This is a genomic window from Amycolatopsis sp. NPDC005232 (genome assembly GCF_040607795.1).
In the GTDB taxonomy this organism is placed as follows: domain Bacteria; phylum Actinomycetota; class Actinomycetes; order Mycobacteriales; family Pseudonocardiaceae; genus Amycolatopsis.
The window spans coordinates 115,344-171,840 of record NZ_JBEXHL010000014.1; the positions used below are offsets into that span (position 1 = coordinate 115,344).

Below are 56,497 nucleotides of genomic sequence, written 5' to 3' on the forward strand. Positions count from 1 at the left end.
CCAACGGCACCGCGATCGCGGCCGACCCGCGCGAAGGGTCCGTCGTCTACGTCGCCGCCACCGACCCGGCCACGGGCACCGGCGAGGTGCTGCGCAGCGATGACGCGGCGCGCACGTTCCGCTCCGTCGCCACGAGTCCGGGCCTGCTCGCGTCCGTGGTGGTCTCGCCTTCGGGCGAGGACGTGTTCGCGGCGGGCGACGACGGTTTGCTCACCAGCACCGACCACGGCCGCCACTGGGCGAAGCTCCCGGGCGCGCCGGCGGGCGTCACCGACCTCGCCCTCGACGGCGACCACCTGTTCCTGTCCACCAGCAGCGAAATCCACGTCGTAGACGACGCGCTGAGTCACCCGCGCGCGCCGCGCAAGCTCTCGGTGCCCGGCTCGTCGTACTTCTCGAACCTGGCCGCGGCGGACGGCATCGTCGTCGGCTCGGGTGTGCTCGGCAGCGGCGTGCTCTCCACCGACGGCGGCCGGACCTTCCGCACGCTGACCGGTCCGTGGGGCGCCGACGACGCGGCGGCGTTCACCGGGCTGACCCCCGCCGGGGAGCTCGAGGTCCAGACCATCGCCTCGTCGCAGCCCGACGGCAGCGCCGGCGCCCGCGATGTCTGGGTCAGCCGCGACCGCGGCCGCACGTGGACCGACCACCCGGCCGCGACCGGCGCGATCGACCTCTACTCCGAGATCGGCAGCTTCCCCGACCGCCCGCAAGAGCAGGTCGTGGCAGCGGCCGCGGGGATCTTCAGCACGCGGGACTCGGTGACGTTCCGGCGCATCGGCGTACCCGACACCGAGGTCAACGCGCTCGCGAGCGTCGGCCCGGCGCTCGTCGCGGCCACGCGCAGTGGCACCTACCGCTCGACGGCGCCGTTCGCGGCGCACCTCCCGCGCGGCTACCAGGACTGGGGCTGGACCGGCCAGGCCCCGGACACCCTGGGCAACTCCGTCGGCGCGCTCGCGACGGTGTCGGCCAAGGCCGTGCTGCGCGTGCGCCAGGGCTACTGCGAGGTCGACTGCTTCACCGTCGAACACTCCGGCGACGGCGGCACCACCTGGCAGCAGTTCGCGACCGTGCCGGGCAACTCGCGCGCGCTCGCCGTCGACCCGCGCGACCCGAGCACGGTCTACGCGGGCAGCTACCTCACGCCCGCCGTCTACACGAGCCACGACGGCGGCCGCACGCTGACGCAGCACGCGCTCGCCGGCCTCGACGGCGTGCAGTCGATCGCCGTCGACCCGCGCTCCCGTGGTGCCGTGTGGATCGGCGACGTCACCGGCCTCTACCGCAGCACCGACAGCGGCGCCACCGCGCAGAAGCTCTTCGACGGCGAGGTCGCCCACGTGACCGTCGACCCGCGCGACGCCCGCCACGTCGTGGTCACCGGCGTCGGCTTCGTCAAGGTCAGCACCGACGGCGGCGCCAGCTTCCGCCCCGCTGCGGGCCTCGGCACGGCCGGCTACTCCGATGCCGCCTTCACCCGCGACGGCACCCTCTACGTGTCCTCCGCCGACAAGTACGAACCCGGCGCCGGCGTCCTCATCAGCCACGACGGCGGCCGCCACTTCGCCAAGCTGCCCACCCAACCGGCCGACCGCGACGTCCGCACCCTCCTGCCCTCCGCCGACGGCCACTGGCTGTTGGCCGGCACGGGCGCGGGCGTCTACCGCCTGCCCCTGCACTGATCCGCGGGGCCGGGTGTCCGCCGTGGACACCCGGCCCCGGTCCTCAGTGGACAGTCAGCCGTCCAGCCACCCGAGTTTCGCGACCTGCCACGCCAGCTGCATCCGGCTCTGCGCGTCCGCCCGCTGCATCAGGTCCTGCAACCGCCGCTGAACCGTCCGGTGGCTCACCCCGAGGTGCTTCGCTATCGACTTGTCGCTCACGCCACCGACGAGGAGCGACAGCAGCCGACGCTCGTCGGGCGACAATTGCGAGTCGGCGGGGACACCGTCGACGCGCAGGGGAGACGCGCGTTCCCAGTAGCTCTCGAACAGCGCCACCAGCGCGGTCACCAGGCTGCTGCCCAGCACGAGCGCGGCGGTCGGCTCGCCCGTGGCCTCGTCGTCGGCGAGCGGGCACAGCGCGAGCGCTCGGTCGGCCACGGCGAGGCGCACGGGCAGCTTCGCGATCGTGCGCGCCCGTTCGCCCAGGCGGATGCCCTCGGCGAGGCCCGCGATCGCGCCCGGTTCTTCGAGCAGCGCGGTCTCGTACAGCACCCGGAAGCGCACGCCGCGGGCCAGGGCGCGGAACTCCTCGTCGTTGTCGGCGGCCGGCATGGCGATCGGTGCCTCGCGGCAGAACCACAGCACCTCCTCGCGCGCGTCGCGCTGGAGGCTCAGCGCCTGCTGCCGGATCGCCTCCGCGCCGGTGACGACCTCGACCAGCCGTGACGAATCGCGCCGCCGCGCGCTGTCGCGGTACTGCTCGGCCAGCTCCGTGACGGCGGCGCGGGCGCGTTCGAGCTCCGACTGGCCGTGGCGCAGCAACGGCCCGAGCGAGACGTCGGGCGGCGCCGGCACGTAGTGCTCGCCGGTGCGGCTCACGAGCCGTTTGGCCACGAGTGAGCCGAGTACCCGCTCGGCCTCGGCCACGGCGAGCCCCAGCCGCGTGGCCACCTCGGCGGCCGCGGCGCGGTAGCCGCCCACGAGCACGCGGAACACCCGCTCCTCGTCGGCGGTCAGGCCGAGCGCTTCGAGCACCGCACCTCCTCGCGCACGTCAGCGGAACCGCGTCCGGACATCCAACCCGGGGCACCGACGGCCTATCGCGCGGGGTTCGGCGGGCCCGTCTCCGGCGGGGTCACGGCGGCGAGCGCGTCGACGAGGCCGTGGCCGTAGAAGCCGTTGTAGCTGTCGTAGCCGGCGCAGTAGGCGTCCTGGGTGCCGTCGCCGGTGAGGTCGTAGTCGTCGGGGCACGGCATGGGCGTGGCCGCCGTCTCCAGGGCGCGGCGCAGGTCCGCGGCCGACATGCCGGGGTGCGCCGACTTCAGCAACGCCAGCACGCCCGCGACGTGGGGCGCGGCCATCGAGGTGCCGCACAGCGGCGCGTAGCCCCCGGGCACGGTCGACACCACGCAGCGCCCGGCCTCGCCGCCGGGCGCGGTGACATCCACCACACCGAGGCCGTACGAGCTGTAACCGGCCTTCACACGGTCCGCCCCCACGGCCGACACCGCCACCACATCACGCAGGCCCGCCGGCAGCGCTTCGCATTTCGCGGCCCCGGCCGTCGGCACGCCCGAGTGGGCCGACGGCGTCAGGTCCACGGCCTCATTGGTCGCCGCCGCGACGTTCAGCGTCCCGGCCGACGTGGCGTACTCCACCGCGCGCGCCAGCACCTCGTGGACGACGCCGCGGTCGTTGCCGCGCACGCACGACAGGGACCACGGGTTTACGAACCAGCTGCTGTTGGTCACGGGCAGGTGGTGCGCCGCCGACCACATCAGCCCGCACACCGCGGCCTCGGGATCGGCGTAGCCCCGGTCGTCGATCACCTTCACCGAGGCGATCCGCACGCCGGGAGCGACGCCCGTCACGCCCTTGCCGTCGTCGGCCGCGGCGATGATGCCGGCCACGTGCGTGCCGTGCACCGAAGTCGTGGGTTGCCAGGCCGCCGGCCGCGGATCGGGGACGCCGGTGAGGCAGCCCGCGGAGTCGGCCGGGTCCATCGCGGCGGCGAGATCGGGGTGGCTCGGGTCGACGCCGGAGTCGAGCACGCCGACCACCACGTCGCGGCTGCCTTCGCTCACCTGGTGCGCGAAGGTCGCGCCGATCATCTTCATGTCCCACTGCTCACCCGACAGGTCGGCCGTGGACACCTGCGCCGGGTCGCTCAGGTGCAGCTCGGCCCGCGCGGGCTGCGGCGGCACAGCGTCGCCGCTCGCGCGCTGCGCCGCCAGCCGGGTGCCTTGCGCGCTGAACGCCCGGTCGAGCCCGGTATTCGACCCGAAGTCCGGATCATCCGAAGTGACGATGCCGACGGCGATCTGCGGGTAGTACCCGGACGGGTGACCGCAGGCAGCTTCCACCTGCTCGCTTGCGGAGTCCTCGGAGGTGCCCCGGTCGAAGGCGACGACGTAGCGCAAGGTTCGCCCGGACGGGTGGCAGCTCGGCTCGTCCGCGCTCGCCGGGCCGGCGGCGAGGCACCCGGAGAGCACCGCGACGAGGCACACGGCCGCGCGCAGCGGCCGCGCCAGCAGGGACACCGGACCTCCTACCGGATGCAGGAAACGCCGGGCACCCGCGCGCACGCGTGCCCGAGCCGCACGGTAACCAGGCTGGGGCGGCGGGACAAGCGGAACGGCCAAGTTCGCACCGCCACGGGCCACGCAAGGCACCGACTACACCGGGTGCACCCCCGGGTGTGGGATACTCACGTCGACCGCCTCGACGACGGGCATCCTGCCTGCGTCGTGAGTGGTCCGGAGGAGTGCCGGACCGGCACCACTCGCGTCGCCCCCGGGAGGCCGGGCAGCTCGACGTGGTGGGGCTGGCCCGCGAGGGGTCGGAGCCAGGCCGGCGCGCCGCCGAGGAGACCTGACCGTGCCCGGTTCGCCGAACCCCGGTGGACCGCACGGTTTGCCACGCAAGGATTCCCGCCGCTGGTCACCACCACGGCGGGCACGGAACAGAAAGGGCCCCTGCGCGGCCGCGTCATGACCGGTGAGAACCGGCAGACGCGCCCGGGGGCGGAGGAGACACATGTCGAACGCGGACACACCCGCCGATCAGACCGGCGGGAATACCGCCGCACCCGTGACCAGTCAGCTGGGAGAGCTGCCGCCGCGCATTCGCGTGCACGCGCTCGCCAAGCTGCTGGGCTCCAGCAGCCGCGACCTGCTCGCCAAGCTGGCCGAGCTGGGCGAGAGCCCCCGCAGTGCGCAGTCGAGCGTGACGCGCGAGGTCGCGGTCAAGGTGGCCGAGGCGCTCGCCCCGGCCGAAGCGGCCGAGAGCACGCCCGAGGTCACCGCGGCGGCCGAGAGCACTGCGACCCCCGAGGTCCCCGAGGTCACTGAGCAGCCGGCTCAGCCCGAACCCGTCCAGGCCGAAAGCACCGAAAGCGCCCAAAGCGTCGAGACCACCGAGCAGCCAGCCGAAGAGCAGGCAGCCCCCGAGCAGCGCGAGCCGCGCCGCCGCGTCCGCCGGGCCGCCGTGCCCGCGGTCGTCGTGAGCCACCCGCCCGCCGAGGTCGAGGCCGAGGAGCCGGAGCGGGCGCAGGCCAAGCGCCCGGTGCACGTGCCGGTGTTCGCCGCGCCGTCGCCGGTCTTCCTGCCGCCGGAGCCCGAGCCCGCCGGTGAGCGGCCCGCGCGCAGCCGGCACGCGCCGGTGTTCGGCGTCGGCCCGAAGCCGGTCGCCGAGGAAGCGCCGGCCGAGGACGAGCAGGCCGAGGACACCACGGGCGAGGACACCGACGACCGCTCCGACGACGACGAAGACGGTGCGGCCGGTCGTCGCCGGCGTCGTCGCGGCCGCCGTGGCCGCGGCCGGGGCAAGGGCGGCGACGAAGGCGGCACCGAAGACGACGAGCCCGCCGACGAGCCGGACCGCAAGCGCGGCTCGGCGAAGCAGGACGACAAGCAAGCCGAGAAACAGGCCGACAAGCCCGAGAAGCAGGCCGACAAGGCCGACTCCGAGCAGGGCGAGCAGACCGAGTCCGAGGACTCGTCCGGCGAAGCCGATGCCGACGGCGACTCCGACGGCGAGGGCGGCAGCCGCCGCCGGCGCCGTCGCCGCCGCCGCAAGGGCGGGGACGACGACGGGTCCGACGCGACCACTGACGACCCGCCCAACACCGTCACCCACGTGCGCCAGGCGAAGGCCGAGCAGCCCGAGCGCCCGGCGCGCGACGAGGTGCGCAGCGTGCGCGGCTCCACGCGCCTGGAGGCCAAGCGCCAGCGCCGCCGCGACGGTCGCGAGGCCGGCCGCCGCCGCGCCCCGATCCTGTCGGAGGCCGAGTTCCTCGCCCGCCGCGAGTCGGTGGAGCGCACGATGGTCGTCGCCGAGAAGGGCGACTCCACGCAGATCGCGGTGCTCGAGGACGGCGTGCTCGTGGAGCACTTCGTCACCTCGGCCGGCACCGGGTCGATCGTGGGCAACGTCTACCTCGGCCGCGTGCAGAACGTGCTGCCGAGCATGGAGGCCGCGTTCATCGACATCGGCCGCGGCCGCAACGCCGTGCTCTACGCCGGCGAGGTCGACTGGGACGCCGCCGGCCTGGAGGGCAAGGCCCGCAAGATCGAGCAGGCTCTGTCCACCGGCGACAGCGTGCTCGTGCAGGTCACGAAGGACCCGGTCGGGCACAAGGGCGCCCGGCTGACCACGCAGATTTCGCTGCCTGGCCGCTTCCTGGTCTACGTGCCGGCCGGCGGGGCCACGGGCATCTCGCGCAAGCTGCCGGAGAACGAGCGGCGCCGGCTCAAGGACATCCTCAAGCGGATCGTCCCGGAGGACGCGGGCGTGATCATCCGCACCGCGTCGGAAGGCATCGTCGAGGAGGAGCTCGACCGCGACGTCCGGCGCCTCAAGGTGCAGTGGGACGTCATCAAGGAGAAGGCCGACGCCGGTTCCGCCAAAAAGGGCGGCACGCCGACCATGCTCTACGAAGAGCCCGACCTGCTGGTGAAGGTCGTGCGCGACCTGTTCACCGAGGACTTCGCCAAGCTCGAGGTGCAGGGCGGCAAGTCGTTCGACACGATCCACTCGTACGTGGAGCACGTGGCCCCGGACCTGGCCGATCGCCTCAAGCGCTACACCGGCACCGGCGACGTGTTCGCCGACCACCGGATCGACGAGCAGATCACGAAGGCGCTGGACCGCAAGGTCTGGCTGCCCTCGGGTGGTTACCTCGTCATCGACCGCACCGAGGCGATGACGGTGATCGACGTCAACACCGGCAAGTTCACCGGCTCGGGCGGCAACCTCGAAGAGACGGTGACGCGCAACAACCTGGAGTCGGCGGAGGAGATCGTCCGCCAGCTGCGGCTGCGCGACATCGGCGGCATCATCGTGATCGACTTCATCGACATGGTGCTCGAGTCCAACCGCGAGCTGGTGCTGCGCCGCCTCACCGAATGCCTCGGCCGCGACCGCACGCGCCACCAGGTCGCCGAGGTCACGTCGCTGGGTCTGGTGCAGATGACCCGCAAGAAGATCGGCACGGGCCTGCTCGAGGCGTTCTCCACGCCGTGTGAGCACTGCAAGGGCCGCGGGGTCATCGTGTCCACCGAGCCGCAGCGCACCGGTGGTGGCGGCAACGGCGGCGGCACCAACGGCCACAACCACGGCGGCGGCGGTGGGGACACCAAGAGCTCCCGTCGCTCGCGCGGCCGAGGCAAGGGCGACGAGCAGCAGGCCGAGCCCACCAAGGTCGTGGAGCCGGCCCCGGCGCCCACGCCCGAGCAGCGCGAGTCCGTGGTGTCGGCCGTGCAGGCGATGGTGAACGCGTCGAAGGCGGCGTCCCACAAGGGCGAGCACGAGGGCGAGCCGGAGCCGCACGTCGAGGACGAGCCGAAGCCACTGGCGGAGGCCGTGAAGACGGTGGAGACGGCGCAGGAGACGGCGGCTCCGGCCGCCGAGACCCCGGCGCCGGCCGTCGAGGAAGCGGCTCAGCCGGTTGAGATGGTTGAGAAGACCGAGGTTGCCGAGACCGCCGAGACCGCCGAGACCGCCGAGACCGCTGAGGCGGCCGCGTCGACTTCGGAGGCCGAATCCGAGGTCGACGTGCCGGCTCCGGCCACGCGACCCACCCGGCGCCGGTCGCGCCGGGCGGCGTCGCGCCCGGCGGGTCCGCCGGTGCACGCCTCGGAACAGAGCTGAAAGACCACGTAGGGGACCCCGGTGTCCATCCACCGGGGAACCTCACGTAACCTGTAGTACGGCCTACCACCAGAGCAGGCCGCTGCGCGAGCACCTGGACCGCCTTCGGGCGGGCCGTCCGCGCCAGCCCCCCACCCGATTGCCTAGTAGTTACAGGGCCGAGTTAATGCAGGAGACTTCCGTGTCGGCGTACGCGATCGTCAAGACCGGCGGCAAGCAGTACAAGGTGGCCGTCGGCGACGTCGTCGAGGTCGAGAAGCTCGAGGGCGAGCCGGGCACCGAGCACACCTTCCCCGCTGTGCTGTTCGTGGACGGTGGCGAGGTCACCACGGACGCCGACGCGTTGGCGAAGGTCTCGGTTACCGGCAAGGTCGTGGAGCAGACCAAGGGTCCGAAGATCCGGATCCACAAGTTCAAGAACAAGACCGGCTACCACAAGCGCCAGGGTCACCGGCAGAAGCTGACCCGCGTTGAGGTCACCGGTATCTCCAAGTAGTTCTTCGGATCTTCGCAGACTTTCAGACTGAGACTTTGTAAGAAGGGGCTTCGCTATGGCTCACAAGAAGGGTGCGTCCAGCTCCCGCAACGGTCGTGACTCCAACGCCCAGCGACTGGGTGTGAAGCGCTACGGCGGCCAGGAGGTGAACGCCGGCGAGATCCTGATCCGCCAGCGTGGCACCAAGTTCCACCCCGGCGTGAACGTCGGCCGTGGCGGCGACGACACGCTGTTCGCGCTCGCCGCCGGTGCGGTCGAGTTCGGCACCAAGCGTGGCCGCAAGACGGTCAACATCGTGCCTTCGGTCGCCGCGGAAGCCTGATCTTCGGGTTTTCTGCAACACGACTTTCCGACGAGGGGTGGAGCCGGAATATCCGGCGCCACCCCTCGTTTGTGTTGTCCGACAGTTTTTTCTTCGCGAGTGAAGTGAGGCAGTGCCATGGCGTCCCGGTTCGTGGACCGTGCGGTGATCCACCTGACCGCCGGTGACGGGGGCAACGGCTGTGCCTCCGTGCACCGCGAAAAGTTCAAGCCCCTGGGGGGTCCGGACGGCGGCAACGGCGGCAACGGCGGCGACGTCACGCTCGTCGTCGACCCCAACGTCCACACCCTGCTCGACTTCCACTTCCGCCCCCATGCCCGCGCCGGCAACGGCAAGATGGGCCAGGGAAACAACCGCAACGGCGCCGCCGGCGAACTTCTGGAGATGCGCGTGCCGTCCGGCACCGTCGTCTTCACGGAGGACGGCGAGCTCGTGGCCGACCTCGTGTCGCCCGGCACCACGTTCATCGCGGCCCAGGGCGGCCGCGGCGGGCTCGGCAACGCGTCGCTCGCGTCGAAGGCTCGCAAGGCCCCCGGGTTCGCGCTGCTGGGCGAGCCCGGCGAGTCGCGCAACCTGGTGCTGGAGCTGCGTTCGGTCGCCGACGTCGGCCTGCTCGGCTTCCCGAGCGCGGGCAAGTCGTCGCTGATCTCCGTGCTCTCGGCCGCGAAGCCGAAGATCGCCGATTACCCGTTCACCACGCTCGTGCCGAACCTCGGCGTGATCACCGCCGGCTCCACCGTGTTCACGATGGCCGACGTGCCGGGCCTGATCCCGGGCGCGTCGGAGGGCAAGGGCCTGGGTCTGGACTTCCTGCGCCACATCGAGCGCTGCGCCGTGCTGGTGCACGTGGTCGACTGCGCGACGCTGGAGCCGGGCCGGGACCCGGTGTCCGATGTGGACGCTCTCGAAGAGGAGCTCGCCAAGTACACCCCGGGCCTGGGCGGCAAGCTCGACGAGCGCCCGCGCGTGGTGGTGCTCAACAAGATCGACGTGCCGGAAGCCGCCGAGCTGGCGGAGTTCGTGCGGCCCGAGTTCGAGGCCCGCGGCCTGCAGGTGTTCGAGATCTCGACGGCCTCGCGCAAGGGCCTGCGGGAGCTCACCTTCGCGCTGGCGAAGGTCGTGGAGGAGTACCGCGAGGCGCAGCCGGTGCTGGAGCAGCAGCGCATCGTGCTGCACCCGCTGGCCATCGACGACAGCGGCTTCACCGTCTCGGCCGACCCGGAGGAAGACGGCGCGTTCATCGTCCGCGGTGCCCGGCCCGAGCGCTGGATCCGGCAGACGAACTTCGCCAACGACGAGGCCGTCGGCTACCTCGCCGACCGTCTCAACCGTCTCGGCGTCGAGGACGCGCTCGCGAAGAAGGGTGCGAAGCCGGGCAGCCCGGTCACGATCGGCGACGTGCAGTTCGAGTGGGAGCCGTCGTCGCCCAGCGTCGCGGTGCACCTGTCCGGACGCGGCACTGACGTGCGGCTGGAGAAGAGCGACCGCATCGGCGCGGCGGAGCGCAAGGAAGCCCGCCGGGTCCGTCGTGACGGGACCGGGGAGGACGAGTCGTTCTCCGACGAGGACTCCGACTCGGCCTCCGCCGGCCATGCGGATGATTTCGACGACGATCTGGAGGAACTGGACCGGTGAGCGGCACGCGCGTCGAGATCGCCGAAGCCCGTAGGCTCGTCGTCAAGGTCGGTTCGTCCGGGCTGACGACCGCCGGCAGCGGCCTGGACGTCAAGCGGCTCGACGCGCTGGTCGACGCCATCGCGGCACGCGTGGCCCGCGACTGCCAGATCGTGCTCGTGTCCTCGGGTGCCATCGGCGCCGGCCTCGCGCCGCTGTCGCTGGGCAAGCGCCCGCGTGACCTGGCCACGAAGCAGGCGGCGGCGAGCGTCGGGCAGCTCGCGCTGGCCCACGCGTACGCGGAATCGTTCGGCCGGTACTCGCTCACCGTCGGCCAGGTCCTGCTGACGTCCGACGACGTGGTGCGCCGCGCGCACTACCGCAACGCGCAGCGCACGTTCTCGCGGCTGCTCGCCCTCGGCGCTGTGCCCGTGGTCAACGAGAACGACACCGTGGCCACGCAGGAAATCCGCTTCGGCGACAACGACCGCCTCGCCGCCCTCGTCGCTCACCTCATCGGCGCCGACGCGCTGATCCTGCTGTCCGATGTGGATGGTCTCTACGACGGCGACCCCCGCGACGGCGCCACGCGCAAGATCGCCGAGGTGCTGAGCGAGTCCGATGTGGAGGGCATCTCCGTCGGCATGTCCTCCTCGGGCCTCGGCACGGGCGGCATGGTCTCGAAGCTCGCCGCCGCCCGCACCGCCGCGGGCGCCGGCATCCCCGTGCTGCTCGCCGCCGCCGTCGACGCCGCGGGCGCCCTCGGCGCGGCCGACGTCGGCACGGTCTTCGCGCCCGCCGACACCCGCCTGTCCGCGCGCCGCTTCTGGCTCGGCTACGCCGCCGACTCGTCCGGCCGCCTCCGTCTTGACGACGGCGCCGTGGCCGCGATCCTGCGCCGCCGCTCGCTGCTGGCGGCCGGCATCACCGGCGTGCTCGGCAAGTTCGAGGCGGGCGACGTCGTGGACCTCGTTGATGCCAAGGACGTCCCGGTCGCGCGCGGCGTGGTGGCGTTCGACGCGGGCGAGCTGCCGGATCTGATCGGCCGGTCGAGCCACGAGGTCCCCGTGGAGCACCGCCGTGAGGTCGTCCACGCGGACGATCTCGTGCCGCTGCGCCGGTAGACCTCCACTTCGACCCGGGCGGCACAGCCGGGTCCGAAGTGGACAGTGGTCAGCCGTTCGTCTTGGCCAGCCCCGCGGGCGTGTCGCGATCTCCCGCCACGGCGGTGTGCGGCACGGCGTCCTCGAGCCGGGCGAGGTCGGCTTCGCTGAGCGAGACGCCCGCGGCGGCGGCGTTCTCCGCCAGGTACTTCCGCCGTTTCGTGCCCGGGATGGGCACGACGTCGCTGGCGTGGGGAGGCGGACTGACGGCGTTGCCTCGGTTGGCCGATGGTCGGGAAGTTTCCGGCGTGGCTCCGGGCAGCGGTGGGCGGCTGAGCGTTGGCGCTGGGTGCCGGGCTGACGGGGCACTGGTTTGATTGGCCGGCGTTCGGGCGAAGGTCCGCCGAGTGGCTGGGCGTCTTGCTTGCTGCGGGAGGTCTCCGCGCCGCGCCCGAGCCGCTGTTGTGGCTGTCGCGCGGCGGCTGAGGGTGCCATGGCGTGGGATCTCGGGCTGGTGGCGCCGGTCGGTCCGGTCCAGCCGGCGTTCGGGCGAGGGTTCGCCGAGCGACTGGGCGTTCGTTTGCGTTGTGGGAGATCTTCAGCGCCGAGCTGGCGTGCCTCCGGGTCGCGGTCGGGCGGCTGAGCGTTGGCGCTGGGTGCCGGGCTGGCTGCGATTGCGGTCGGCGTGGGAGCCCGGCCGCGCAGCTGGGTGTCCCGCTCTCCGAGCCCGACGACGAAGTGCGGTGCGACAACCCTCCGACTGCGGTGAAACCCGGGGCCACGGCGGGACTTGAGTCGTGATCACGGCTCAAGTCCCGCCGGGCGTCAGAGTGTGATCAGCCGCGCGCCACCGTCGCTCTCCAGGACGGTGCCGGTCGTGGTCGGGTTGGTGGCCGCGAACACCACGGCCTCGGCGACGTCGTCGGCGGACGCGACCTGTCGCGTCGGCAGGACCGAGGCGACCTGTGCGAAGTAGGCCGCGCGCTGTTCGGCCGGGAAGCCGCTCCACCAAGCCGTGTCCACCACCCCGGGTGACACGGCGTTGACCCGGATCGGTGCGAGTTCCGCCGCCAGCGGTTTGACCGCCGCCTCCAGGGCGCCATTGATCGCCGCGAGTCCGGTCGTGCCTGGCATACCGGTGCGCGCGGTGATGGCGGTGACCAGGGTGATCGACGCCGTCGGCGCGAGTCTCGGCAGCACCGCCTGGATGGTGGTGAGGTGCGCCCAGAACTTCGCGTCGAAGGCGCGCCGCAGCATAACCAGGTCCAGGTCCGCGATCGGGCCCATTCCCTCGCTGCCGCTGAGGCACACCACGAGGGCGTCGATTCGCCCGATCGTCTCGGCGAGCGCGGCCATGGCGTCCGCGTCGCCGCCGTCGGCCTGGTGGCCGGTGAGGCCGGGGTCGCTGGCCGCCAGGTCGTCGAGCCGCTCTTTGCCGCGGCCGGTGAGGTGGACGTCGAACTCGCGTTCGCGCAGCTTGCGCGCGGTCGCCAGCCCGATGCCCGAAGTGCCCCCAGCGACGAGGGCCGTGCTGTTGCTCATAAGGTCTCCAATTTCGAACCGTGACGTCTCGTCTCGAATTACGCTACCATCGGTTCTCGTGACCGACCAGCCCCTCGGCAGCCGCCCCGGCCGCAAGCGCAGCGCCGCCAGCCGCGACGCGATCCTCGTGGCGACCTTGGAACTCATCGCGGAAGTCGGGTACGCCGGCCTGACCATCGAAGGCATCGCGGCGCGCTCCGGCTCGGGGAAGCAGACCGTCTACCGGTGGTGGCCGTCCAAAGCGGACGTGCTCATGGAGGCGCTCGCGAGCAAGGCCGACCTGATCGTGCCGGTGCCCGACCACGGCGACCTCGCGGCCGACCTGCGCGAGTTCCTGCGCGACACGTTCGCGCTCGGAGGCAAGCAGACCGTCGGCGACACGCTGCGCGCGCTGATGGCGCAGGCGCAGGTGGACCCCGCGTTCGGCGACCGTTTCCGTGAAGACTTCCTGCTGCGCCGGCGCGAGGTACTGGGCCGGATCGTCGACCGCGCGGCCGAGCGCGGCGAACTCCCCGCCGGCGTCTCCCGCGAAACCCTGATCGACGTCGTGTTCGGCACCCTCTGGTACCGCCTGCTCGCCACTCGCACGCCGGTCGGCCCTGAGCTCGCCGACGAGCTGGTGGCGCTGATCGTCAGGGCTTGAGCGCCCGCACGATGCGGGCCAGCTGCTTCGCGTAGCCGTCGGCGAACTCGGCCGAGCCCGGGTCCTGGCCGGTGAGCGCGCGGGCCACGCGCGGGAACGCGAGCGAGGCGCTGGCCGCGGCCATCAGCACGAGCATCAGCGCAGCCGGGTCGATGTCGGCCGGGAAGTCGCCGGCTTCCTGACGCGCGCGGACGTAGTCGAGCTGGCGTTGGAGGAACTCGCGCTGGGCTTCGGCACCGATGGCGTCCGGCTCGCCGTCGGTGAGGTTCTCCCAGAGGAACAGGCGGCCGAGGTCGGCGTCGGCGAGGCCCGAGCGCACGAACTCGGCGGCGACGTCCGCCAGCTCGCGATCCGGCGCGGCGATCGTGGTGAAGCTGTCGAAGACCGGGCGGTTCAGCTCGGTGTACAGGCCTTCCTTGCCGCCGAAGTAGTACGAGATCAGCTGCTTGTTCACGCCCGCCCGTGCGGCGATCTCGCCGACGCGCGCCGCCGCGTAACCCAAGCTGGCGAACTCCGCCTTGGCCGCCTCGAGGATGCGCGCCTTCGTGCGCTCGGGGTCGCGCTGACGTTCGCGCGGCGCACGGCGGGGGCTGTTCTCGGACACGGGATCAGCCTAGTCGATGACTCAATCATCTTCACGGTTGACTTAATCATCCGTTCGGATAATTATGGAGTGGTCCGAGAGGGGAAGACCATGAACTTGCGAGTTGCCGTCGTCGGCGGCGGGACGGGTGGCTTGTGCCTGGCCCACGGCCTGGTCCGGGCCGGTGTCGAAGTGGCGGTGTACGAACGCAGCCGCACCCGGACCGAGCGGCTGCAGGGTTACCGCGTGCACATCGATCCACACGGTGCGGCCGCATTGCACGAGTGCCTGCCGCCCGACGCGTGGCAGCGTTTCGTGGCCGCGACGGGGGAGAGCGCGCACGAGTTCGCCTTCGTCACGGAGCAGTTGCGCGAGCTGGCCGTGATGCGCGAACCGGACGCGGCGGATCCGGCGAAGGCCCACCACTCCGTCAGCCGGATCTCGCTACACCAGGTGCTTTCGGCCGGCCTCGAGGGAATCCTGTGGTACGACAAGGAGTTCGTGCGCTACGAGGCCGGGCCCAAGGACGTGACCCTCCACTTCGCCGACGGCACCACGGCTTCGGCCGACCTCGTGATCGGCGCGGACGGCGCGAACTCCCGCGTGCGCGCCCAATTCTTGCCGCACGCGAATCGGGTGGACACGGGAATCGTCACGATCATCGGCAAGGCACCGCTCTCGGGCTCCGCCGGCCGGTTCACCGCCGGTCCGGTGTACGTCGTGGCCCCACCCGGCTGCGGCATGTTCACCGCGCCGCACCTGTCCCCGGAGGTCGCGGTCAACGACGAAACCGCCGGCGTCGACCCGGTGCTGTTCGACAACACCGGCAGCTACGTGACGTGGGCCTACGGCGCGCGGAACCTGCCGGCTGACCTGTCCGAACTGGACGGTGCCGCCCTGCGATCTCTGGTGCTCGACCTGATCCGCGACTGGCACCCCGACCTGGCGCGGCTTGTTTCGGACTCGCCGGAGGGCACCGTGAGCCGCCTGCCCATCCTCACGTCCGTCCCGGTCCGCCCCTGGCCCTCCGGCCCCGTCACTCTCCTCGGCGACGCCGCCCACAGCATGACGCCCTTCCGCGGCATCGGCGCCAACACCGCCCTCCGCGACGCCCAGCTGCTGTGCCGCAAGCTCACCTCCGGCCGCGCGGCCCGTGTGGCTGTCGCCGAGTACGAACGCGAAATGCGCAAGTACGCCGACAAAGCCGTCCGCACCTCGGCCCGCAGTGCCGACCAATTCGTCTCCGGCAGCCGCCTCGGCCGGGCACTGACGCGGACGATGTTCCGGACCCTCGGCGCTGCCCGGAAACTCCGCCGCTGACGGCTGGGGCGGCCGAATCGACCCCTGTGCGGCGGGGCTGTTCGAAGCCTGGGACTGCGGCGGCTTTCCTTGCCGGGTACGCATTGCCGGCCGCCGCGCTGCAGTCGGCGGCATCGGCCCGGCTCACTCACGGAAGTGGGGCCGGCCTTGGCTCAGGCTGAGGGGGCGTCAGCCCGCTCACCCAACGGAAGGTGGGACTGCCCGGCTCAGGTTGCGGGCCGGGGGAGTACCGCGATCGCCGTTTCCGCGATGTCTTGCAGGGTTTCCTGGCTCGCGCCCGCCTTGCCGACTGCCTCGATGCCGCGCAGGACGGCCAGCAGCAGGGCCGCCAGCTTGACCGGGTCGGCGTCCGCGGCGAGGTCGCCGTTGCGCTGGCAGGCGGCGATGTCGCCGGCCAGCAGCCCCTGCAAAGCCTCGACTGTTTCCCGTGCCCGCCTGGCGACGACGTCGTCGTGTTCCGCCAGTTCGGCGGCGCCCTTGGCGAGGAGGCAGCCGTGGTGGGTGACGTCGGCGGCGGTGGCCGCGGCGACGGCGTTGACGTGTGCGGCCAGGCGGTCGTAAGCGTCCTCATCGGACCCGCGCAGGCCGCGCCCGGTGGCCTCGACGATCGCGGTGCAGTAGTCGTCGAACACACGGCGGAACAGCTCCTGCTTGCCTCCGAAGGCGCCGTACAGGCTGCCCTTGCCGAGGCCCGTTACCTCGGCGAGCTCGTCGATGCGCGTAGCCGCGTACCCGGCCTGCCAGAACTGGTCCCGGGCCGCGTCCAGCACCTTGCGCTCGTCGAACTTCCGCGGTCTCGCCACCCCGCGAGCCTAACCGTTCTTGACTGCCTCGTCCATAACGGGCTAGCGTTCTGGACGAGACAGTCAAGAACTGGAGGAGTTCCATGACAGGGGTGCTGGCAGACAAGGTCGCGGTCGTCACCGGCGGCAACAGTGGGATCGGCCTGGCCGTGGCCCGGCGGTTCGCCGCGGAGGGCGCGCGGGTGTTCATCACCGGTCGAGACGAGGAGAAGCTCGAGGCAGCGGTCGCCGATGCCGGCCCGGCGGTCACCGGGGTCCGGGTCGACGTGGCGGTCGCCGCGGACCTCGACCGCCTCTACGAAGTGGTGGGCGAGCAGGCGGGCCGCGTCGACGTGCTCGTCGCCAACGCCGGCGGCGGCCTGCCGGGAACGCTCGGGGACATCACCGAGGAATCCATCGACTACACCTTCGGTACCAACGTGAAGGGCGTGATCTTCACGGTCCAGAAGGCCCTTCCTCTGCTCTCGGCCGGCGCGTCCATCGTCGTGACGGGGTCCACCAGCGCCATCCGGCCGAGTGCGCCCCTGGAGGTCTACGGTGCGTCGAAGGCCGCCGTGCGCAACCTGGTGCGCAGCTGGGCCCAGCACGCGGCCGCGCGGAAGTTCCGCATCAACGTGCTCAGCCCCGGCCCGACCGAGACGCCCGGTTTGGTGGGCGCGCTCGGGCCGATGCTGCCCCAGCTCGTCGAGCAGGTTCCCCTCGGTCGGCTCGGCGAGCCGGACGAAATCGCCTCGGTGGCCACGTTCCTGGCCTCCGACGCGTCGTCCTTCGTCAACGGCGCCGAGTGGTTCGTCGACGGGGGACAGGCGCAGATCTGAGCCCCGGCGGGACAACGGGGTCCCGCCGGAGCGCCCGCGATCAGAGCCGGCGCGGGGCCTCGATGCCGAGCAGTTCCAGGCCGAGCACGAGGGTTCGCGACGTCAGCGTGGCCAGCTGCACTCGCGAGGCACGCAGCGCCGGCGTCTCGGCGGCCAGAACCGGGCACTGCTCGTAGAAGCGGGAGAAGGTCACGGCCGTCTCGTAGAGGTACGTACACAGCTTGTGCGGCGCGTACGCGCTGGTCGCCGAGCGGAGGGCCTCGCCGAATCGCAGCAGCGTGAGGGCGAGTGCGCGTTCGGCCGGCTCGGCCAGGGTGACCGGGGCGCCAGTGCTCTGGTCGCCCGCCTTGGCGAGGATCGACTCGATCCGCGCGTGCGCGTACTGCAGGTAGACCGACGTGTTGCCGTCCTTGGCCAGCATGCGGTCCCAGTCGAACACGTAGTCGCGCTCACGGTCGCCGGAGAGGTCGGCGTACTTCACCGCGCCGATGCCGACGGCGCGCGCCACCTCGTGCTGTTCGGCCTCGCTGAGCTCACTGCGTTCGGCGACGACGTCGGCGGCTTGCGCGACGGCCTCGCCCAGCAAGTCGGCGAGCTTGATCGTCTCGCCGGCGCGCGTGCGCATCACTTTGCCGTCGGCGCCGAGAACGGAGCCGAAGCCGATGTGCTCGGCGTGCACTCCGTCGAGCCAGCCCGCGGCGCGGCAGACGGCGAAGAGCATCGCGAAGTGCTGGGCCTGCGGCGTGCCGACGACGTAGAGCAGGTCGGTGGCGCCGCGTTCGGTGGTCCAGTACTTCGCGGTGGCGAGGTCGGTGGCCGCGTAGCCGTAGCCACCGTCGCGCTTGCGCACGATCAGCGGCAGCCGGTCGCCTTCGCGGTTGTGGAAGCCTTCGGGGAACACGCAGACCGCGCCGTCGCTGAGCTCGGTGAGCCCGTCGGCCTCCAGCTCGTCGACAACCTTGGCGAGGTAGGGGTTGTAGAAGCTCTCGCCGTAGATGTCTTCGTCGGTGAGGGTGATGCCGAGCAGGTGGTAAACCTCGTTGAAGTGGCGGGTGGACTCGTCGACGAGCCCCTGCCACGTGGCGAGCGTCTCGGTGTCGCCGCTCTGCAGCTTCACGACGCGCTCGCGCGAGCGGGTGGCGAACGCTTCGTCGGAGTCGAACTTCCGGCGCGCGGCTTGGTAGAACTCGTTGAGGTCGCCGATGCCGCTGGGCCCGGCGGGCGGTTCGTCGAGCAGGTGCTCGATGAGCATGCCGAACGGGGTGCCCCAGTCGCCGAGGTGGTTGTGGGGCAGCACTTCGTGGCCGGCGAAGCGCAGCAGCCGTACGATCGCGTCGCCGATCACCGACGAGCGCAAGTGGCCGACGTGCATTTCCTTGGCGACGTTGGGGCTGCTGTAGTCCAGCGCGATGCGCCGCGGTTCCGTGGCGGGCTCGACGCCGAGCCTCGGGTCGTTGCCGAGTGCGTTGACGCTGTTTTCGAGCCATTCGCGGCGGAGTACGAAGTTGAGGAAGCCGGGTCCGGCGATCTCCGGCAGCGCGGCGAGGTCGGTGATCTCGAGGTGCTCGACGATGGCCGCGGCGACTTCGCGCGGCGGGCGGCCGAGGCGTTTGCCCAGGCTCATCGCGAGGTTGCACTGGTAGTCCACGCCGTCGCGGGTCGAGACGGTGATGAGCGCGTCGGCCGGGGCGATGTCGACGTCGAGCGCGTGGTGGAGGGCGTCCACCACGCGTCGGGCGAGTTCCTCACTAACCTCGGGCTTGCGCACGGTGTCCCTCCTTCTTCGCGTAGTCGATTCGCCGCAGCGTAGCGACTCGGCCGAAGCGGGCTCGAAGGGATTACCGCAGTTCGCTGCCCTTCGTCTCGGGCAGGCGCAGCACCACGAGGAACGCGATGGCCGCGGCGACCGCGACGTACCAGAAGAACGCCGTGGCCGCGCCGGCCGCGGACAGGGCGCTGAGAACCAGGGGTGCCGTCCCGCCGAACAGCGCGACGGTGAGGTTGTACCAAGCCCCGATGCCCAGTCCGCGCAGCTCGGTGGGGAAGAGCTCGCTCATGATCGCGGGCGCGAGCGACGTCATCGCCGTGTAGAGGCCCAGCCCCACGCAGAACACCACGAGCAGACCACCGAGCCCGGGCCGCACGAGGAACGACAGCGGCACGATCACCAGCGCCGTCGCGCCCGACCACACGAGCAGCTGCGGCCGGCGCCCGACGCGGTCGGCGAGCGCGCCCATCGGGTACTGCAGCGCCACGAACAGCGCGGTGGCGATCGAGAGCGCGAGGAACACGTCGACGTCGCTCGCCCCGCGCGTCTTCACGGCGAAGGAGGTGAGGGCGCTGAAGAAGGTGTAGTAGCAAAGCGTGGACAGCATCGTGAAGCCCACGAGCTGCCCGACGGCCTTGGGGTGGTGCGTCAGCGTGGTCAGCAACGGCCGCTCGACGCGTCGCGCCTGCTCCTTCTTTTGTTCGAACAGCTCGGTTTCCGCGAGGCTGCGCCGCAACCACAGTCCGACGAGCCCCAGCACCCCGCCCAGCAGGAACGGGATCCGCCAGCCGAACGACGCGAGCTGCGCCTTGTCCATCGTGCGCGCCAGCACGAACCCCAGCACGGTCGCGATCAGCACCGCCGACCCGGTGGAGATGTAGAAGAACGACGAGTACCGCCCGCGCCTCTTCGCCGGCGCGATCTCCCCGAGGTACGCCGACGCGTTCGACACCTCGCCACCCAGCGAAATCCCCTGCGCCACCCTTGCGAGCAGCAACAGTACCGGCGCGAGCCAGCCCACCTGCGCGAACGTCGGCAACACCCCGATCGCCACCGACCCGCCCGCCATGAGCGCGATGGTCAGGATCATCGCCGGCTTGCGCCCGTGCACGTCCGCGAACCGCCCGAGCAGCACCCCGCCCAGCGGCCGGAAGAAGAACGCGAGCGCGTAAGTGGCGAACGTGTTGATCAACGCAAGCGCTTCGTTGCTGGAGGGGAAGAACGCGCTCGCGAAGTAGATGCTGAACGTCGCGTAGATCGTCCAGTCGAACCATTCCAGCGCATTCCCGGCACTGGCGGCGAACAACTTCCGCACCGGCAACCGGTGCCTCGTCGCGACCTCCGCCGTCGATCCGGCCATGGCGACCTCCACGTCCCGCTCGGGTGGAAGGGCACTGTGCCAGAAATGCCGGGAGATCGGTAGTTCTTCACCGACCGGAAGTGGTTCTGGTTGGACGTCTTCGCTGGTCTGGACCCATGGTCGCGGCCTTGCTCCCGAGTCAGGAGGTGGTGGCCAAACCGAAGGGCAACACCGCCTTCGCGCCCGCCGCCAGACTTACCGCGGCTGCCGGCAGCGGCGATGGCCGATCGGGTGCCGGCGGGCTGGTCGCCCGTGTGCGCGGATCGCGGTTGCGGCGGCTCCGCGTGTCACTGCCGCCGAGCAGCTCGTCGGGTCGTGCGCGAGGTCAGGAGGTGCTGGCCAAACCGAAGGGCAACACCGCCTTCGCGCCCGCCTTGCGGAGGAGGCGGGAAGCCAGGGTCATGGTCCAGCCGGTGTCGATGACGTCGTCCACGAGGAGGATGGGGCCGGGGGTGTCGGCGACGCGGGCGGCGACGTCGTCGGGCAGGGAGAGGCGCTGCCAGAGGTCGGCGAGGCGCTGGGCGCTGTTGGCCTGCCGCGGGGGCGGGCCGGCGGAGTCCAGCGTGCCGAGGTGCTCCAGGCGGCCGACGGTCGCGAGCCGCTCCGCCAGGTTCGCCACCAGGACCGGCCGGGTCGCCGACGGCACGGCCACGACGGCCGTCGGGCGCTCCGCCCACGGCCACGCCGCCAGAACCTTCACGCAGGCCTGGAACACCGACTCCGGAACCATGTCGTCCACCGCGCCCGGCCCGACGAGCTCGCGCAGCCGCGAGCCCCAGCCGACGTCGGTGAGGCGGCCCAGCACCTGGCCCGGCTCGGCCTGCTCGGTGGCGGCGATGCGGCCCGACAGCGGCACGTCGAGCCCCTTCATTCCGCTGGGCCACTGTTTGCGCGGCGCCACCTCGACGCCCGGCCGGTCCAGCCGTTCGCGCGTGGCGCCCACGACCTCCTCCGACACCGCGGTGTCCCAGTGCTGCCCGGTGCAGTTGTCGCAGCGGCCGCACGGCGCCGCGTCCGGGTCGTCGAGCTGGCGGCGCAGGTACTCCATGCGGCAGCCGGTCGTGGCGATGTAGCCGAGCATCGCCGACTGCTCGGCCTCGCGCGCTTTCGCGACCCGGGCGTAGCGGTCGCGGTCGTACTGCCATTCCTGGCCCGTGCTCTCCCAGCCGCCGCGCACGCGCCGCACCGCGCCGTCGACGTCGAGCACCTTCAGCACCATCTCCAGCCGCGAGCGCGACAGCTCCACGGTCGGCTCCAGCGCGGCAGTCGACAGTGGACGGTCGGCGTACGCGAGCGAGTTCAGCACCTGCGACACCCGCAGCTCATCGGGGAACGCCAGCGAGCCGAAGTACGCCCAGATCGCCTTGTCCTCGCGGCCCGGCAAAAGCACGACCTCCGCGCGCTCCACACCGCGGCCCGCGCGCCCGACCTGCTGGTAGTAAGCGATCGGCGACGACGGCGCGCCCAGGTGCACCACGAACCCGAGGTCCGGTTTGTCGAAGCCCATCCCGAGCGCCGACGTGGCCACGAGCGCCTTGACCCGGTTGGCCAGCAGGTCGTCTTCCGCGGCCTGGCGGTCGGCCGGATCGGTCTTGCCCGTGTACGCCGCCACCGGGTAGCCGCGCTCGCCGAGCAGCGCCGCGACGTCGTGGGCCGCCGCGACCGTGAGCGTGTAGATGATGCCGGACCCGGGCAGCTCGGCCAAGTGCTCGGCGAGCCACGCCAGACGCGCCTGGTCGGTCGGCAGTTCGGCCACGGCCAGCCGCAGGCTCTCGCGGTCGAGCGGACCGCGCAGCACGAGCGTGTCGCCGCCGGTGCCGATGCCGAGCTGGTCGGCGACGTCGGTGGCCACGCGGTCGTTGGCCGTCGCCGTCGTGGCCAGCACCGGCACGCCGTCGGGCAGGTCGCCCAGCAGCGTGCGCAGCCGGCGGTAGTCGGGCCGGAAGTCGTGGCCCCAGTCCGAGATGCAGTGCGCCTCGTCCACCACGAGCAGCCCGGCGCTCGCGGTGAGCTTCGGCAGCACGGCGTCGCGGAAATCGGGGTTGTTGAGCCGTTCGGGGCTCACCAGCAGCACGTCGACGTCGCCGGCAACCACCGACGCCTGCACCTGGTCCCACTCCTGCGCGTTGGCCGAGTTGATCGTGGCCGCGTGGATCCCGGCGCGCGCGGCCGCCGAGATCTGGTTGCGCATGAGCGCCAGCAGGGGCGAGACGATGACGGTCGGACCGGCGCCCTGCTCGCGGAGCAGGGCCGTGGCCAGGAAGTACACGGCCGACTTGCCCCACCCGGTGCGCTGCACGACGAGCGCGCGCCGGTGGTGGGCGACGAGGGCCTCGATCGCCGTCCACTGGTCTTCGCGCAGGGTCGCGGTTTCGCCGGCGAGCGACCGCAGCAGGGTCTCGGCACGCTCGCGAAGGGCTTCGGTGGTGTCCACGTCCCCGGTCTACCCCATGCGGCCGACAGAACGGGAGTCGGACGGGGCACGAACGGACCGTTCGCGATCGAATACCCACAGTTATGTGAGTCAAGTCACAATCAGGACTCGCGTAAGGCGCCCGGCGTTCCGAGCTCTCCTCGGCAACCGGTGCCTCTCGGGGGAGGTGACCGGTCGCCCGGCGATGCCCCCTTGACCGCCGGAGCGTGGCGCGCGGGCCCGGCCTCCTCCTGGGGAGCGGGAAGGCCGGGTTCGCGCGTTGCCGATCCGGCCAAAAGCAGGTGGGCACCCAACCGGACGCCGCCGCGTCACAAAACCGTTCCGGCCGTGGCTGTGGTCGGAGTGGTAACACGCAGCACAGTGCGCAGGTCGCAGCTCGAACGGGGAGCCCTCGCGCGCTCGCGCGTATTAGGCTCACCGGCTATGTCACCACGCCGGATCGGGGTCATGGGCGGCACGTTCGACCCCGTGCACCACGGTCACCTCGTCGCGGCCAGCGAGGTCCAGTCGCGCTTCGCGCTGGACGAGGTCATCTTCGTCCCGACCGGGCAGCCGTGGCAGAAGTCCGAGCGCGTCGTGACCCGCGCCGAGGACCGCTACCTGATGACGGTGATCGCCACCGCGTCCAACCCGGTGTTCTCCGTGAGCCGCGTCGACATCGACCGCGGCGGCCAGACCTACACCGTCGACACGTTGCGGGACCTGCACGAGGAGTACCCGGACGACCAGCTGTTCTTCATCACCGGCGCCGACGCGCTGGAGCAGATCCTCACCTGGCACAAGGCCGACGAGCTGTTCAACTTCGCGCACTTCATCGGCGTCACACGCCCCGGCTACCGCCTCAACTCCCACCACCTGCCGAGCGGCAAAGTCAGCCTCGTCGAGGTCACGGCGATGGCGATCTCGTCCACCGCCTGCCGCGAGCGGGTGGAGCGCGGCGAGCCCGTCTGGTACCTCGTGCCCGACGGCGTGGTCCGCTACATCGCCAAGAAGGACCTGTACCGCAAAGACCGAGGTGAGTGACCGGGTACCCTCGTCCGGGCGTACCCCGAACCCTGAAGGAGCACTGTGGCAGCGACGTCCGAGGCACGAGAGCTGGCCGTCGCGGCCGCGCACGCGGCAGCCGACAAGCTGGCCAGCGACGTGGTCGTGCTGGACGTGTCCGACCAGCTCGTGATCACCGACGCTTTCGTGATCGCGTCCGCGGCCAACGAGCGGCAGGTCGGTGCGATCGTCGACAACGTCGAGGAGAAGCTGCGCATCGGCGGGCACAAGCCGGTCCGCCGCGAAGGTGCCCGCGAAGGCCGCTGGGTGCTGCTGGACTACGTCGACGTCGTCGTCCACGTGCAGCACCAGGAAGAGCGCTCGTTCTACGGCCTGGAGCGGCTGTGGAAGGACTGCCCGCGCATCGAGGTCGAAGGGCTCGAGCCCGCCGCCGCGGCCGATCGCGACGCCGCCGCGGACAGCGCGGACGGCCTGGACGCGTGAGCCTGAAGCGGCTGCTGCTCTGGCGGCACGGCGAAACGGACTACAACGCCGCCGGCCGCATGCAGGGACACCTCGACTCCGCGCTGACCCCGGTCGGCTGGAACCAGGCGCGCTTCGCCGTTCCCGCGCTCGCGCGGTTCTCGCCCGATCTGGTGATCGCGTCGGACCTGCACCGCGCGACCGACACGGCCACCGTGCTCACCGAAGCCATCGGCGTGCCGCTGCGCATCGACAAGCGGCTGCGCGAGACGCACCTGGGTGAGTGGCAGGGCATGACCGGCCCCGAGGTCGACGCCGCGTACCCCGGTGAGCGCGACAAGTGGCGCACCGACGCCGCGTGGGCGCCGCCGGGCGGAGAGTCCCGAGTGGACGTCGCCGGTCGCGCGGGCGAGGTCGTGAACGACCTGCTGCAGCCGAATTCCGACGCCGGCGAGTCGGTGCTGCTCGCGTCGCACGGTGGTCTGATCGTGGCGCTCACGGCGAAGCTGCTCGGCCTGCCGATCGAGATCTGGCCGTCGCTCGGCGGGATCATGAACTGCCACTGGGTGGAGCTCGGCCGCCGCGACGGCGCCTGGCGGCTGTATGCGTACAACGCGGGGATCACCGGCTGATCGATGGGCCCGCACCTGCTCGTCTTCGGTGATTCGCTGAGCTTCCACGGACCCGTTGGGCCCTGTGCCGCGGACGAACCACGCCTGTGGCCCAACGTCGCGGCCACCGCGCTCGACGGGCGCGCCGACGTGGTCGCCGGCATCGGCTGGACCGCGCGCGACGTGTGGTGGTCCCTGACCGGTGACCCCCGAGTGTGGGCCGATCTGCACCACGCGGACGCCGTCGTGCTGGCGATCGGCAGCATGGACACGCTCCCGTCGCCGCTGCCGACGTACCTCCGCACCGGCTTGCGTTACCTCCGTCCCGACGGTGTGCGCCGCGTCGTGCGCGGCGCGTATCTGGCCGCGCAACCGCGGTTGTCCGTCGTGTTGCGGGGCCGGCCCACGGTGCTGCCCGCGAAGCTGACCGTGCACTACCTCGACCTCGCCGTGGAGGCGTTGCGCGTGTTGCGGCCCGAGCTGCCGATCTTCGGGATGCTGCCGTCGGTGCACCGCGCCGACGCGTACGGCCGCGTCCACACCGCCCGCCCTGCCGCGGCCGCCGCGATGGCCGCGTGGGGCGCGCGCCTGGACGTGCCGCTGCTCGATCTCCCCGCCGTCGTGGGTGATCACGTGCTCGACGGCGAGGGCAACCCCGACGGCATGCACTGGGGCTGGGCGGGCCACGAAGCAGTCGGCACGGCCATGGCGAAGCTGATGACACCGTCTTTGCGCCCCGGCCACGTAGGCTGACGGCGTGTCGGTAGCCGTGGTCACGGACTCCACCGCTCATCTGCCGGAGGGCTTCGCCGACCGGCACTCGGTGCGCGTGGTGCCCCTGCACGTCCTCGTCGACGGTGCCGTCTCCTACGACGGCACCGAGATGGGCCCCGCCGCGCTCGCGGAAGCGCTGGGGGAGCGCAAAATCGTCACCACGTCACGGCCCACGCCCGGCGAGTTCGCGACCGTCTTCCAGGCCGCGCTCGACGACGGCGCCGAGTCCGTGGTGTCGGTGCATCTGTCCAAAGAGCTCTCCGGCACGTGGGAAGCCGCCGTGCTCGCCGCCCAGGAAGTCGGTCCGGACCTCGTGCGCGTGGTCGACTCCCGCACCACGGCCATGGGGCTCGGGTTCGCCGCGCTGCACGCCGCGGTGGCCGCCACCGCGGGCAAGTCGGCGGTCGACGTCGAGGCGGCCGCGGTCGACGCCGCCGGGCGCTCTTCCACGCTCTTCGTGGTCGAGACGCTCGAGCACCTGCGCCGTGGGGGCCGCATCGGGCCGGCCGCGGCGCTGCTGGGCACGGCGCTCGCGGTGAAGCCGGTGTTGCACATGTCCGAAGGGCGCATCCTTCCGCTGGAAAAGGTCCGGACCATGAACCGGGCCATGGGGCGGCTGGTCGAGCTCGCGGTGAAGGCGGCCGGTGAAGGCCCGGTCGAGCTCGCCGTGCACCACCTCGCCTCGCCGGAACGAGCTGTCGAGCTGGCCAACCGCCTGGAGGAAGCCGTGCCCGGCTGCGCCGGCGGCTGCGTGGTGTCGGAGCTGGGCGCCGTGATCGGCGCGCACACCGGACCGGGCGTGCTCGGGGTGGTCGTGCAGCGGGAGCGGTGATCCTCCTTGGCCGGTAAGGGTTTTCAGCCCTTGCCGGTGGCGAAGCCCGCGAGGAACAGCTCCAGCCACCGTGCCCGCACCGCCGGCTCGACGTCCGTTGGCGCCGTGAGGATGAGCAGGTAGAAGTCGTCGGCGGTCACGTCCTCACGCAGCCTGCCGTCGCGCTGGGCGACCTTGATCATCCGCGTTGTGGCCGCGCGGCTGCGGCTCTCCTGTTCGGGTGTGAGGTACTCCGCCCCGACGTTCTGCGCCGCGGCCTTCACCGCCCGGTCGTCGGCCGCCGCGTCGACGATGTGGCTCACCAGCGCCGAGATCTCGCCCATCGCGTCGGCGCCGCCGGCCACCCGCTCGGCCGCCGCCTCGATCGCCTCGGTGATCAGTTCGCTGTGCTCGCCGATCACCGCCGTGACGAGGTCGGTTTTCGTCGGGAAGTGCCGGTACAACGTGCCCACGGCGACCCCCGCGGCCTCGGCGATCGTGTCCATCGGGACGTCGGGGCCGAGCCGGGTGATCTGCTCCCGCGCCGCGTCGAGGATCTTCGTGCGGTTGCGCACCGCGTCGGCGCGCAGCGGGCGGGACGGCTCCATCGGCTCTCCGTGGTCAGCTCGCGAGGGCCCTCATGATCAGGGTGTCGAAAGCGCGGTCGGGCAGGGCGCGGCGCAGGAAAATCAAGGGCTTCGCGCCGAAACCCGCAGCGTAACGTGTGCGCGGGCGCCGAGCAGTCGCAGCCTTGGCGACGGTCTTCGCGATCACGGACGGCCGGGACATCATCCGCGCGTTGATGCCCGAGTTCATGCCCTTCGCCAGCTTCCCGGCCAGGTCCGAATACGCGCCCTCGCCGGAGACCTCCGTCAAGTGGTCCACGGCGATGTTGCCCCACTCCGTCGCGATTCCGCCGGGCTCGACCACGACCACGTCGATCCCGAACGGCCGCACCTCCATCCGCAGCGAGTCGGAGAACCCCTCCAGGGCGAACTTCGTGCCGTGGTACCAGGCGCCCAGCGGGGTGTAGATCTTGCCGCCCATCGAGGAGATGTTCACGATCCGGCCCGAGCGTTGCGCTCGCATCACCGGCAGCACGAGCTGGATCAGCCGCGCGGCCCCGAACACGTTCACCTCGAACTGGTAGCGGGCCTCCGACAAGGGCACGTCTTCGACCGCGCCATACGAGCCGTAGCCGGCGTTGTTCACCAGCAGATCGATCCGGCCGGACTCCGCGACGATCGCCGCCACGGCCTTCTCCACCGACTCCTCGTCCGTCACGTCCAGCGCGATCGTCCGCACTCCGCGTTCGGCGAGGTCCGCCATCCGCTCCACCCTTCGCGCGGCGCCATAGACCGTGTAACCACGCTCCAGCAGCTCTCGCGCGGTGGACTCTCCGATACCCGACGACGCGCCCGTGACCAGGGCGACCTTGGGGGCCATGACCGTCACCTCCTGAATGTGAACCAGGACTCAGGTTTATCATGAGTCATCGTTCACTTTCAACCGGGTGGATTTCACGGAGGTTGTTTTCGGCAGTGTCACCGTCGACGGCGGCGAACGAGTGGTGCTCGTGCGTCACCACCCAGCGGCCCTGGTCCTTGCGTAGGCCGATGGTCAGCCGAAGGTGATGGCCCGGTGGATCGGCGGAGGTGCCGCAGCGTAGGAGTGCCCAGGCGAACGCCACGTCGTCGCCCGCGGTCACGTCGAGCTCCAGGATGGTGAACGTCGCGCCTTCCGCTTGCCAAACGAAAAACGGTGGCCAGGTCTCGCGGTACGCGTCGATCCCGCGGACTCCTTCGTGGGGCGGCGGGACGTCGAACATCACGATGCCCTCGGAGTGGTCGGCGAGGACGCCGTCGAGATCTCCCGTGTGAACGGCAGTGGCCCAGTTTTCGATCAGGGCGCGGATCTCGGCTTCGTTCGTCATGGTGGGTCCTTCCCGCGGAGCGCCGTCGAGGGTGGCGATGGGCGTCAGCATCGCACCGGGGGCCGACCGGAACCGGCGTTCAGCGGTCGCCGAGGCCGAGTTGTCCACAAGGGGGCAGTTATCCACAGGCTGGCGGATTCGGCCTGGTGGCCGGTGTCGATCAGCGCCTAGCGTCGCACGTGTGTTCGAGCAGACCGCCCGTGATCCGGGCACTCCCGTGAACGCCAGGCTCGCCTGGCTGGCCGACCAGTTGGCGGCGGGCCCACGCACCGTCGGGCCCGGCGGCCGGCTGGTCCGGCGCTGGCTGCCCGGCGGCGCCGATCCGGCCCACCCGGGTCTGCCCGGCGTGCTGAAAAGTCCCCGAGTCCTCGTCGTGCTGGGGCTGGTGGTCGTGGCTGTGCTGATCGCCGCGGGCTTCGCGGTGTTCAGCGGCTCGCCCGCGATGGAGGTGGCGCCGTCGCTGCCGAGCGCGAAAGCGCACCCTTCCGTCGCGGCGCCGGCGTCTTCGGCGTCTTCGGCGTCCGCGACGCTGGTGATCAGCGTGATCGGCCACGTCCGCGCGCCCGGCCTCGTCACCGTTCCGGCCGGCTCGCGGGTGGCCGACGCGGTGCGGGCCGCCGGCGGCGCGGACCCCGGCACTGATCTGTCGAGCCTGAACCTCGCCCGCAAGCTCACCGATGGCGAGCAGTTGGCCGTCGGAATCACGGTCGCGTCCTCGGCACCGGCCGGCGCCGGCGCGGCTCCGGGCAAACTCGACCTCAACTCGGCCACCCCCGAGCAACTCGACACCCTGCCCGGCGTCGGCGAGGTCACCGCCGGCCGCATCATCGACTGGCGCACGCAGCACGGCGGCTTCTCCAGCGTCGAACAACTTCGCGACGTCGAAGGCATCGGCGAAAGCAAGTTCGAGAAGCTGCGCGAGCAGGTGACGGTCGGATGATGTTCGTCCAGCCGGAAGCCGCGCCGTCGTGGCGTGACCACGACCTTCGGCTCGTCCCGGCAGCGTTGGCGGCCTGGGGCGGCACCCTGGCGGGCCTGCGGCTCGGGTGGTGGGCGGCCGAGGTTTTCGGGGTTGTGGCAGCGGTTTTGTCGGCGGTATTGCTCGCGCGGCGGCGTGGGCGGTGGCTCGGCGCGGCCGGCGCGCTGTTGGTTTTGGGGCTCGTCGTGGCGCTGCCGACGGCGTGGCGCATCCGGGGAGCTGAACAGGACACGCTCGGCCAAGCCGCAGCGCACGGCGTGACCGCCACGCTCCGCGTCGAGGTCACCGAGCGGCCGCGGCCGATCCACAGCGCGGGCTACGCCGATCAGCAGGCGGGTACCCGATCGGTCGTCATCGACGCCCGGGTTGAATCGGCCACTGTGGACGGTCGGGCGGTGGAGTCCACCGGCCGGGTCCTGCTGCTCGCGCCGGTGGCCGGATGGGGTGATCTCCTGCCGGGCCAGGAGGTCACGGCGTCGGGTCGCCTGGCGCCGGCACGCGGGGGTGAGCTGACGGCGGCGGTCGTCTACCTTCAGGGCGCTCCGGTCGGGGTCACGCGGGCGCCGTGGTGGCAGCGGGCGGCCGCGGCGTTGCGAGCAGGGCTGCACGAGTTGTGCGCGGTGTTGCCGGAGGAGCCTGCGGGGTTGCTGCCCGGACTGGTGTTGGGCGATACGAGTGCGTTGCCCGAGCAGGTCGAGCAGGAGTTCACGGAGTCGGGGCTCACGCACTTGATGGCTGTGAGCGGCGGGAACGTGGCGATCATCTGCGGCGCGGTGTTGCTGTTGTGCCGGTTGCTCCGCATCGGGCCCCGGGTGTCCGCCGTCGCGGCGGGATTGTGCCTGGGCGGTTTCCTGATTCTCGTCGGTCCGGCGCCGAGTGTGCTGCGGGCCGGGGTGATGGGCGGAGTGGCGCTGCTGGCGCTGGCGCTGGGCCGTCGTGGATCCGCGTTGCCGGCGCTGGCGTTCTCGGTGTGCGTGCTCGTCGCGTGGGATCCGGTGATGGCGGCGGACTTCGGGTTCGCGTTGTCGGTGTTCGCGACGGCCGGGCTGGTGCTGCTGGCGCCGCGATGGGCGGATTCGCTGGTACGCCGGGGGATTCCGCCGGGGTACGCGGAAGGGATCGCGGTGCCGTTGGCGGCGTTCGTGGTCACCGCGCCGGTGATCGCGGGCATGGCGGGCACGGTGAGTCTCGTCTCGGTGGTGACCAACGTGCTCGCGGCGCCGGTCGTCGCGCCGGTCACGGTGCTCGGGGTGCTGGCCACGGTGGTCGGGCCGTGGTGGCCCGGGGCCGGGCACGTGCTGGTGCACCTGGCCGATCCGGAGGCTCGCTGGCTGATCACCGTCGCGCGACACGGGGCCCGTGCGCCGGGTGCGGTGCTGACGTGGCCCGGTGGCTGGTGGGGTGGGGTGTGCGCGGCCGCGGTGCTGGTCGTGGTGGTGGTCGCGTTCCGGTTCCGGCGCGCGCGGCTGCTGGTGGCGATGGGGCTGGTGGCGGTGCTGCTGATCGTGGTGCCGCCGCGGGTGCTCTCGCCCGGCTGGCCGCCGAAGGGCTGGGCGATGGTGGAGTGCGACGTCGGCCAGGGCGACGCCGAGGTGCTGGCCACGGCCGAGCCCGGGCGGGCGGTGGTCGTGGACACCGGGCCGGAACCGGGGCCGGTGGACGAGTGCCTGCGGCGGCTCGGCGTGGAGCGGATCCCGCTGCTGGTGCTCAGCCACCTGCACGCCGACCACATCGGCGGGCTGTCGTCGGTGTTCGACGGCCGGGCCGTGGGGGCGATCGCCGTCGGGCCCGGGCGGGCGCCGGCGTGGGCGTGGCAGCAGGTGTCGCAGGAGGCGGCGACGCACCACGTTCCGCTGCTGGAGCTGAGCGACGGGCAGCGGCTCGACTGGCCGGGGCTGTCGCTGGACGTGCTCGGACCGCGCTACGTCACGGCTCGGGCGGCCGCCCTGCAGGACGGCACGATGATCAACAACAGTTCCGTGGTGCTCCGCGCGACCACGGCCGCGGGGAGGGTGCTGCTGACCGGAGACGTGGAGCTGGCCGCGCAGGCCGACCTGTTGGCCGAGGGGGTGGACCTGCATGCCGACGTGCTGAAAGTTCCCCACCACGGCTCGCGTTACTCGTTGCCTCAGTTCCTCGAGGCGGTGGGCGCGCGGGCGGCGATGATCAGCGTGGGCGCAGGCAACAGCTACGGGCACCCGGCGAAGTCCACAGTGGACGTGCTGGGCACGTTGGGTGTGCTCGTGACGCGGACCGATGTGGACGGCGACACGGCCGTGCTGCCCGGCGACGGCGGGCCGGCGGTGGCGCGCCGGGGTGAGCCGCGCGGGCCGCCCCGGTAGGGGAGCGGCCCGCGGGCCCGGCGGTCAGAGGCCGAGGGCCTTGCTCACGGCTTCGGCCGACGGCGGCACGGTGGCCTTGGGGCCGATGCGGCCTTCGAGGGCGTCGAGCGTCTTGAGGCCGTCGCCGGTGATGAGCAGCACGGTCTCGGCGTCGGGGTCGATCTTGCCGGCCTCGATGAGCTTCTTGGCGGTCGCGACGGTGACGCCGCCCGCGGTCTCGGTGAAGATGCCCTCGGTGCGTGCGAGCAGCTGGATGCCCGCGACGACCTCCTCGTCGCTCACGTCCTCGATCGCGCCGCCGGTGCGGTTGACGACGTCGAGCACGTAGGGGCCGTCGGCGGGGTTCCCGATCGCGAGCGAGCGGGCGATGGTGTCGGGCTTCACGGGCTGGACCACGTCGTGGCCGGCGCGGAACGCGGCCGAGACGGGGGAGCAGCCGGTGGCCTGCGCGCCGAACACCTTGTAGGGGCTGGCTTCCACAAGGCCGAGCTGGCCGAGCTCCCGGAAACCCTTGTCCACCTTGGTCAGCTGCGAGCCCGACGCGATCGGCACCACGATCTGCTCCGGCAGGCGCCAGCCGAGCTGCTCGGCGACCTCGTAGCCGAGCGTCTTGGAGCCTTCGGAGTAGTAGGGGCGCACGTTGACGTTGACGAACGCCCACGTCGGGTGCTCACCGGCGAGCTCGGTGGCGAGGCGGTTGACGTCGTCGTAGTTGCCGTCGACGGCGATCAGGTCACCGTCGTAGACGGCGGTGGTGAGGATCTTGGCGCGTTCGAGCGACTTCGGGATCAGCACGACCGACCGCCAGCCGGCGCGGGCCGCGGCGGCGGCCGTCGCGTTGGCCAGGTTGCCAGTCGAGGGACACGCGAGGACCTCGAAGCCGAACTCGCGGGCCGCGGCCAGCGCGACGGCGACCACGCGGTCCTTGAAGGAGTGCGTGGGGTTGCCGGTGTCGTCCTTGACCCACAGGGACTTCAGGCCCAGGGCCTTGGCGAGGCGGTCGGCCTTCACCAGGCGGGTGGCGCCGGGTTCGGTGTTCGGGATCTCCTCGACGGTCGAGGGGACGGGAAGGAGCTTCTTGTAGCGCCAGATGTTCTTGGGGCCTGCCTCGATGTCTTCGCGGCGCACGCGGCCGAAGTCGTAGGCGACCTCGAGCGGCGAGAAGTCCTCCGCGGAGACGAACTCCGGGGCGAGCGGCTGCCGGTGGCCCTCTTCCTTCGACACCAGTTCGACGGCCGGACCGAGGTCCAGGGTCTTCTTGGTGGAGGTCGTGCCGAGGGTAACGGTCATCGCGAGGTTCCTTTCCTCATCTGCCCCGCAAAAGCGGGCCGGAATTGGCACCGTGGTCGTCAGCTATCCCGCAAATTCGGGAAGACAGGCTGTACGCCGGTTGCCGGGGCTTCTTCGGGCCGTTCCCTCTGCCCCTCTGGATGAGCGGTCTTCAGTTGTCGGCGCGCCTCGCTGGGCGCTGCCTCGGGTACACCGTACGACATGGCGATCACCTCGTGCCACGGTGGCGGCGCACATCACCGCAGCGGGCGCGGGGCCGGGCGGGTGAGAGGATGGCGGGGTGACCACCGCACCCGCGCCGCTCCACCTCGTCCTCGGTGAGGAAGAACTGCTCATCGAGCGGGCTGTCCGCTCGTCGCTGGACGCCGCGCGGGCCGTGGACTCGACGGCCGAGATGACGCGCAACCGGGTGTCCGAACTCACACCGCCCGTGCTCGCCGAGCTGGTGAGTCCCTCTCTGTTCAGCGAGGGACGGGTCATCGTGCTCGACTCGGCGCAGGACATCTCACAGGAGCTGGCGGACGCGGTGATGGCGTACCTCAAGGCGCCCGCCGACGGGATCGTGCTCGTGGTCGTGCACAACGGCGGCGGCCGCAGCAAGGCGGCCAAGGCGCTGCCCGCGGCGCTGAAAAAGGCGGGCGCGGAGATCACCGAGTGCCCGAAGCTCACGAAGGCCGCCGATCGGGAGTCGTTCGTGCGCAACGAGGTGCGCCGCGTCGGCGGCAAGATCGACGCCGCGGGGGTGATGGCGCTGATGGACACCGTCGGCTCCGACCTGCGCGAGCTGTCCTCCGCGGCGACGCAGCTCGTCGCCGACACCGGTGGCGCCATCGACGAGCAGGCCGTGCGCCGCTACCACACCGGCCGCGCCGACGTGACCGGCTTCGCCGTGGCGGAGAAGGCTGTGGGCGGCGACCGCGCGGCGGCCCTGGAGTCGCTGCGCTGGGCCATGCAGCTGGGCGTGCCGCACGTCCTGGTTGCCGACGCCCTCGCGGACGCGGTGCGCACAATCGCCCGCGTGTCCGCCGCCGGCCGCGGCAACCCGAACCAGATGGCCGGTGAGCTGGGCATGCCGCCGTGGAAGATCCGCAAGGCGCAGGGCCAGTCGCGCGGCTGGGGCCAGGACGGCCTTGCCACCGCGATGCGCGTGGTCGCCCGCCTGAACGCCGAGGTCAAGGGTGTGGCGGCGGACGCGGACTACGCCCTGGAACGCGCCGTCGTCGAGGTCGTCGCCGCCAAGGGTGAACGCTGACGCTGCTCGGCGGGCAGGGTTCGAGCCACCGGCATCGGGCCCGAGGCACAGCCGCTGCGAGATGGCCGGGCGGGACCGCTGGTCGGGTGCGCGGACTTCGCAACAGCCACCGCCGGCCGATCGACCGTCGCCGCGGTTTCTCAGCGCACAGGCACGCTGCTCGCAGGGGAGCAGGAGAACGCACGGAAAAGCCCGGCGACCAGTGGGTCGCCGGGCCCTTTCAGGTCTGGCAGGGTGCTGCGATCAGCTCAGAGCTGGTTCGCGCGCTTCGCGAGAGCCGACTTCTTGTTGGCGGCCTGGTTGGCGTGGATGACGCCCTTGGTGACGGCCTTGTCGAGCTTGCGGGCGGCGTCGCGCTGGAGTTCGAGGGCCTTGGTCTTGTCGCCGGAGTCGGCGGCCTCACGGAACTTGCGGATCGCGGTCTTCACCGAGGAGCGGATCGCCAGGTTGCGCTGACGGGCCTTCTCGTTGGTGGTGATGCGCTTGATCTGGGACTTGATGTTGGCCATGAAGGCGTCCTGCTTTCGTCTCGGTGAAGGTCGTTGCCGCGTCGAAGTGGCTCCGGGCGCCTGGCGTGAAGACAAGCGCGGCCGGGTTTCCTCCCTGACGGAATGCCGCACGGCAACGACGAGAAAGCCTAACAGGCCTGCTCGCGGGCCCCTCGGGCGGCCCGGAGTGATCGGTTCGGCTACCGTGGAGAACGTAGTGCCTAGGGTTCCGCTGCCGGCCCGCCGCGCCAACGCGAGACGAGACGCAAGACAAGCAGGGCCGGCGGGACAGGTCCGAGCGGCACCATCGGCGCGGCCCGACGCCCGCCGTTCATCTGACGGGACAAAAGCCTGGAGGACCCGGCCTTCCGCGTGCGCGGAAGACCCGAAGGGGTCCGGTGAACACCACAGCTCTGTCGTTCGTCCTCATCGCCGCCGTCGTGCACGCGGGGTGGAACCTCGCCGCGAAGCGCGTCACCTTCGGCGGGCCGCGGTTCGTGTGGCTGTACTACACCGTCTCCGCCGTGGTGCTGCTTCCCGTGGTCATCACGGCACTCCTGGTCGAAAACGAACGTCCACAGTGGACCTGGCTGCTCGCCGCCGGGGTGACAGCCGTGCTGCACGTGGCGTACGGCACAGTGCTGCAGCGCGGGTACGCCGTCGGCGACCTGTCGATCGTCTACCCGCTCGCGCGCGGCACCGGGCCGCTGCTGTCGGTGCTGGCAGCGGTGCTCGTGCTGCACGAGCACCCCGGCGTGCTGGGCCTGATCGGGGCGTTCCTCGTGGTGGCGGGCGTGCTCGTGATCAGCCTCGGCGGCAGCAAGGCCGACGTCAAAGCGCGCCGCGCCGGTGTGTTCTACGGCGTGCTCACCGGGGCGACCATCGCGGCCTACACGCTCTGGGACGCCCACTCGGTGACGACGCTCGCGGTGCCGCCCCTCGTGTACTTCGGCTGCGGCGCGCTGGTGCAGAGCGTGCTGCTGGCGCCCGCGGCCCTGCGTGACCGGGCCGAGGTCGCGAAGCTCTGGCGCGAGCACCGCAAGGAGACGCTGATCGTCGGGATCGCCTCACCCGCGGCGTACCTGCTGGTGCTGTACGCGCTGCGGATGGCGCCGGTCAGCCTGGTCGCCCCGGCGCGGGAGCTGTCGATCGTGCTGGGCGGGCTCGCGGCGTGGTTCGTGCTCGGTGAGCGGAACGCGGCGCGCCGGCTGGTGGGCTCGCTGGTGGTGCTGGCCGGGATCGTCGCGATTGCGGTGGCCTGAGCCACTCGGGTAGGCAGGACGCATGGACGTACTGAGCAGCCGGGTGCTGATCCACCCGCGCGACCTGGAGGCCTCGACCGCGTTCTACCGGGACACGCTCGGGCTGGCGATCCAGCGCGAGTTCCCCGGTGGCACGGTCTTCTTCGCGGGCGGCGGTTCGATCGAGGTCGTGGGCAGCAACGACGCCAACCCTTCGGCGGCCGTCGACCTGTGGCTGCAGGTCCGCGACCTGCCGGCGACGCTCGAGGAGCTGGCCGCGCGCGGCGTCACGCCGGTCCGCGGGGCGCGCCGCGAGCCGTGGGGGCTGGACGAGGCCTGGATCGCCGACCCGGACGGCCTGCGCATCGTCCTGGTGCAGGTGCCGCCCGACCACCCGCTGCGGACGGACTCGCGCTAGGCGTGGGCCAGTGGCGCGAGGTCGAGCAGCGAATCGTGGCCTTGCGGCAACGTGAGCGGCGGAGGCAGGCCTGACCGGGCCACGGGTTGGGTGCCCCGACACGGACGGTGCCGCCCACGTGACGGCGCGCCACCGGGTGCCGCGTCCGGCGACACCCGGCCCCGATCGGCGGGCAAGTGATCCGGGCCGGCAGGACCACCGCAATCCGCTACGAGCGGTGCCGGCCCGGTGGGCTGGTCGGCCTTGACGTCGAAACGGCCGGCCGGATCCCCGGCGAGCCCACGGCTGTGCCCGGCGGGCAGCCACCCGTGACCGCGGCGTCAAGATCGGATACGACTACCTCCACTCCCGCCTGACTTGCTCCGGGATCCACGCCGACGGGAAAGGCCGACCTGCGCCGCGTGCCCTGCCCGCGCGATCACTTAAGCCGCCGACCAGGGCATCTTCGGCGAAACGGAAAGGGTCGACCGCCTCGACCGCACCCTAGGCCTCCGGCGGCCCCGCCGAGATCAGCTGTCCGGTCACGTGCCCGGCCGCCGGGGACGCGAGGAACGCGACGGTCGCCGCCACGCGCTCGCGGCGCAGCTCCGACTCGGCTGCGTCGGGAGCGTTCATCCGACCCGGGGACACGGCGTTCACCGTGATCCCTTCGGCGGCGTAGGCGGCGGAGAGGGCCTTGGTCAGCCCGACAACCCCGTGTTTGGCGGCGGAGAGGTGCACCCGCGACGGATCACCGCGCAGGGCGTTGGCGCCGATCATCGAGACGATGCGGCCACCGCCCGCGCGGCGCAAGTGCGGGAGGACGGCGTGGGCGCAGTGGAAAGCGCCGTCGAGGGTCACCGAGCGCACCGCCGCCCATTCGGCGAGCGTCAGTTCGTCGAACGGGACGCGGGTGCGCAGCGCGGCATTGTTCACCAGCACCCGCACCGGGCCGAGCTCGGCGGCCCGCTCGACCATGCCGGCGACGGCGGCCGGATCGGCGACGTCCGCGACCAGCCCGAGGGCCGGCACCCCGAGCGCGGCAATCTCCCCGGCGGTCTGCTGCGCCGTCGCGTGGTCCGAACCCGCGGTCACCACCACGCCGAAGCCGTCGGCAGCCAGCGCGAGGGCGATCGCACGGCCGAGGTTGCGCACGCCGCCCGTGACGATCGCGATCGGCGGGGTCACGAGACCGCTCCCGTCCGCCGGACCAGCGCGGCGAAGTCTTCGTCCGCGCTGATCCGCCAACAGAGGTCGAGCAGCTCCCGAGCCGGTTCCGCGCCCAACCGCGGCGCCGCGGTGTCGAGGAACTTCGCCGCGAGGTCGTCGTCCGGCAGCGGGTTGTCCGGCGTGCCGCGGTTGTCCGCCACGGACTCGGTGAACCGCTGCCCGTCAGAGGTCGTGACGGTGACGACGGCACCGCGTTTCGTCAGCGTCAGGTCGGCCACGACCGTGACCCGTTCCCGCACCTCCATCAGGACCGGGTCGGTCGCGCCGGCGTCGCTGAAGTGCTCGAGTCCCGGCCGCTGCGCCACCAGGGCCACCGCCGCGCCGTGGGTGAGGCTGAACTTCGCGTCGAGACCCGTGCGGGGCCGCACCTTACCGGTCACGGTCGCGGCGTAGGGGTGCACTCGTGCCTCCACTTCGGACACTTCCTCGGCCGTGAAGCCGTGGCGTGCGCGCAAGGTCCGGATCGCGTCGAGCGTGGGATGGGTGAGCGAGCCGCTCGGGTAGGCCTTGTACCCGTTGGCCAGGACGTGCCACGTCTTGTGGAGGCCTTCGGTGAGCCGGTCCGGTTTGGGTGCCGGCGAGAGCACCGCCAGGAATCCCCGCTCCCCCTCCAGGATGTCGGTGGAAGACGTGAATCCTTCGGCCGCGGCCAGCCCCGCCAGCAAGCCGTCCATCGCGGCCTTACCGGGGTGCAGGGCCTTTCCGTCGGTGCCGTAGACGTTCTTCAGCCCCGCGGCCTGTGTCCCCGCCGTCCCGAACGCCTGCGCCGTCACGTCCGGCGCCAGGCCGAGCAGATTCGCCGCGGCGGCCGCCGCGCCCAGGTGCCCGGTCGTGCCGGTGACATGCCAGCCCGCCTCGTAGTGCTCCGGTCCTGCCGCGAGCCCGACCCGGGTCTCCGTCTCGAATCCGGCGACGAACGCGGCCAAGGCCCGAGCGCCGCTGATCGGTACCTGCTCGGCCGACGCGAAGACCACCGGCCACACCGGCGCCGAACCGTGCACGGTCGTGCCACCGGGGTTGAACGTGTCGTCGTAGTCCTCGACGTGCGAGGCGAACCCGTTCACCAGAGCCGCGAACGGCGCCGAAGCCCGCTCGCGGCGGCCGATGAGCGTGGTGGTCCCGGGGCCGACGCGGCCGGCCACCCGCACCAGCGCCCCGGTTCCCGTCGCGGAGGCGCCCGCGAGCGCGCACGCCAGCCAGTCGATGAGCGCACGACGGGCCTCGTGCACCACCTGTTCCGGCAGGTCCTCGTAAGCCAGAGCCGACGCGAATGCCGCCAGCGACCGGGTCTCGTCCACTTTTTCGCTCTCCTGTCGGTCTTCCGTCACCGCGAAGCCAGCCCCAGCTGGTCCACCAGCTTCTTCAGCGAAGCCTGCTGCTGCGCCAGGTAGGTCCGGAACTGGTTCGCGTCCAGGAACTTGGTCACGTCACCGTCCGTCTCGGCGTACTTCTTCCAGTCCGGCCGCGTGCTCAGCTTCCGCAGCTGCTCCTGGTAGTAGGCCACGGTCTGCGCCGGCATGTCCGGCGGGCCCATGAACCCGCGGAACTCCTCGGGCAGGCCTTCGCTCGGCACGCCCTCTTCAGCCAGCGTCGGCACGTTCGGCAACGCTGCCAGCCGCTTGTCGCCGACCGCCCCGATCACGCGGATCGCGCCGGCCCGTACCTGCTCGCTGAAGTCGCCGGTGGACCCGATCATCATCTGGGCGTCGCCCCGCAGCAGCGACGCGATGCGCTGGCCGCTGTCGGAGAACGTCAGGAAGCTCCACTTCGTCTTGGTCCTCGACTGAAGTGCCTGTCCGGTCAGGGAATCTGTCGCGGTGACGGAGCCACCGACTTGCACGAGGCCGTCGGGGTGAGCCCGCGCGTCGGCGATGAAGTCGGCCGCCGTGTGGTACTTCGAGTCCGCTCGCACCGCCATCACTTGTGGCTCGACCAGCAGGCCGGCGATGGGCTGAACGTCGGAGACCGACACCGCGGCGCCGTCGAGGGTCAGCGGCGTGACGATCCACGTCGGCGTGATGGCCGCGATGGTGTCCTCACGGCCGCGCCGGCCCTTGAGGTACGACATCGCGCCGATGCCGGAGCCGGCGGTCTCGTTGCGGACCGGCCAGTTGGCGTCGATCAGCTTGTCGTCCTGGAGCATCTTCACGACCTGCCGGGCGAAGACGTCGCTGCCCCCGCCCGGACCGGTGTGGACCACGACCTCGGTCCGGCTCGGCACCCCGTTCGCGGAGTGCCGCTGCGCGATGCCGCAGCCGCTGAGGATCAGCGTCATCGCCGCGAGGCAGGCGCCCAATCTCAGGGAAGTGCGCATGGGATCTCCTTGTTCAGTGGGTGGCCACGGGCTGGGGCACCGCGGCCCGCGTGGCGCGGCGGCGGCGCCCGGTCACGGCGAGCGCGATGGCGGCCAGCACGGCCACGCCGAGGATCACCGCGGCGATCGGCCGTTGCACGAAGATCAGCGGGCTGTTCTTCGACAGCACCAGTGACTGGCGCACCGCGTTCTCCGCCATCGGCCCCAGCACGAAGGCCATCAGCATCGGCGCCGCGGGCACCCCCAGCTTCCGGAAGACGTAACCGACCACGCCGAACACGGCGAGCAGCGCGACGTCGAACATGGAGCTGCGGATGCTGTACACACCCACCACGGCCAGCACCAGGATCGCCGGGTAGAGCACCCAGTAGGGCACCTTCAGCAGCTTCACCCAGATCGGGATCATCGGCAGGTTCAGGATCAGGAGCGCGACGTTGCCGATGTAGAGGCTCGCGATCACCGGCCAGCCGATCTCCGGGTGCTCGGTGAAGAGCAGCGGCCCGGGCTGCAGGCCGTACAACAGCAGCGCGGCCAGCATCACGGCCGTGCTCGCCGTGCCGGGCAGGCCGAGGGTGAGCAACGGGATCATCGCGCCACCGGACTCGGAGTTGTTCGCCGCCTCCGGCCCGGCCACGCCTTCCATGGCCCCCTTGCCGAACCGCTCCGGGGTCCGTGAGGTGCGCTTGACCAGCGTGTACGACAGGAAGGACGCGACGGTCGAGCCACCGCCGGGCAGCGCGCCGACGAGGAAGCCGAGCACCGAACCCAGCGTGATCGCGCCCGAGCTCTGGCGCAGGTCGGCTTTGCTGGGCAGCAGTTCGCGGAACTTGGACGGCATGGTGAACAGGGGCCGTCCGCTCGCCTTCTCCACGTTGACCAGCACCTCGGCGACGGCGAACAGGCCCACGGACAGCGTGATGAACTCGATGCCGTCCGACATCGTGACGCTGCCGAAGGTCAGCCGCTGCTGCCCGGTGAACAGGTCGATGCCCACAGTGGACAGGAGCAGGCCCAGCCCCATCGAGATGAAACCCTTCAACGGCGATTCACTGGCCATCATGATCACCAGCAGCAGCGCGAACACCATCAGCGCGGCGTACTCCGGCGGGCCGAAGTCCACGGCCAGCTTGGCCACGACCGGTGCCGTGAACGTCAATGCGACGACGCCGACTGTGCTGGCGATGAAGCCGGAGATCGCGGACATCCCCATCGCGGGTCCCGCGCGGCCCTTCTTCGCGAGTTCGTGGCCGTCCAGGCAGAGCACCACGGACGAGGGTTCAGTCGGGATGTTCAGCAGGATCGCCGTGGTCGATCCGGCGAACTTCGCACCGTGATAGATGCCGGCCATCAGGATCAGGCCGGTCGCCGGTTGGAGGCTCGTGGTCAGCGGCAGCAGGATCGCGAGCGTCGCGGGCGGGCCGAGCCCGGGCAGGATGCCGACGAGCGTGCCCACCACCACGCCGACCGCCACCCAGAACAGGTTCGTCGGGGTGAGCGCGGCGGCGAAGCCGTCGAGCAGGTTGTTCAAGGCGCCCATGGAACTCTCCTTTGAGACCAGCTGAGGGCAAGCAGGGCGGGATCAGACGGGGAAGAGAATCGACTCGGGCAGCTCGACTCCGAGCACGACCGAGAACAGCAGGTAGACCAGAGCCGGCACGAGCACGACCGCGAGCACCGGGCGGAACCCGCGGATGCGCTCCACCCCGAACACCAGGAAGGCGACCAGCGCGGCCATCGCGGGCGCGAAGCCGACCAATACGAGCAACGGAATCGAGACGACGAACGCCAGCCACACGGTGACCACCCGCCGGAACCCCCGTGGATCGACGGTCTCATCGTCTTCCTTCGGCTCCGCGCGCACCGGCCGGACGAGCGTCAGGACCGTCAGCCAGATCCCCAACACGACCAGCAATGCCGCGATCAGATCCGGGAACAACCCCGGCCCGGGCTGGCCGCTCTTACCGAACTTCGCGAGCCCGGCGGCGTCGACGAGCGCCGCCACCCCGACCGCCACGGACACGACCCCGAACACGACTTGCCCGATCGCGAAGCGGTCCAGGCGGGGCACGCCTTCAGGGTCGGCGGCTGTGGCCTCCGCGATCGCGGCGCCGGGCGGGGTGGTGACTTCCGCCGGCCCGCCGTCCGTCGCGACCGCCGCGGCGGTGCCCCGAGTCCGGGATTCACCGGGTTCTCCCGTCGCGGTGTCACGCGAACCCGCGGCTTCCGAATTCCCGCTGAAACCGGCACTTCCCCCACCTGTGGCGCCATCCGACGCCACAGCCTTCGGGCTTTCCGTCCCGTCGGCGATGCCCGCCGCGGCACTTCCCGGCGCCGCGGACCCGGAACCACCGGTGCCCGGACTTGGTGTGCCGCCGCCCTTTCTCACCGCCGGGGCGGCGTCGCGCGCCACCGCGGTCTCGGAACCACCGGCACCATCGGCCGCGCCCGCCACGACGGGCGCGGCCTCCGGGATTCCGGTGTCACCGGTGGCTGCCGGTGGGTCCGTCCTCGTCGGACGGTTCCCGTTCCGGCGGGCTCCCGGGCTGCGCTGCACAGGTTCCTCGCTGCTCACCGTGTTCTCGCCTTCGCTCGGTTGTGCTCGGACGGCTACCGGGGCGCCGACATCAGCGCGTACAGGCCGCGGCGGCCCGCCAGGGGGTCCTCGGCGGCGGTGAAGCCGTTGCGGGCCATGAGTGCCGCCTCCACACCCGTGGCGGCGGCACGGCCGACCTGCACGGCGCCGAGCGGAGAGCCGACGACGGACTGCAGGCCCGAGGCCTGGGTGGCGGCGATGCCGACGGCGTAGCGGAGCGCGGAGTCCCGCAGACCGAGCACGCGGGCGGCCGCCGCCGCTGCGCCGACGACGCCCGCGGTGGTTTCGAGGCACCAGCCGGCCGCGACGTGCTGGGGGCCGAGGGCATCGGCGACCGCCTGGGCGACCGTGGAGCCGGCGACGACCGCGTCGGCGTCGGCGTCGAGAGCGGCGGCCGCGGCCAGCGCCGCGGACCACTCGACTTCGGGCCGCAGATTCGCCGCCGCGGCGCCGAAGAGCCAGGCACGGCCCGTCGAGCGGGACGCCGAAGCGCCCAGCACGCCGCTCAACACCGGGTCCGGCGAGGCCGCCCGGACCTGTGCCAGTGCCCCGGCTGCCTTAGTGCGTGCCGTTTCGTCGACCGGTGCGTACACCAGTTCCAGCACCGCGTCCGTCCCGATCACTTCGCCACCTCCGGTCGCACTGCCTCGATCACCGCGTCGATCCCGGGCGCACCGGGAAGGCCGTCGACAGCCGCCTCGATCTTGCGGGCGGCGCCGGCGCCCAGCACCGGTTCGACCAGCCGGTCGACCTTGGTGAAGAGCTCTTCGTCGGTCAGCGGGCGGGCCATGCTGCCGCGCGCGTGTTCGATGTGGACTTCCACGGGCTCGGCACCGGCGCGCTCCACGCGGATCGTCGCCGAGTCACGGGGGCAGTCGGGGGTGGGCACGAGCTCGGTCAGCGCCCGCAGCCGGGTCACGTCCTCGTCGATCGCCCGCTCGTCGGAGAACTGCCGCAGCCCGACCTCGCCGTCGAGCAGACCGACCGCCGCGGCGTGCCGCGCGCTGAACCGCGCCTGCAGGCCGTCCGCGGGCTGCAACCGGCCCATCAGCTCCGGCACCAGTGGGTGACAGCTGATCCGCACAGCGGTGATCGCGCCCGGATCGCCGACGGCCGCGGAAGCGCCGATCGCCGCGTCGATCGCGGGATGCGCGACGATCCCGCACGGATACGGCTTGAACGCGTTGTACTCCAGCTCCCACGTGCCGGCCCAGTCGCGCCGCAGCTCGTCGTAGTCGGGCTCGGAGAACACCGGCAGCACCCCACCGGGTCCCAGCGGATCCTCGGGGGCGGTCAGCCCGGCGGCGGCCAGGCGGGCCGCGAAGACGCCCACCGCCGCGGCCTTGCCGGGGTGCAACGGTTTGGTCATGGAGCCGAACGCCTCGCGCTGGCCCAGCGTGCCGGTCGACGCGATCCCGAGAGCGTGACCGAGCTGGTCGGCGTCGAGCCCCAGCAGGTGCGCGGCGGCGACGGCCGCGCCGAACACGCCGCACGTGCCGGTGATGTGCCAGCCGTAGTCGTAGTGGCTGGGCGAGATCGCGACACCGATCCGCAGCTGCGCCTCGCACCCGAGGGCGAACGCCTCGAGCGCGGTCGCGCCGTCGGGCGTCGTTTCTGGCGCCAGCGCCAGCACCGCGGCGAGCACGGCCGCGCCGGGGTGGATCACCGTGGCGAGATGGGTGTCGTCGAAGTCGTCGAGGTGGGCGGCGGTGCCCACGACGTTCGCGGCCCACTCGGGGTCGAGCAGCTCCGCCCGCCCGGGGACGGGCACGGCACCGGCGGCGCCGAGCTCCTCCGCCGTGGCGAGCAGCGCCTCGACCGCGGGGGTCCGAGCTGCGCCGATCGCCGTGCCCAGCACGTTGAACAGACTGCGCCGCGCGGCTCGCGACACCGTTTCGGGCAGCGGAGCGTCCGCCGCCTTCCGCACGTTCGCGCAGAAGACTTGCGTTGTTACGAATGGCATGCGGCGAGCATTCCGCCCCGCCCGCGGCCGAACAACGCCAACCTCACGCCCCAATCATTGCGTTTTGCACAATGATCAAACGACGCTCCCCTGCGCCACCGCTACCTTCGCGAGCACTCGGACCATGGCGGCGACGGCCGACTTCTTCGGATGCGCCAGGAAGACCGTCCGGTGCCCGCTTTGGTCGTCGATCGGGATCCGCGTCACCCGGGGATGGTGGTGGTCGGCCATCCGGCCCGGCACCACGGACACCCCCAGACCGGCACCCACCATCGACTCGACGATGAACGGATCGCTGCCCTCGACCGCGATCCGCGGCACGAATCCGGCCCGGGCGCACGCGTTGGCCATGTGGGTGCGGCTGCTGGACCCGGCCGCCATCGCGACGAACGGCCGGTTCCGTGCCGTCCGCAGCGCCACCGAGTCGTGTGCCGCGAGCGGGTCGCCCGCCGGCACCGCGAGCAGCAACGGCTCGCTGAACAACGGCAGCACCACGATGTCGGGGTCGGTGGGCGGGGTGGAGCCGAAGATCACGTCGGCGTCGCCGCGCAGCAGGTGGGTCACCACCTCCGTCGCCGACGTCTGGTGGCAGCGGAACCGCAGGTCGGGATTCCGTTCCAGCACCTTCGCCAGCACCGTCGGCACGAACCCGAGGCCGAGCGAGTAGGTGTGCGCGATCCGCAGCACCTGCTGGGGACCGCCGGCTTCTTCCCGCGTCTTGGCGACGACGTCCGAGCGGGCCCGCAGCACCATGCTCGCCTCCTGCGCGAGGACGTGCCCGGCGTGCCTCAGCCGCACCCGTCGCCCGGCCTGTTCGACGAGCGCGACCCCGAGCTTGCGCTCCAGCCCCCGCACACTGCGTTGCACCGTCGCGGTGTTCAACCCCAGGTCCTCGCCGGCCTGGGCGAAGTGCTCGCGCCGTGCGAAGGCGATGAAAACCTCGAGGTCATGGAACGAAACGTCGTCGGCACCGTATATCACCCTCCCGTTCTACCTGCCCGGTGCCTCTCCGTCGCCGACCGGCACGATCCGGCGGGGTGGGCTCGCGCCGTCGCGAGCGGCCGCGCCGCGAAGGCGGAGACTCGCGCTAGGGCTTGCGAGCCCTCAGCTGCGCCGCCAGCGTCGCGAAGCCCGGGGGTTCCCAGGTCCACGTCTGGAGGTCGGTGAAGCCCGCCGCCGTGACTTCGGCGGCCAGGGCGTGGCGGGGGATGGGCAACCATTTCTCGTGGGCCGACAGCAGGAGCCGGCCACCGGGGCGCAGTACGCGGAACAGCTCGGCGAAGCCCGCCGCGCGGTCGTCCCAGAGCTGGACGTTGTTGACGCTGAGCACGGCGTCCACCGACGAATCGAGCGAGCCCGTGGCGGCCGCCGTGCCACTCCGCAGCTCCGCGCGGTCGCCGCAGCGTTCGTGGCACAGGGCGCGCATCTCGGGCGAAGGTTCGACGCCGATGGTCTTGCCGGCGACGCGGCTCGCGGCGTCGAGGCCGATGCCCGGGCCGGGGCCCACGACCAGCACGGTTTCGTCGGGTTCGAGGCGGGCCAGTGCCACGAGACGGCGTTCGGTGGCGGCGTTGGCGCGGGACATCAGCCGGCCGCCGACACGGCCCAAGAGGCCGCTGGGGTGGCCGAACGCCCGGTCGAGGGCGCTGTCCAAGGCGCTGTCGAACGCGCCCGGGGGAGGGTTTGGAGTGCTCATCCTTCGAGGTCACCACCAGCCCGGCGCGCTCGCATCGGGGATGACCCCCAACCGCACCCGGAGGTCCATGGGACGATAGGAAGCGGCCACCCCCGACCTTTCCCGAGGACCACACGAGTGACAGCGCCCAAGACGTTCGCCGACACCACCTTCACGCCGCCGGAACTGATCCGCAACTTCTGCATCATCGCCCACATCGACCACGGCAAGTCGACGCTGGCGGACCGCATGCTGCAGCTCACCGGCGTCGTCGAGGAACGGGCGATGCGCGCGCAGTACCTCGACCGGATGGACATCGAGCGTGAGCGCGGCATCACGATCAAGGCCCAGAACGTGCGCCTGCCCTGGCAGGTCCAGGGCCAGGATCACGTGCTGCACATGATCGACACCCCCGGCCACGTGGACTTCACCTACGAGGTCTCGCGCGCCCTGGAGGCGTGCGAAGGCGCGGTCCTGCTGGTCGACGCCGCGCAGGGCATCGAGGCGCAGACGCTGGCCAACCTCTACCTGGCGCTGGAGAACAACCTCCAGATCATCCCGGTGCTCAACAAGATCGACCTGCCCTCGGCCGACCCCGACAAGTACGCGGCCGAGCTCGCGCACATCATCGGCTGCGAGCCCACCGACGTGCTGCGCGTCTCGGCGAAGACGGGCGTCGGCGTCGGCGCGCTGCTCGACGAGGTCGTGCGCCAGGTCCCGGCGCCGGTCGGCGACGCGGACGCTCCGGCGCGCGCGATGATCTTCGACTCGGTCTACGACACCTACCGCGGCGTTGTCACCTACATCCGCGTGGTCGACGGCAAGATCACCCCGCGCGAGAAGATCCGCATGATGTCCACCGGCGCCACCCACGAGCTGCTGGAAGTCGGCATCATCTCGCCCGAGCCCAAGCCCAGCAAGGGCCTCGGCGTCGGCGAGGTGGGCTACCTGATCACCGGTGTGAAGGACGTCCGCCAGTCGAAGGTCGGTGACACGGTCACGTCCGAACGCCACGGCGCCACCGAAGCGCTGGCCGGCTACCGCGAGCCGAAGCCGATGGTCTACTCGGGCCTGTACCCGGTCGACGGTTCCGACTACCCGGAGCTGCGCGAGGCGCTGGAGAAGCTGCAGCTCAACGACGCGGCGCTGGCGTACGAGCCGGAGACGTCCGTGGCACTCGGCTTCGGCTTCCGCTGCGGCTTCCTCGGCCTGCTGCACCTGGAGATCACGCGCGACCGGCTCGAGCGCGAGTTCGGCCTCGACCTCATCTCCACGGCGCCCAACGTGGTCTACCGCGTGGTGCTCGAGGACCGCAGCGACATCGTGGTGACCAACCCGTCCGACTGGCCGACCGGGCTCAAGATCTCCGAGGTCCACGAGCCGGTGTCGAAGGTGAGCATCCTCGCGCCGAGCGAGTTCGTCGGCACGATCATGGAGCTGTGCCAGGGCAAACGCGGTGTGCTGCTCGGCATGGACTACCTCTCCGAAGACCGCGTGGAGCTGCGCTACAACATCCCGCTCGCGGAGATCATCTTCGACTTCTTCGACACGCTGAAGTCGCGCACGCGCGGCTACGCGAGCCTCGACTACGAAGAGGCCGGCGACCAGGTCGCCGAGCTGGTGAAGGTCGACATCCTGCTGCAGGGCGAGACCGTGGACGCGTTCTCGGCGATCGTGCACAAGGACGCGGCCTACACCTACGGCAACCGCATGGCCACGCGGCTGCGCGAGCTCATCCCGCGCCAGCAGTTCGAGGTGCCGATCCAGGCGGCCATCGGCGCGCGCATCATCGCGCGCGAGACGATCCGCGCGATCCGCAAGGACGTGCTCGCCAAGTGCTACGGCGGTGACATCTCCCGCAAGCGCAAGCTGCTCGAGAAGCAGAAGGAAGGCAAGAAGCGCATGAAGACCGTGGGCCGGGTCGAGGTGCCGCAAGAGGCCTTCGTCGCGGCTCTGTCCACTGAGGACAGCGGTAAGGCCAAGAAATAGCCGACGGCGAGCCCGCTCAGCGGCGGGCTCGCCGAGCGGGCTTCAGCGGTTGCCGATGATCTTCTCGGCCGAAACGAACACCGCGACGCGGCGCTCCTCGGCCATCACGCGGTCGTACTCGGCCCAGTCGTTGTGGGTTCCGGTGGCGGCCTTGAAGACGTCGCGCAGCAGCGTCGGCAGGCCGGCCGGGTCGAAGGCCGCGTCGGGGTCGTCGGGGCCGATGAGGTGGGTTTTCCCGGTCACCGACACCCAGTCCCAGCCGCGGCGGAACGTGAGCGTCGCGTGGCCGGTGGTGCGCAGCAGCTTGAGCTTGTGGGCCCCGCCCATCGCCACGAGGGCGATGCCGGGTTTGCCGGTCACCGGGTCGTCGAAGACCCCGGCGTTGACGACGGACGAGTGCACCGTCCCGTCGGCGCGGGTGGTCGAGATGGTCGCGAGGCCGTTCTCCTGCAAGGACAGCGCGCGGACGTGCTCCAGATCGGCGGTCATGCCGCACATTAACGCCGTGGCGGGTGTGTGTCTTCCCCGCTCGCCCACCGGGGCGCGCCACTAGGCTCGGCGCATGTTCGATGATCTCGAGTTCCCCGTGATCGTGGCGCCGATGGCGGGCGGCCCCACGACACCTCAGCTCATCGCGGCGGTCACGGCTGCGGGCGGCTTCGGCTTCCTCGCCGCGGGGCACCTGTCGGCGGAGACGCTGGAGGCGAAGATCGCCCACACCGCCGACCTCACCGGCGGGAAGTTCGGCGTGAACCTGTTCGTGCCGGGCAGCCGCTCGACCATGGACGTCACCGACCACCGCGAGCGGATGCTCACCGAGGCCCTGCGCTACGGCGTCGAGCCGGGCGAGCCGATCTGGGACGACGACGAGTACCCCGCGAAGCTCGACGCGGTCGTGCGCCACCGCGTGCCGCTGGTGTCGTTCACGTTCGGCGCGCCGACTTCGGCCGAGGTACACCGCGTCCACGAGGCGGGCGGCAAGGTGGCGGTCACCGTCACCAATCCCGAGGAAGCCGACCTTGCGGCGGCTCGGGGTGCCGACGCGCTCGTGGTGCAGGGCTTCGAAGCGGGCGGGCACCGCGGCTTGTTCACCGACAACGCGTCGAACCCGGCCGGCGGCGAGCAGTACGGCCTGCTCGCCCTGCTGCGGCTGATCTCCGCGCGCACGAGCCTGCCGCTGGTCGCCACGGGCGGGCTGGTGCACGGTGCCGACGTGGCGGCCGTGCTGGCGGCCGGTGCGTCGGCGGCCCAGCTGGGCACGGCGTTCCTGCAGACCACGGAGGCCGGCACACCGTCCGCGCAACGCCGGGCACTGGCGGAGGCAGGCCGGCTGACGGCGTTCACGCGCGCCTTCAGCGGCCGTCCGGCGCGGGGCATGGTCAACCGCGTGCTGAGCGACCTCTCGGCCCACGCGCCCGCCGCGTACCCGCAACTGCACCACATCAGCAAGCCCATCCGCGCGGCCGCCGCGCGCGCCGACGACCCCGAGGCGATGTCCCTCTGGGCCGGACAGACCTACCCCCTCGCTGACGACGGGTCCGCCGCATCGGTGGTTGAACGCCTGCGCGCGGAAGCCAAGGCAGCGGCCGCTCGCCTCGACCGCCTGGGCTGACAGCACCCAGCTCCCCAATGCGGCGTTCGGTGCGCTCAACGCAACCAACGCCACATTGGGGTGCTTTCCCCGCCGCACCCTCCGAGATCTCAGTCCGAAGTGGACTCCCGATCGGTGTCGTCGCCGCGCGCCAACACCGAATGCCGACGGCTGTACCCGAAATACACACCCATCCCGATCACGAACCAGATCGCGAACCTCAACCACGTCTCCGGCTTCAGGAACGTGATCAGCCAGATCGAGAACACCACCCCGATGATCGGCACCACCGGCATCCCCGGCGTCCGGAACGTTCGCGGCAGGTCCGGCCGCTTGTACCGCAACACGATCACCGCGATGCACACCACCACAAACGCCAGCAAAATGCCGATGTTGGTCAGCTCCGCGGCCTCGCCGATGGGCAGGAACCCGGCGATGATCGCCGACGCCACACCGAGGATCCACGTGGTGCGTGTGGGCACCTTGCGCACCGGGTGCGTCTTGCCGAACCACTTCGGCAGCAGGCCGTCGCGGCTCATGGAGTAGCCGACGCGCGTGGCGCCGAGCAGGAAGGTGAACAGCACGGTGAGGATGCCGATGATGGCGCCGACCGCGATCACCGCGCCCAGCCAGCCCAGCCCTACCGAGGCGAACGCGCTCGAGAACGCCGCCTCCGGGTCGATGTCCTTGAAGTTCACCATTCCCGTGAGCACGAGGCAGGCGAGCACGTACAGCACCATCGAGATCGCGAGCGAGTACAGGATCGCCTTCGGCATGTGCTTCTGCGAGTCCTTCGACTCCTCGGCCGCGGTCGACATGGCGTCGTAGCCGAAGACGGCGAAGAAGACCGTGGCCGCACCCGTGAATGCGCCGCTGACACCGAAGGGGAAGAAGTTGCTGTAGTTGCCCGTCTTGATGTGGAAGGCGCCGACCACGATCACCAGCACCACGAGCGCGACCTTCAGGTACACCAGCAGTGTCTCGAACCGCGCCGCGTTTTTCATGCCCTGGTTGAGGATGAACGCGATGAGCAGGCACAGCACCACGGCGAACAGGTTCACCACGTACGAACCGTGCGCCACGCCTTCGGGCTCAGTGCCGGGCGCGCCTGACATCCACTGCGGCAGCGAGACGTGTAGGAAGCCCAGCAGGTCGTTGAAGTAGCCGGAGATGCCGATGGCCACCACCGCCACGATCGCGGTGTACTCCAGCAGCAGGTCCCAGCCGATGAACCAGCCGACGATCTCGCCCAGTACTGCGTAGCCGTAGGTGTAGGCCGAGCCGGCGCGCGGGATCAGCCCGGCGAACTCCGCGTACGAGAACGCCGCCGCCGCGCTCGCGATACCCGCGATGAGGAACGAGATCAGCACGGCGGGGCCGGCCGTCTGGTTGGCCACCGCGCCCGCCAGGGAGAAGATCCCGGCACCGATGATGCCGCCGACACCGATCGCCGTCAGCTGGCGCAGCCCCAGTGTGCGTTGCAGGCCGTCACCGCCGCTCTCGATCGTCTCGATCGGTTTGCGCCGGAAGATGCCGGACCCTGTTCCCAGGCTGCGCGGAGCGGACATCGATGTCTCCTCATACGTTGTGAGCCGAGCCCGGGTCACGGGCTCTGGCAGCGCACCGTACTAGGCCGTGTCCGCTGTGTCACCGATCTTCCGAAGCGGGCGGGATCTCAGCCCGCCACCGTGTCCTCCGCGGCTTGCGAAGCGGCGCGGGCCGGGCGTTTCACGTCGCCGGAGCGGACGGCGCCGGCGGCGAAGAAGGTGAGGAGCTCGGCGATCTCGGGCGGGTCGTCCAGCTGGGGGCAGTGGCCCCAGTCTTCGCGGACGAGCAGGCGGCTGTGCGGCACGAGGGTGTGCAGGCGGCGTCCGGCGGCCGAGGACACGAGCTTGTCCTTGCCACAGGCCACGACCAGGAGCGGGACGTGCACGCGGTCGAGCTGGTAAGCGTCGGCGAGCTCGGTGACGAGCTGGCGCGCCTGCTCGAGGCGGGAGGTGGTGGCGCGGTAGTCGGGGAAGAGCGTGGTGAAGCGGCTTACCTGGCCGGCGTCGGCGGTGCCCGCGTCGGCATACAGCAGGCGGGGTACGACCTGTTCGGCGACCGCGCGGACCAGGAAGCCAGGCACGGGCAGGGGGAGCGCGGAGTACAGCCGCAGCGGCAACGGGTTGCGCGCGACGGTACGGACGAGCCACGAGTCGACGAAGCCGGGCGCGGCGATCGACACGACGCCGACGAGCGGCAGCCGGGGGTTCTGTGCCGCGCGCAGGCCGAGCGTGCCGCCGAGGGAGTTGCCGGCCAGCACCACGGGTCCGAGCACGGCCTGCTCGCGCACCACGGCGGCGGCGAACGCGTCGAGCTGGGGGAGCATGGGGCCCGGGCGCAGGGGCTGGGCGTCGCCGAAGCCGGGCAGGTCCACGGCGACGGCCGCGATGCCTGCGGCGGCGAGCTCGGCCAGCACGGGACGCCAGGTGTCGGCGCTGTCGCAGTAGCCGTGGAGAAGAACGAGCCGGGGTGCGCGGGGCTTCTCGGTGCCGCGCTTGCGCGACCGCTTGGGCGCCTCGGCTTCCACCACCGGCGGACCGACTTCGAGCACCCGCGTCCGCACTCCGGCGAAGCGCCGGAAGGTGACCCGGACGGGATCCGGTTCGCTGCTGGGCCGGCCGCCCCGGACAGCGGGTGCGGGCCGCTTCGATGCGGTCATGTCTACAGGTTAACCGTTCAAGGTCGAGTTCTGGTCGAACTTTGGGGGTAACAAGCCGATTGCGAACTCGGGGTGTTGACGGTTAACGGAATGCGGCGTAAAAGCACCGGCCTGGGCTGATCCGTGACGGAAAAGCCCAGGCCGGAGGAGTTCTGTCGACTCAGCGGGTGAAGACGATCTTGCCCGCGGTCTCGCCGTCGAGCATCGCGCGGAAGCCCGCTTCGGCTTCGGCGAGCGGCAATTCGGTCCCGATCCGGGGCTTGATCCCCTTGAGATCGAGATAGCTGAGCATGTCGGCCAGCTCGTCGCGCGTGCCCATGGTCGAGCCGGCGACGCGCAACTGCAGGAAGAACACGCGCTGCAGGTCCGCGGACGGGTCCGGGCCGCTCGTGGACCCCGACACCACCACGATGCCGCCCGGCTTGAGCGACTTCAGGGTGTGCGCCCACGTGGCCTTGCCCACGGTCTCGAACACCGCGTCGACGCGCTCGGGCAGCCGGGCGCCGGACTCGAACGTCTGGTGCGCGCCGACGCTCTCGGCCACCGCGCGCTTCTCCTCGCTGCGGCCGGTCACCCACACGCGGAAGCCCGCCGCGCGCCCGAGCGCGATGAGCGCCGTGGACACGCCGCCGGAGGCGCCCTGCACCAGCATCGTCTGGCCGGGGCGCAGGCCGGACTTCACGAACAGCATCCGGTACGCGGTGAGCCAGGCCGTGCCCATCGTCGCCGCTTCGGGGAAGGTGAGGTCGGCCGGCTTGGGCACCGCGTTGCGCGCGGGCACCACGACCTGCTCGGCGAACGTGCCCTGGTGCTTCTCGGTCAGCAGGGTGCGTTTCGGGTCGAGCGTGTCGTCGCCTTGCCAGCCCGGCGCGTTGACGACGGAGTGGAGGACGACCTCGGTGCCGTCGTCGAGCGTGCCGGCACCGTCGCAGCCCAGGATCATCGGGAACTGGTCGGGCTTGATGCCGACGCCGCGCAGTGTCCACAGGTCGTGCATGTTGAGGCTGGCGGCCTTGACGTGCACCCGGACCCAGCCTTCGGGCACCTCGGGCTCGGGCCGCTCGCCGGCGACGAGAGAGTCGAGCGGGGCCTCGGCGTTGGGTTCCTTCGCGTATACGGCGAACATGGCAGCAACCTACCGCCCCTGGGCGCGCCGACGCAGCCTGGCGCGCGTAGGCTCACACTCGTGTTCAACGGGCTGGCTGACTGGTGGGACGGGGTCGAGCTGTGGCTCGCCCAGGCTTGGTTCCCCGTCCAGTTCGTGCTGGTCATGGTCGTGCTGGTACCGCTGTGCCTGCTCTTCGCGTGGGTCATCGACAAGCTCGTGGGCCGCTTCGCCCGCTGGTTCGGCCCGGCCCGCGACGACGACAACCCGCCCTCTTAGGCTCACTCCCCATGGTCAACCGTAGGCGGATCACCGCCGCACTCGTCGGTCTCCTCGTGCTGGTGCTCGCGGGCTGGCTCGTGAAGGAGAACGTCGGGGACTCGTCCTCGTCGGCCCCCGCCACGCCGAGCACCTCCGCCCCGGCCGGCGCTTCGGGCGTCGCCGCGAAGCTGCCCGGCGGCGACTCCGGGTTGCCGGTGAAACCGTTGTCCGGCTTGCCCTCGCAGGCACGCGACACGTGGAAGCTGATCGAGGCGGGCGGGCCGTACCCCTATCCGCGCAACGACAACGTCGTGTTCGAGAATCGTGAGAAAGTGCTGCCGCGGAAGCAATCCGGTTACTACCACGAGTTCACGGTGACCACGCCGAAGAGCCCCGACCGCGGCCCGCGCCGCCTGGTCACGGGGCAGGCCAAGGAACTGTTCTACACCGGCGACCACTACGCGTCGTTCGTCGTCGTGGACCCGAGCCGGTGACGCCGGCCGACGAGGCGAAGGCCGCCGCGGACGAGGCCTTCGCGCGGGGCGCGTATCCCCACCTGGTCAACGGCGGCACGGTGGACAAGGCCTCCACGCTCGACGCGATCGCGAAGGCGATGTCCTTTCCGGACTACTTCGGCCGCAACCTCGACGCGTTGTACGACATGCTCACGGACCTGTCGTGGCTGCCCGCGGGTGAGCACGTGCTGATCTGGAGCGGCTCGGAAGCCTTGCGCCAGGCCGAACCGAAGAACTACCTGGCGATCCGCAGCGTGCTGTCCGACGCTCAGCGGGCGCTCGGCCCGGTGGACGGCAAAGCGGGTTCCTGGCAGCTGACGGTCGTTCTCGCCAACTCGTAACACGCCCCAATGCGGCATTGGGTGCGTTGAGCGCAACCAATGCGGCGTTCGTTGCGTTCAGCGCACCGAACGCCACATTGGGGTGCTTCAGTCTTCGGGGACCCAGTTCGGCTTGCGCTTCTGGGCGAAGGCGAGAATGCCTTCCTGGCCTTCCTCGCTGGCGAAGAACCCGGCGGACAGCTCGTTCATCGCCGCGAAGCCTTCCGACGGCGTGGCCGGACGTGGCTTGCTCAGCAGGGTTTTGGTCGCTGCCAACGCCTTCGGACCGCCGAGCGTCAGCGACTTCAGGTACCGCTCCACGGTCTCGTCGAGCTCGGTGGCGGGCACGGCGGCGTTGAGCAAGCCGATCTCCACGGCCCGCTGCGCGTCGAACACGTCGCCGGTGAGGAACAGCTCGTGCGCGGCGCGGGGGTTCAGCCGCGGCAGCACCGTCAACGAGATCACGGCCGGGATCACGCCGATGCGGACCTCGGAGAACGCGAACGTCGCCTCGGGTACCGCGACCGCGATGTCGCACGCGGCGACCATGCCGATGCCGCCGGCGCGGGCGGGGCCGGCCAGGCGCGCGACCACGGGCTTCGGGCTGGTCCAGAGCTGCTCGAGGATCTTCGGGAACTCGTTCACGCCCTGGTCACCGGTCCCGGCGCCGCGCGCCTCCTTGAGGTCCATGCCGGCGCAGAAGACCGGGCCGGTGTGCGTCAGGAGCACCACCCGCACGGCGTCGTCGGCGACGGCCTTGTCCAGCGACCCGGAGAGCTCGCGGCGCAGCTGCGCGGACAGGGCGTTGCGGTTGTGAGGGGAGTCGAGGGTGATCGTGGCGGTGCCGCCCACCACGTCGTAGTGCACCAGTTCGTCAACCATGGCACCACAATCGCACACGGGCCGGAGGAGGGGCCTGTGACGTGCGTCGGGGGCCGCCGCGATGGGGGCGGCCCCCGACAGTGTTCAACCTCCGGCGGGTCAACCTCCGGCGGGTCAGCCGATCGTGGTGGTCGTGAAGATCGGGCTAGGCGACGGGAAACACGCGGTCGGCGCCGAGATGTCGATCAGCTGGTTGACCACGGCGGTGAAGGTGAGGCCGGGGTCGGCATAGCTGGAGCCGGCCAGCTTCGTCTCGATGGTGCCGGACGCGCCCGCCGTGAGGTGCACGGTCACGGTCGGCAGCTCGAACGTCGCGCCGCCCGCGATCGGGCCCGGGAACGACAGCGTGGCGACGCCGCCGGCCACCGTGAGCTTCGGCGCCGTGGAGCCGAGGCCCGAGCCGCCCGCGAGGTCGGCGCCGACGAACGTGGAGTTCGCCGGCACGGGGATCTTCAGGGCGAAGTCCTTGATCTGCTTGACCTTGTAGCTGCTCACGGTGGCCGGCACGGAGTTCGCCGCCGGGTCGACCACGACGTCGAGTGCACCACCGGGGGCGACGGTCGCGGGCGCCGTCACGTCGGCGTCCTGGGTGAGGCTGACCTGCTGCGGGCCGACGATCGGCGCGTCGGCCTGACAGTCGAACGAGACGGTGGTGGCCGCCGAGGCGGGGACGGCGAAACCGAGCACGCCGACGGCGGCGAGCGCGGCCACGGGAACGATCTTGCGCAGGGCTGACTTCATGTGCTCCACCTGTTTCCGGTGCGAGGACGGGGGGAAGTCGCGCGACGCTTAGATAGTTACCGGCGAGTCACGTAGCTCGTCAAGAATTTCCCGTTCCCATGCGCGGACGGTGAAGATCTGGCAACCAGTGCCACCCAAAACGCGTATCGGATTCATCTTTATGCGCTGACCTGCGCAGGAGCGTGCTACTAAAGCGGTATCCGGGTCACGACGTCCGCGTAGCGGTGCAGCACGGCGGCGGCCACGCGCGGGTCGGTGCCCAGCGGTTCGGCGACGAACACGGCGCGGTCGGCCTCGCGGGCGTGCACCGCGATGCGGTCCGGCAGCAAGCCGGGCGCGAGGAACCACGACGCGACGGCGATCCGCTGCACGCCCCGCGTCCGCAGCCGCGCCACGGCGGCGGGCA

General features: G+C 71.4%; 53 protein-coding genes, 2 pseudogenes and 1 riboswitch (2 of these 56 only partly in view). Of the genes and pseudogenes, 25 read left to right on the plus strand and 30 right to left on the minus strand.

Annotated elements, in window-relative coordinates; translation table 11 throughout:
* On the plus strand, positions 1-1,685 hold the 3' portion of the coding sequence (locus ABZU76_RS26050; RefSeq protein ID WP_354873950.1) for a hypothetical protein. 247 nt of this gene lie to the left of the window's left edge; only the last 1,685 of its 1,932 coding nucleotides appear in the window; the start codon falls outside the window, past its left edge; it ends in the stop codon at positions 1,683-1,685.
* A 54-nt stretch (positions 1,686-1,739) separates the two neighbouring features.
* On the opposite strand, the gene ABZU76_RS26055 is transcribed toward ABZU76_RS26050, so the two are convergent.
* Together ABZU76_RS26055 and ABZU76_RS26060 are read right to left on the minus strand one after the other, a co-directional pair.
* Positions 1,740-2,702 carry a helix-turn-helix domain-containing protein gene (locus ABZU76_RS26055; RefSeq protein WP_354873952.1) on the minus strand — a complete coding sequence of 321 codons (963 nt, stop codon included), beginning with the start codon at positions 2,700-2,702 and terminating at the stop codon, positions 1,740-1,742.
* A gap of 62 nt (positions 2,703-2,764) precedes the next feature.
* Complete coding sequence (locus ABZU76_RS26060) at positions 2,765-4,207, minus strand: S8 family serine peptidase (protein WP_354873954.1); 1,443 nt, start codon at positions 4,205-4,207, stop codon at positions 2,765-2,767.
* Between the two features lie 496 nt (positions 4,208-4,703).
* On the opposite strand from ABZU76_RS26060, the gene ABZU76_RS26065 reads away from it, so the two are divergent.
* The 5 genes from ABZU76_RS26065 (at position 4,704) to proB (ending at position 11,373) form a co-directional block, all read left to right on the plus strand.
* On the plus strand, positions 4,704-7,817 hold the full coding sequence (locus ABZU76_RS26065) for a translation initiation factor IF-2 N-terminal domain-containing protein (protein ID WP_354873956.1): 3,114 nt from the start codon (positions 4,704-4,706) through the stop codon (positions 7,815-7,817).
* A 181-nt stretch (positions 7,818-7,998) separates the two neighbouring features.
* The gene (rplU, locus tag ABZU76_RS26070) at positions 7,999-8,313 is read left to right on the plus strand and encodes a 50S ribosomal protein L21 (protein WP_009081084.1); all 315 of its coding nucleotides are present in this window, start codon (positions 7,999-8,001) and stop codon (positions 8,311-8,313) included.
* Between the two features lie 55 nt (positions 8,314-8,368).
* Entirely contained in the window at positions 8,369-8,635 is a 267-nt protein-coding gene (rpmA, locus tag ABZU76_RS26075) for a 50S ribosomal protein L27 (protein ID WP_220242880.1), read from the plus strand.
* A gap of 117 nt (positions 8,636-8,752) precedes the next feature.
* A complete protein-coding gene (gene obgE / locus ABZU76_RS26080) occupies positions 8,753-10,270 on the plus strand; it encodes a GTPase ObgE (protein ID WP_354873959.1) in 1,518 nt (505 codons plus the stop codon).
* Positions 10,267-11,373 (plus strand): glutamate 5-kinase, encoded by a 1,107-nt coding sequence (proB, locus tag ABZU76_RS26085; protein ID WP_354873961.1) that lies wholly within the window; start codon positions 10,267-10,269, stop codon positions 11,371-11,373. Before obgE ends, proB begins: the two co-directional genes overlap by 4 nt.
* Before the next feature lie 49 nt (positions 11,374-11,422).
* Here the strand turns inward: proB and ABZU76_RS26090 are convergent.
* A pseudogene (locus tag ABZU76_RS26090) lies at positions 11,423-11,596 on the minus strand (aldo/keto reductase); the annotation flags it as partial.
* 581 nt (positions 11,597-12,177) lie between these two features.
* A complete protein-coding gene (locus tag ABZU76_RS26095) occupies positions 12,178-12,894 on the minus strand; it encodes an SDR family oxidoreductase (protein WP_354873963.1) in 717 nt (238 codons plus the stop codon).
* A gap of 58 nt (positions 12,895-12,952) precedes the next feature.
* Between ABZU76_RS26095 and ABZU76_RS26100 the strand changes: the two genes are divergently transcribed.
* Positions 12,953-13,537 (plus strand): TetR/AcrR family transcriptional regulator, encoded by a 585-nt coding sequence (locus ABZU76_RS26100; protein ID WP_220242873.1) that lies wholly within the window; start codon positions 12,953-12,955, stop codon positions 13,535-13,537.
* Here ABZU76_RS26100 and ABZU76_RS26105 read toward each other — a convergent pair.
* Positions 13,527-14,141 (minus strand): TetR family transcriptional regulator, encoded by a 615-nt coding sequence (locus ABZU76_RS26105; protein ID WP_354873965.1) that lies wholly within the window; start codon positions 14,139-14,141, stop codon positions 13,527-13,529. The two genes, ABZU76_RS26100 and ABZU76_RS26105, sit on opposite strands and share 11 nt — an antisense overlap.
* 90 nt (positions 14,142-14,231) lie before the next feature.
* On the opposite strand from ABZU76_RS26105, the gene ABZU76_RS26110 reads away from it, so the two are divergent.
* Entirely contained in the window at positions 14,232-15,440 is a 1,209-nt protein-coding gene (locus ABZU76_RS26110) for an NAD(P)/FAD-dependent oxidoreductase (RefSeq protein WP_354873967.1), read from the plus strand.
* A 206-nt stretch (positions 15,441-15,646) separates the two neighbouring features.
* On the opposite strand, the gene ABZU76_RS26115 is transcribed toward ABZU76_RS26110, so the two are convergent.
* Complete coding sequence (locus ABZU76_RS26115) at positions 15,647-16,243, minus strand: TetR/AcrR family transcriptional regulator (RefSeq protein WP_354873969.1); 597 nt, start codon at positions 16,241-16,243, stop codon at positions 15,647-15,649.
* Positions 16,244-16,326: 83 nt separating this feature from the next.
* Here ABZU76_RS26115 and ABZU76_RS26120 point away from each other — a divergent pair, with 83 nt between their 5' ends.
* Positions 16,327-17,061 (plus strand): SDR family oxidoreductase, encoded by a 735-nt coding sequence (locus tag ABZU76_RS26120; RefSeq protein WP_354873971.1) that lies wholly within the window; start codon positions 16,327-16,329, stop codon positions 17,059-17,061.
* A 40-nt stretch (positions 17,062-17,101) separates the two neighbouring features.
* On the opposite strand, the gene argS is transcribed toward ABZU76_RS26120, so the two are convergent.
* From argS to ABZU76_RS26135, 3 genes are all read right to left on the minus strand, one after another.
* Positions 17,102-18,829 carry an arginine--tRNA ligase gene (gene argS, locus ABZU76_RS26125; protein WP_354873973.1) on the minus strand — a complete coding sequence of 576 codons (1,728 nt, stop codon included), beginning with the start codon at positions 18,827-18,829 and terminating at the stop codon, positions 17,102-17,104.
* 70 nt (positions 18,830-18,899) lie between these two features.
* Complete coding sequence (locus ABZU76_RS26130) at positions 18,900-20,189, minus strand: MFS transporter (protein ID WP_354873975.1); 1,290 nt, start codon at positions 20,187-20,189, stop codon at positions 18,900-18,902.
* A gap of 325 nt (positions 20,190-20,514) precedes the next feature.
* On the minus strand, positions 20,515-22,623 hold the full coding sequence (locus ABZU76_RS26135; RefSeq protein ID WP_354873977.1) for a RecQ family ATP-dependent DNA helicase: 2,109 nt from the start codon (positions 22,621-22,623) through the stop codon (positions 20,515-20,517).
* 423 nt (positions 22,624-23,046) lie between these two features.
* Between ABZU76_RS26135 and nadD the strand changes: the two genes are divergently transcribed.
* The 5 genes from nadD to ABZU76_RS26160 are packed head-to-tail and all read left to right on the plus strand — an operon-like array spanning position 23,047 to position 26,307.
* Positions 23,047-23,646, plus strand: a complete 600-nt coding sequence (gene nadD / locus ABZU76_RS26140) for a nicotinate-nucleotide adenylyltransferase (RefSeq protein ID WP_220242865.1) — start codon at positions 23,047-23,049, stop codon at positions 23,644-23,646.
* A 45-nt stretch (positions 23,647-23,691) separates the two neighbouring features.
* Positions 23,692-24,111: a ribosome silencing factor gene (gene rsfS, locus ABZU76_RS26145; RefSeq protein ID WP_220242864.1), complete on the plus strand. Its 420-nt coding sequence runs from the start codon at positions 23,692-23,694 to the stop codon at positions 24,109-24,111.
* The gene (locus ABZU76_RS26150) at positions 24,108-24,722 is read left to right on the plus strand and encodes a histidine phosphatase family protein (RefSeq protein ID WP_354873980.1); all 615 of its coding nucleotides are present in this window, start codon (positions 24,108-24,110) and stop codon (positions 24,720-24,722) included. The genes rsfS and ABZU76_RS26150 overlap by 4 nt, the downstream gene beginning before the upstream one ends.
* A 3-nt stretch (positions 24,723-24,725) precedes the next feature.
* Positions 24,726-25,454, plus strand: a complete 729-nt coding sequence (octT, locus tag ABZU76_RS26155; RefSeq protein ID WP_354873982.1) for a diglucosylglycerate octanoyltransferase — start codon at positions 24,726-24,728, stop codon at positions 25,452-25,454.
* Between the two features lie 4 nt (positions 25,455-25,458).
* Complete coding sequence (locus ABZU76_RS26160) at positions 25,459-26,307, plus strand: DegV family protein (RefSeq protein ID WP_354873984.1); 849 nt, start codon at positions 25,459-25,461, stop codon at positions 26,305-26,307.
* A 23-nt stretch (positions 26,308-26,330) separates the two neighbouring features.
* On the opposite strand, the gene ABZU76_RS26165 is transcribed toward ABZU76_RS26160, so the two are convergent.
* Genes ABZU76_RS26165 through ABZU76_RS26175 form a run of 3 tightly spaced genes read right to left on the minus strand, consistent with a single transcriptional unit; the run spans position 26,331 to position 28,219 of the window.
* Positions 26,331-26,894 (minus strand): helix-turn-helix domain-containing protein, encoded by a 564-nt coding sequence (locus ABZU76_RS26165; protein ID WP_354873986.1) that lies wholly within the window; start codon positions 26,892-26,894, stop codon positions 26,331-26,333.
* 13 nt (positions 26,895-26,907) lie between these two features.
* Positions 26,908-27,732, minus strand: coding sequence for an oxidoreductase (locus tag ABZU76_RS26170; protein ID WP_354873988.1), 825 nt, complete (start codon positions 27,730-27,732; stop codon positions 26,908-26,910).
* Between the two features lie 46 nt (positions 27,733-27,778).
* A complete protein-coding gene (locus tag ABZU76_RS26175; protein ID WP_354873990.1) occupies positions 27,779-28,219 on the minus strand; it encodes a nuclear transport factor 2 family protein in 441 nt (146 codons plus the stop codon).
* A gap of 181 nt (positions 28,220-28,400) precedes the next feature.
* Here ABZU76_RS26175 and ABZU76_RS26180 point away from each other — a divergent pair, with 181 nt between their 5' ends.
* Entirely contained in the window at positions 28,401-29,159 is a 759-nt protein-coding gene (locus ABZU76_RS26180; protein ID WP_354873992.1) for a ComEA family DNA-binding protein, read from the plus strand.
* Positions 29,159-31,540: a ComEC/Rec2 family competence protein gene (locus tag ABZU76_RS26185; RefSeq protein WP_354874208.1), complete on the plus strand. Its 2,382-nt coding sequence runs from the start codon at positions 29,159-29,161 to the stop codon at positions 31,538-31,540. The genes ABZU76_RS26180 and ABZU76_RS26185 overlap by 1 nt, the downstream gene beginning before the upstream one ends.
* Positions 31,541-31,564: 24 nt before the next feature.
* Here the strand turns inward: ABZU76_RS26185 and thrC are convergent, their stop codons facing one another.
* Entirely contained in the window at positions 31,565-32,830 is a 1,266-nt protein-coding gene (thrC, locus tag ABZU76_RS26190; protein WP_220242856.1) for a threonine synthase, read from the minus strand.
* A gap of 13 nt (positions 32,831-32,843) precedes the next feature.
* Positions 32,844-32,977: riboswitch (SAM riboswitch) on the minus strand.
* Positions 32,978-33,110: 133 nt separating this feature from the next.
* On the opposite strand from thrC, the gene holA reads away from it, so the two are divergent.
* Entirely contained in the window at positions 33,111-34,082 is a 972-nt protein-coding gene (holA, locus tag ABZU76_RS26195) for a DNA polymerase III subunit delta (RefSeq protein ID WP_220242855.1), read from the plus strand.
* Positions 34,083-34,330: 248 nt separating this feature from the next.
* Here the strand turns inward: holA and rpsT are convergent, their stop codons facing one another.
* Positions 34,331-34,591: a 30S ribosomal protein S20 gene (rpsT, locus tag ABZU76_RS26200; protein ID WP_220242854.1), complete on the minus strand. Its 261-nt coding sequence runs from the start codon at positions 34,589-34,591 to the stop codon at positions 34,331-34,333.
* 377 nt (positions 34,592-34,968) lie between these two features.
* Here rpsT and ABZU76_RS26205 point away from each other — a divergent pair, with 377 nt between their 5' ends.
* The 3 genes and pseudogenes from ABZU76_RS26205 to ABZU76_RS26215 form a co-directional block, all read left to right on the plus strand.
* Positions 34,969-35,832: an EamA family transporter gene (locus ABZU76_RS26205; RefSeq protein ID WP_354873995.1), complete on the plus strand. Its 864-nt coding sequence runs from the start codon at positions 34,969-34,971 to the stop codon at positions 35,830-35,832.
* 22 nt (positions 35,833-35,854) lie between these two features.
* On the plus strand, positions 35,855-36,229 hold the full coding sequence (locus ABZU76_RS26210) for a VOC family protein (RefSeq protein WP_354873997.1): 375 nt from the start codon (positions 35,855-35,857) through the stop codon (positions 36,227-36,229).
* A gap of 161 nt (positions 36,230-36,390) precedes the next feature.
* Positions 36,391-36,501: pseudogene (locus ABZU76_RS26215) on the plus strand (IS481 family transposase); the annotation flags it as partial.
* 211 nt (positions 36,502-36,712) lie between these two features.
* Here the strand turns inward: ABZU76_RS26215 and ABZU76_RS26220 are convergent.
* The 9 genes from ABZU76_RS26220 to ABZU76_RS26260 form a co-directional block, all read right to left on the minus strand.
* Positions 36,713-37,396 (minus strand): SDR family NAD(P)-dependent oxidoreductase, encoded by a 684-nt coding sequence (locus ABZU76_RS26220; RefSeq protein ID WP_354873999.1) that lies wholly within the window; start codon positions 37,394-37,396, stop codon positions 36,713-36,715.
* On the minus strand, positions 37,393-38,736 hold the full coding sequence (locus tag ABZU76_RS26225; protein WP_354874001.1) for an MmgE/PrpD family protein: 1,344 nt from the start codon (positions 38,734-38,736) through the stop codon (positions 37,393-37,395). Before ABZU76_RS26225 ends, ABZU76_RS26220 begins: the two co-directional genes overlap by 4 nt.
* A gap of 26 nt (positions 38,737-38,762) precedes the next feature.
* Complete coding sequence (locus tag ABZU76_RS26230) at positions 38,763-39,752, minus strand: tripartite tricarboxylate transporter substrate binding protein (RefSeq protein WP_354874003.1); 990 nt, start codon at positions 39,750-39,752, stop codon at positions 38,763-38,765.
* A 13-nt stretch (positions 39,753-39,765) separates the two neighbouring features.
* Positions 39,766-41,289 carry a tripartite tricarboxylate transporter permease gene (locus ABZU76_RS26235; RefSeq protein WP_220242848.1) on the minus strand — a complete coding sequence of 508 codons (1,524 nt, stop codon included), beginning with the start codon at positions 41,287-41,289 and terminating at the stop codon, positions 39,766-39,768.
* A gap of 42 nt (positions 41,290-41,331) precedes the next feature.
* Positions 41,332-41,820, minus strand: coding sequence for a tripartite tricarboxylate transporter TctB family protein (locus ABZU76_RS26240; protein WP_354874005.1), 489 nt, complete (start codon positions 41,818-41,820; stop codon positions 41,332-41,334).
* Between the two features lie 539 nt (positions 41,821-42,359).
* A complete protein-coding gene (locus ABZU76_RS26245) occupies positions 42,360-42,968 on the minus strand; it encodes an MmgE/PrpD family protein (protein ID WP_354874007.1) in 609 nt (202 codons plus the stop codon).
* Positions 42,965-44,308, minus strand: a complete 1,344-nt coding sequence (locus tag ABZU76_RS26250) for an MmgE/PrpD family protein (RefSeq protein ID WP_354874009.1) — start codon at positions 44,306-44,308, stop codon at positions 42,965-42,967. Before ABZU76_RS26250 ends, ABZU76_RS26245 begins: the two co-directional genes overlap by 4 nt.
* 75 nt (positions 44,309-44,383) lie before the next feature.
* Positions 44,384-45,289, minus strand: a complete 906-nt coding sequence (locus tag ABZU76_RS26255) for a LysR family transcriptional regulator (RefSeq protein ID WP_354874011.1) — start codon at positions 45,287-45,289, stop codon at positions 44,384-44,386.
* A gap of 106 nt (positions 45,290-45,395) precedes the next feature.
* Positions 45,396-46,004, minus strand: a complete 609-nt coding sequence (locus tag ABZU76_RS26260; protein WP_354874013.1) for a class I SAM-dependent methyltransferase — start codon at positions 46,002-46,004, stop codon at positions 45,396-45,398.
* A 117-nt stretch (positions 46,005-46,121) separates the two neighbouring features.
* Here ABZU76_RS26260 and lepA point away from each other — a divergent pair, with 117 nt between their 5' ends.
* On the plus strand, positions 46,122-47,972 hold the full coding sequence (lepA, locus tag ABZU76_RS26265) for a translation elongation factor 4 (RefSeq protein WP_354874015.1): 1,851 nt from the start codon (positions 46,122-46,124) through the stop codon (positions 47,970-47,972).
* Between the two features lie 42 nt (positions 47,973-48,014).
* Here lepA and ABZU76_RS26270 read toward each other — a convergent pair whose 3' ends face one another.
* Positions 48,015-48,461 (minus strand): pyridoxamine 5'-phosphate oxidase family protein, encoded by a 447-nt coding sequence (locus ABZU76_RS26270; RefSeq protein WP_354874017.1) that lies wholly within the window; start codon positions 48,459-48,461, stop codon positions 48,015-48,017.
* Between the two features lie 73 nt (positions 48,462-48,534).
* On the opposite strand from ABZU76_RS26270, the gene ABZU76_RS26275 reads away from it, so the two are divergent.
* A complete protein-coding gene (locus ABZU76_RS26275; protein ID WP_354874019.1) occupies positions 48,535-49,584 on the plus strand; it encodes a nitronate monooxygenase in 1,050 nt (349 codons plus the stop codon).
* 89 nt (positions 49,585-49,673) lie between these two features.
* Here ABZU76_RS26275 and ABZU76_RS26280 read toward each other — a convergent pair whose 3' ends face one another.
* The 3 genes from ABZU76_RS26280 to ABZU76_RS26290 all read right to left on the minus strand — a co-directional run bounded on the left by ABZU76_RS26280 (position 49,674) and on the right by ABZU76_RS26290 (position 53,393).
* Positions 49,674-51,131, minus strand: coding sequence for an amino acid permease (locus tag ABZU76_RS26280; RefSeq protein ID WP_354874021.1), 1,458 nt, complete (start codon positions 51,129-51,131; stop codon positions 49,674-49,676).
* Positions 51,132-51,238: 107 nt separating this feature from the next.
* Positions 51,239-52,267: an alpha/beta fold hydrolase gene (locus tag ABZU76_RS26285; protein WP_354874023.1), complete on the minus strand. Its 1,029-nt coding sequence runs from the start codon at positions 52,265-52,267 to the stop codon at positions 51,239-51,241.
* A 160-nt stretch (positions 52,268-52,427) separates the two neighbouring features.
* Positions 52,428-53,393 carry a zinc-binding dehydrogenase gene (locus ABZU76_RS26290; RefSeq protein ID WP_354874025.1) on the minus strand — a complete coding sequence of 322 codons (966 nt, stop codon included), beginning with the start codon at positions 53,391-53,393 and terminating at the stop codon, positions 52,428-52,430.
* A gap of 60 nt (positions 53,394-53,453) precedes the next feature.
* On the opposite strand from ABZU76_RS26290, the gene ABZU76_RS26295 reads away from it, so the two are divergent.
* From ABZU76_RS26295 to ABZU76_RS26305, 3 genes are read left to right on the plus strand one after another with little or no spacing between them, the layout of a single operon-like run.
* Complete coding sequence (locus ABZU76_RS26295; protein WP_220242826.1) at positions 53,454-53,651, plus strand: hypothetical protein; 198 nt, start codon at positions 53,454-53,456, stop codon at positions 53,649-53,651.
* An 11-nt stretch (positions 53,652-53,662) separates the two neighbouring features.
* Complete coding sequence (locus ABZU76_RS26300; protein ID WP_354874027.1) at positions 53,663-54,127, plus strand: ribonuclease domain-containing protein; 465 nt, start codon at positions 53,663-53,665, stop codon at positions 54,125-54,127.
* Positions 54,124-54,489, plus strand: coding sequence for a barstar family protein (locus ABZU76_RS26305; protein WP_354874029.1), 366 nt, complete (start codon positions 54,124-54,126; stop codon positions 54,487-54,489). Before ABZU76_RS26300 ends, ABZU76_RS26305 begins: the two co-directional genes overlap by 4 nt.
* Positions 54,490-54,576: 87 nt before the next feature.
* Here the strand turns inward: ABZU76_RS26305 and ABZU76_RS26310 are convergent, their stop codons facing one another.
* The 3 genes from ABZU76_RS26310 to ABZU76_RS26320 all read right to left on the minus strand — a co-directional run.
* Entirely contained in the window at positions 54,577-55,350 is a 774-nt protein-coding gene (locus ABZU76_RS26310; RefSeq protein WP_354874031.1) for an enoyl-CoA hydratase-related protein, read from the minus strand.
* Between the two features lie 114 nt (positions 55,351-55,464).
* The gene (locus tag ABZU76_RS26315) at positions 55,465-56,091 is read right to left on the minus strand and encodes a cyclase (RefSeq protein WP_354874033.1); all 627 of its coding nucleotides are present in this window, start codon (positions 56,089-56,091) and stop codon (positions 55,465-55,467) included.
* A gap of 188 nt (positions 56,092-56,279) precedes the next feature.
* A protein-coding gene (locus ABZU76_RS26320; RefSeq protein WP_354874035.1) for a sirohydrochlorin chelatase crosses the window boundary here: on the minus strand, positions 56,280-56,497 show its 3' portion. Its footprint extends 511 nt past the window's final position; the window shows 218 of its 729 coding nt (coding positions 512-729); its start codon lies off the right edge, out of view; the stop codon is at positions 56,280-56,282.

Excerpts from the sequence above, each read along its gene's own strand:
- ABZU76_RS26285 (WP_354874023.1), bottom strand. The coding sequence starts at position 52,267 with ATGACCGCATCGAAGCGGCCCGCACCCGCTGTCCGGGGCGGCCGGCCC.
- ABZU76_RS26065 (WP_354873956.1), top strand. The coding sequence starts at position 4,704 with ATGTCGAACGCGGACACACCCGCCGATCAGACCGGCGGGAATACCGCC.
- ABZU76_RS26280 (WP_354874021.1), bottom strand. The coding sequence starts at position 51,131 with ATGTCCGCTCCGCGCAGCCTGGGAACAGGGTCCGGCATCTTCCGGCGC.
- nadD (WP_220242865.1), top strand. The coding sequence starts at position 23,047 with ATGTCACCACGCCGGATCGGGGTCATGGGCGGCACGTTCGACCCCGTG.
- ABZU76_RS26260 (WP_354874013.1), bottom strand. The coding sequence starts at position 46,004 with ATGAGCACTCCAAACCCTCCCCCGGGCGCGTTCGACAGCGCCTTGGAC.
- ABZU76_RS26130 (WP_354873975.1), bottom strand. The coding sequence starts at position 20,189 with ATGGCCGGATCGACGGCGGAGGTCGCGACGAGGCACCGGTTGCCGGTG.
- ABZU76_RS26270 (WP_354874017.1), bottom strand. The coding sequence starts at position 48,461 with ATGACCGCCGATCTGGAGCACGTCCGCGCGCTGTCCTTGCAGGAGAAC.
- rpmA (WP_220242880.1), top strand. The coding sequence starts at position 8,369 with ATGGCTCACAAGAAGGGTGCGTCCAGCTCCCGCAACGGTCGTGACTCC.
- ABZU76_RS26170 (WP_354873988.1), bottom strand. The coding sequence starts at position 27,732 with ATGGCCCCCAAGGTCGCCCTGGTCACGGGCGCGTCGTCGGGTATCGGA.
- ABZU76_RS26310 (WP_354874031.1), bottom strand. The coding sequence starts at position 55,350 with ATGGTTGACGAACTGGTGCACTACGACGTGGTGGGCGGCACCGCCACG.
- ABZU76_RS26110 (WP_354873967.1), top strand. The coding sequence starts at position 14,232 with ATGAACTTGCGAGTTGCCGTCGTCGGCGGCGGGACGGGTGGCTTGTGC.
- rpsT (WP_220242854.1), bottom strand. The coding sequence starts at position 34,591 with ATGGCCAACATCAAGTCCCAGATCAAGCGCATCACCACCAACGAGAAG.
- ABZU76_RS26315 (WP_354874033.1), bottom strand. The coding sequence starts at position 56,091 with ATGAAGTCAGCCCTGCGCAAGATCGTTCCCGTGGCCGCGCTCGCCGCC.
- obgE (WP_354873959.1), top strand. The coding sequence starts at position 8,753 with ATGGCGTCCCGGTTCGTGGACCGTGCGGTGATCCACCTGACCGCCGGT.
- thrC (WP_220242856.1), bottom strand. The coding sequence starts at position 32,830 with ATGACCGTTACCCTCGGCACGACCTCCACCAAGAAGACCCTGGACCTC.
- ABZU76_RS26095 (WP_354873963.1), bottom strand. The coding sequence starts at position 12,894 with ATGAGCAACAGCACGGCCCTCGTCGCTGGGGGCACTTCGGGCATCGGG.
- octT (WP_354873982.1), top strand. The coding sequence starts at position 24,726 with ATGGGCCCGCACCTGCTCGTCTTCGGTGATTCGCTGAGCTTCCACGGA.
- ABZU76_RS26210 (WP_354873997.1), top strand. The coding sequence starts at position 35,855 with ATGGACGTACTGAGCAGCCGGGTGCTGATCCACCCGCGCGACCTGGAG.
- ABZU76_RS26275 (WP_354874019.1), top strand. The coding sequence starts at position 48,535 with ATGTTCGATGATCTCGAGTTCCCCGTGATCGTGGCGCCGATGGCGGGC.
- ABZU76_RS26300 (WP_354874027.1), top strand. The coding sequence starts at position 53,663 with ATGGTCAACCGTAGGCGGATCACCGCCGCACTCGTCGGTCTCCTCGTG.
- ABZU76_RS26165 (WP_354873986.1), bottom strand. The coding sequence starts at position 26,894 with ATGGAGCCGTCCCGCCCGCTGCGCGCCGACGCGGTGCGCAACCGCACG.
- ABZU76_RS26250 (WP_354874009.1), bottom strand. The coding sequence starts at position 44,308 with ATGCCATTCGTAACAACGCAAGTCTTCTGCGCGAACGTGCGGAAGGCG.
- ABZU76_RS26290 (WP_354874025.1), bottom strand. The coding sequence starts at position 53,393 with ATGTTCGCCGTATACGCGAAGGAACCCAACGCCGAGGCCCCGCTCGAC.
- ABZU76_RS26235 (WP_220242848.1), bottom strand. The coding sequence starts at position 41,289 with ATGGGCGCCTTGAACAACCTGCTCGACGGCTTCGCCGCCGCGCTCACC.
- ABZU76_RS26230 (WP_354874003.1), bottom strand. The coding sequence starts at position 39,752 with ATGCGCACTTCCCTGAGATTGGGCGCCTGCCTCGCGGCGATGACGCTG.
- ABZU76_RS26175 (WP_354873990.1), bottom strand. The coding sequence starts at position 28,219 with ATGACGAACGAAGCCGAGATCCGCGCCCTGATCGAAAACTGGGCCACT.
- ABZU76_RS26185 (WP_354874208.1), top strand. The coding sequence starts at position 29,159 with ATGTTCGTCCAGCCGGAAGCCGCGCCGTCGTGGCGTGACCACGACCTT.
- ABZU76_RS26120 (WP_354873971.1), top strand. The coding sequence starts at position 16,327 with ATGACAGGGGTGCTGGCAGACAAGGTCGCGGTCGTCACCGGCGGCAAC.